The organism is Methylobacterium sp. (genome assembly GCF_019745455.1).
Lineage (GTDB): Bacteria > Pseudomonadota > Alphaproteobacteria > Rhizobiales > Beijerinckiaceae > Methylobacterium.
The window spans coordinates 1-55397 of the sequence record NZ_JAIETD010000004.1; the positions used below are offsets into that span (position 1 = coordinate 1).

A 55397-nucleotide genomic window follows, 5' to 3' on the forward strand; every position below is an offset into this window, starting at 1 on the left:
TCTTGAGATAGCGGGCCTCGCCCTCGACGATCCTCGTCGATGCCGCGGTCACCTGCGCCTTCATCAGGCATTCGATCGGGTTACGGGCCGGCGAGACGATGACGTCGAGGGCGTTGTCTCGCGAGCAATCCCGGGCCAGCAGCGTACCGGCACAGACGAGGGCGACGGACAGTAATTCAGGCATGACGGACCCCTTTATCGTGATGGCGAATAAGGTCCGCGGGTTTGGCTCTGGCGTCGGAGCGGCCGCGTGATCGTTGCCTTGAACGTTCGTCTTCAGCGTTGTGCTGTCTCAAGCATGGCGTATGCCAGGGGCGTTTCTTTGAAAGACATCAACGGCATGCGTTCGGTGCACGCAGACGATCCTTGTGCCTGCGGATTCAGCTCCGCGGTGAGAGCCAGACCGGCTCCGGTTGGTCGGAGGGCAGGACCATCGCGGCGGCGTCTAGGTCGACGACGTAACGATCGGTAAGAAGCCGCCAGATGTCGCCCGTGGATCGTGCCTGGGCAGCGAGCTCCCCGAGTGCCGTATTGATGACGGCCGCGTTGGTCAGCGTCGGCCGGGTGAGGAGTGGATCTGCATTCAGCATAGGTTGATGATCCTTGGAGACTTAACTCAGGATGTTCCGATACGGTTAATCGGCCGTTACCCGCGACGCGCTGGCGGTTTTAGCGAATGCGCCGGGTTCGCAGACCGGTCCGGCTGAGTTAGAAGCGCGGCGCGTGTCCGCCCCGCAGCTCCCGAGTCGCCGCGATGAAAGAACCCCTGCCGAACGTCCATGTCCGGGCGGAAGTCCTGGTTCAGGCTTTGCCCCACATGCAGCGCTACGATCAGGAGATCGTGGTCATCAAGTATGGCGGCCACGCGATGGGCGACCGTGCGGCGGCCGAGGATTTCGCCGAGGACATCGTGCTCCTCGAGCAATCCGGCCTGAAGCCCATCGTCGTCCACGGCGGCGGACCGCAGATCGGTCGGATGCTCGGGCGCCTCGGCATCGAATCCGAGTTCAAGGGCGGATTGCGCGTCACCGACGAGGCCACCGTCGAGGTGGTCGAGATGGTGCTCGCCGGCTCGATCAACAAGCAGATCGTCGGCTGGATCTCGGCTGAAGGCGGCCGTGCCATCGGCCTCTGCGGAAAGGACGGAAACATGGTCCGCGCCAAGCGCGCCATGCGCACCATCCTCGATCCCGAGAGCAAGACCGAGCAATCCGTCGATCTCGGTCTTGTCGGCGAGCCCGAGCATGTCGAGCGCGGCGTGCTCGATGCCGTGCTCAAGGCCGAGCTGATTCCGGTCCTCGCTCCAGTCGCCTTCGGGGCCGACGGGCAAACCTACAACGTCAATGCCGACACCTTCGCGGGCGCCATCGCGGGCTCGCTCAGGGCCAAGCGCCTCCTCCTCCTCACCGACGTGCCCGGCGTCCTCGACAAGGAGGGCAAGCTGATCCCCGAGCTTTCGGTGGAGGATTGCCGGCGCCTCGTCGCCGACGGCACCATCACGGGCGGCATGATCCCCAAGATCGAAACCTGCATCTACGCCATCGAACAGGGCGTCGAGGCCGTCGTCATCCTCGACGGCAAGGTCGGCCACGCCGTGCTCCTCGAACTCTTCACCGATTACGGTGCGGGCACGCTGATCCGCCGCACCTGAGAACATTGGTGCCCGGCTTCCTCCTCCCATGAGCCGGGTACCGAGATCGATTGCGCTTCACTGATTTGGACGGAGAGGCGGGTCAGGCTAAGCTCGCGTCGACAGTCCTTCCGCGAACCCCACGAACCATCTTGTTCCTTCCAGGCGAGAGCCATTTCACTGCCGCCGAGTCCCGCGGTTTCGCGCATGTCGATACCTGGGTGTTCGATCTCGACAACACGCTCTACCCGAGCGACGCGATGGTGTGGCCGCAGGTCGACGAGCGCATTACCCTCTACGTCATGCGCCTCTACGGGCTCGACGGGCTCTCGGCGCGCGCATTGCAGAAGCATTTCTATCATCGCTATGGCACCACGCTGAAGGCGCTGATGCTCGAGGAGAACATCGACCCGCACGACTTCCTCGACTTCGCGCACGACATCGACCACTCGACGATCAGCCTCGATCCGGCCCTCGGCGACGCCATCGAGCGCCTTCCCGGCCGCAAGCTCATCCTCACCAACGGGTCGCGGCGGCATGCCGAGAATGTCGCGAGGAAGATCGGCATCCTCGACCATTTCGAGGACGTGTTCGACATCGCGGACGCGCAGTTCGTGCCCAAGCCCGAGCGCTCGACCTACGAGCGCTTCTTGGAGCGCCACGGCGTCGATCCGCGCCGTGCCGTCCTGTTCGAGGATATCGCCCGCAACCTCGCCGTGCCGCACGAGATTGGGATGGGGACCGTCCTCGTCGTGCCGCGAACCCTCGATCCGTTCCGCGAGGCCTTCGAGCAGGAGGCGGTGCACGAGGCGCATATCGACCATATCACCAACGACCTCGCCGGCTTCCTGAGCGAGCGGGTGCTGCCGGAGATGCGATGAACGGCCTTGCCGAGGCGCGGGCGCCATCCCTCGACGAAATCGAGGTCCTGGCGCGCGATGCCTTCGCCGAACTCCCCGACGCCTTTCGCCGCCTCTGCGACGGGCTGGTGATCCATGTCGAGGATTTTCCGGACGAAGAGACGCTGGCGGAGATGGGCTGCGAGAGCGAGTTCGACCTCCTCGGTCTCTTCCGCGGGATCGGCCTCGCTCAGGGGGGCGAGGCCATGACCGGGCAGATGCCGAACCGGATCTGGCTCTATCGGCGGCCGCTGCTCGACTACTGGTCAGAGCATGACGAGACGCTCGGGCATCTCGTCACCCATGTGCTCGTCCACGAGATCGGGCACCATGTCGGCCTGTCGGACGAGGACATGGCCGCGATCGAGGCGGCCGCCGCGGATTAGAGCCGCGCCCGTCTCAGGCGTCGTTGGCGGCCTTCAGAAGGCTCGCCTTCGGCCGACGGGTCCGGAACTGGCCGCGCTCGATGGCCACGAAGGCCAGTACCGTCACTGATAAGGCCGTGATCCACCACAACACGGTCAGACCGACGCCGACGCAGGCAATGGCGAAGGCGGCTGCGAAGGCGGCCAGCGCGCCGGGACCGAGGGCGGAGCTCTCACGCCCGCTGCGCCTGATCGCCGCCTGCAGGGCGAAGGCGGCCGCGAGCGCCCCGACGACGCCGAGTTCGTACCAGAGTTCGAACAGGACCGTGGTGGGCGCATTCGCTGGCAGGAGCCCGACGACACGGCCACGCCGGGTCGTTTCGAATCCATGACCCGTGACGAGACGCACGGGCTCTGTCGTCACCACCTTCTGCCAGGCCTTGATCGTGAGGACGGCCGGGGCGACGGGTCCCGCGAGGGCGATGCCGATCGGACGCGCCACGAAGGGCAGGAGCGGCGAGGCCACGAGGAGACCGGCGGCCAGGATCGCAACGATGCGCATGCCGAGGTGCAGGCGGACGCTTCCCAGCGCGAAGGCGATGGCGCCGACCGCCAGTGCCAGCAACTGGGTCACATTCGGCGAAAGCACGAGGGCTCCTCCGACGAGGACGAGGGTGACGAGGGCCTCGACGTCGCGCCCACGCGAGCGCAGCCAGGCGACCGCAGGCCAGACCAGCAGGGCAAGGAGGATGAGGTCGCGGTTGAGCGCGCTCTCGTCGTCGGGGGCGCTTCGCAACAGAGCATCGCCGAACAGGCCGGCTACGATCGCCATGACCGCCGCCGCGGTCACGCCTACAGGAAGCAGATAGAGGTTGGCCGACCGCATCCGGTCCGGCAGCGCAAGGTAGCCGGCGAGGGTCAGCAGGATCGTGGCTGCGAGGTTGAGGAGACGCTCGGTGGCCGGCCCGAGAAACGGCGTCCAGACCAGGGAAAGGGCCGCCCAACCGAGGACGAGCAAGCCGGCAAGGAAGGCGGGTGAGCGTACCATCGCCAGGGCGACGGGACGGATCGGCCGGTTCCTGCCGTCGATGGCACTCGCGAGGATCAGCAGGATCACGCAGATCGGGACGAGGATGACGGTGGCGCGCCGTGCCACCTGGGCCGCCATCGGCACCACCACGAACAGGCCGAAGAAGCCGACACGGCGCAGCAGAGCCGCGGCGTCGAGGGCCGGGTCGATCGTCTGATGGGTCGGTGCGCGCGCCATGATGCGACAACAAGCCGTGAGCCGGCGCCAGGAATTGACCCTGCGCTACCTGCGAAGTCCTAGTCCATGCAACGCGGGCACGCTGTAGATGGATCGCAACACCTGTGCCCTTCCCGCAACGCCAGCGGAGCCGTCCTCAAGCCGCCGACGGCTGTCGTCGCCTCGGAGCCAGTCGCCGTACAAGATCGCTCAGCAGGCGCCATCCGGCCCAGGTCGCCAGGAAACCGAGGAACCCCGCGATGAGGCCGTCTGCCGTCGTCGGCACCGCGGGCTGGTAATCACGATAGGTCGCCTGGGCCAGCGCCATGTCGGGGTTGCGCAGCACGACCGTTAGCCGGCCTAGCGGACCGCCGGCTTCCTGCAGTGCCCGCTGCTGCTCGGAGAGGCTGCGAAGCCGCTCGATATCCTCCCGCGCCGCCGCACCTCGCCGGGCCACCAGAGCATCCTGGTTCTGGCGCAGGCGGTCGACGGCGCCGTCGCGGGTATTGCCGGTTTCTGCCGCGTCCTTCTCGAAGGTCGCGACCACGCGCTTGAGCTCGTCCACGGTGCCGCCGAGGCGCTGGCTGTACTGCTGGGCGAATTCCGGGCCCTGCGCCCCCACAGCGCCTCCGAAGAGTCCGAGGGCGAGGCCGAGGGTGCGAAGGACACGGAACACGATGCGGATCTCCTCGGTTCGGCTTCGCGGCGTCGACTGGACAAGGGTGGCTTTCGGAGATCAGTTCCGGCCCCCTCTTCTTAACCCGCAAGGGCCTCCACCACATCGGGCTGCGTGACCCCGGCGATGGGTTTGGTGATCTTGAGGGCTTGCGTGCGCTGCTTTGCCCGCATGATGAGGATCACCGTCTCGAAACCCGGACAAGCCGGATCTGGGCATTGGATCTCGTTCGCCTTGACGACGTCGTCGGCATCGAGCTTCGCCGCTTCCCGTACCCAATTCTCCACCTGCCGGCGCTGGGCATCGGCTGCTTGAGGTCTTGCCGAGCGGCCGAAGCCGAACAGAGCCATCGGTTCAACCCGGCAGGGTGAGGAGGCCGGCTTCGCCATCGACGCAACCGAAGGCGAGACGGCCGCCGCGCGCATCCCAGGCCAGAGCCGAGATCCCGCTGCCCTTCACCGCTGGCCGCACCAGGAGCTCGGAAGCGTCTACGAAACGAACGAGCAGGATGCAGCCGTCCTCGTAGCCGATGGCGAGGACGAGGGCCTTGGGATGGAAGGCGACGCGGGAGACGCGGGCCGGTCGCACGCCGCATTCCCGCGGCGCCTTGCCTGTCGGTCCTTCCTTGGAATCGAACGGCCAGGCGATGGCCGCCTCGGCGCCGCCGGTCCCGAGCCAGTTCCCGTCCGCCGACCAGCTCGTCGAGCGGACCTTGCCGGGGTAACCCGACATCCGCATGTGGCCCTTGTCCGGCGAGAGGCGCCAGCCGTGCAGGGCATTCTCCTGCATCGTCGTCACGACGAAGCGGCCGTCGGGGGACCAGGTGACGTCGATATGCGAGCCCTTCCAGGCGACCACCTCCGGCTCCGCCGCGAGGTTCGGGTACCACAGGGTGGCGCCGTTATAGTGCGAGATCGCGAGGCGATAGCCCTTGGGCGCGAAGGCGAGACCTCGGGCGGTCGTCGGGGCCGTGAAGGTCTTCTCGCGGCCCTTCGCGTCGCGGGCCGTCACGGCCCGGCCTGCCGCATAGGCGACGGCGCCGTCCGGATGCAGGGCGAGCGCATCGATCCAGGCACCGTTCTGGGAAGCGCCGATCTCCGTGACGCTGCCGTCGGCCGTCGTCGCGACCACACGTCCGTCGTCACCGCCGGTGACGAGCCTGCGCCCGTCGCCGGCGCCGACGAGGATGCCGCTATCGGGATGGGCTTCGATCCGCCGCGATCGGTCATCCTCGATAAGGAGGACGCCACCGTCGCCGAGCGCAAGCGCGAGCATGTCCTTCATCCAGGCGGCCACGGTGACGTGCGCGCCCGCCGCGATCGGAGTCACATGGTCGGCCAGGGAGGGTTCGCTGAGGCTCATGCGTCTGATTCAATCCTTAAAGTCGTCCCGAACCGCATTCAGGCGGTCCCGGGCTTATGCACCAGGGTCAGCATCGTCGCCATCACGGCGAGGACCGCATGCCTCCGACGAGGAAGGCGATGACGGGCAGCGCCTGCAGGATTGCGGCGTGAACCTCACCATGGCCGAGATGGACCACGAACTGGGTCGTGTTGCCGCTCGTGAACGAGGTGTAGAGGCCGCCGAGCCGGCTGAAGCCGATGGCGTCGGCATAGCCCGCGATGGCGGTGAGGACGAGCCCGACGATCAAGCTCCACGACCGGCTCACGCCATGCTCCTGGAGGCCGGGCCGGCAGGGTTAAGGCTTTGCTCACCAAACCCGCGCAAGTTTAGGCAACCAGGGTGAACGTCGGAGCGCACGGAGCCGTTTCTCCAGCGATCCGGCCTCGGGGCTTTCGTCCTCAGCCGGGTGCGTTGGAGTTGCGTCATGATCCCTTTCGCCTGTGCTGCCTTGCCTTGGCCGGCCGTCCGGTTGGCAGGTGCCCATGAAACCGTCCTCGTGGTCGAGGACGAGGCCATGGTCTGCGACCTCGCCGCGGAGGCGTTCCTGGATGAGGGCTATCGCGTTCTCACGGCCGCCGATGCCGACGAGGCGCAGGCCATCCTGGAGCGCGAGAGCATCGATCTGCTCTTCACCGATATCGACTTGGCCCACAACACCAACGGCATCGCCCTGGCCCGCTGCGCCCGCCGCCACCGCCCAGGCCTGCCGGTGATCTATACCTCTGGCGGACGCGCGAACCTTTCGCCGGCCGATGCGGTGCCTGCGTCGGTCTTCGTGCCGAAACCCTACCGGCCGAGCCAACTCGTCGCCGTGGCCAATAATCTTCTGCGCCACGCTTGATCTTCTGCACCACGTTTCCTGATCCCCCTCACGGATAAGCCCCATCATGCGACCCGTCTTCGCCCGCGCCGTCCTCCTCGGTTGCGTCCTCGTCATCGCTTATGCCGACCGTGCTGCCGCCTGCGACGTAAGGAGCGCAAAGCTCGAGGAGGCCATCGCCGACAAGAGCGAGCTGCGCGAGGCTGCCAACAAGCAGACGGTGCGCGACCTGCGCACCCTGCGCGACGCCGCGATCGTCCTCGATACCTACAAGTTCGATGCCGAGTGCGTGCGCCTGATGGCGATCGTGACCAAGCTCTCCGCAGATCCCGAGAAGACGATCGAGCGGGGGGACACGGACGAGGACAAGGCCGAGGAGGTGATGCAGGCTCGCAAGCCCAAGGTCGTGCCGGGAATCGATCCCGAGAAGCCCCGCTAGGGCATCGGACTGGTTCCGAAAGCCGACAACCACCCTTTCGACCGCTGCCTAAGGGAGCGGCTGTGAGTGAAGCGCAGCCGGATCCGGTTTCGCGCGTTGCAACTCGGACCTCTCGCAATAGGCGGATCACAAGCATGGCGGCGGACACGAAACCGGGTCGATCTGGCCTCGCGCACGGATCGGCCGAGCTCCCGTCGGTCGTGGTCGACAGCAACAATATCGAGTTGAAGGACGAGGAAGGCTTCGTCGGCGACAAGGTCTCGAAGAAGGCCTTCCGCGCGCTTGTCGAGGACTGGCGCGTGAAGATGCGTGCGATCGGCCCCGATCCGCTCGGCGACCGCGAGAGCGAGACGATCAGCAAGAAGCGGCTCGACGAGAACCTCGTCGAGGGCCCCTCCCTCGCCTCGGGCGTGGTCTTCAGCGCGGTCGAGGAGTTCTCCCAGGAGCTGGCATCCCTCGTGCGCAAGTTCCTGCGCCAGAAGGGCTGGCGCGACACCTCCCACATCGTGGTCGGCGGCGGGTTGCGCGACAGCCTCGTCGGCAAGCTCGCGATCGGCCGGGCCGAGGCGATCCTGCGCGGCTCGGGTCTCGACATCGTCCTCGAACCGATTCGCAATCATCCCGACGAGGCCGGCTTGATCGGAGCCGTGCATCTTGCCCCGTCCTGGATCTTCACCGGCTACGACAGCCTGCTCGCGGTGGATATCGGCGGCAGCAACATCCGGGCGGGCGTGCTCGAGACCAACCTCAAGAAGGCCCCCGACCTGTCCCGGGTCGAGGTCTGGCGCTCGGAGATCTGGCGCCACTGCGACGACGAGCCCAAGCCCAGCCGCGAGGAGGCGGTTCAGCGCCTCATCGATATCCTGCTCGATCTCATCCGGCGCGCCGAGCGGGCCGACCTCTCCCTTGCGCCCTTCATCGGGATCGGCTGCCCGGGTCGGATCGAGCCCGACGGCACCATCGATCGCGGCGGGCAGAACCTTCCGGGCAAATGGGAGGGCGAGCGCTTCAACCTTCCCGACCGCATCGTCGAGGCGATCCCGCGCATCGGCGATCACGACACCATGGTGGTGATGCACAATGACGCCGTGGTGCAGGGCCTGAGCGAAGTGCCGCATTTTCACGATGTCGAACGCTGGGGCGTCCTCACCATCGGCACCGGGCTCGGCAACGCCCGCTTCACCAGCCGCAAATCGGTGGCGGAGTGACGCGCGTGCGTCAGGGCCTCGGTCCGCGCGGCTTGCGCTCCGCCGCCTGAGCGATCGACTGGGCGATGCGCTGCCGAAGATCCTCCGGCAGCTCGATATCGACGAGGCGCCAGGTCCAGCCGCGCAGGCGCAACCTGACGCGGAACCGTCGCTCCGGCCCTTGGTTCGGCGGGACCGGGATGACGACGGTACGAAACCCACGCATTTCGGACGCCAGGTAGAAGGCCAGCAATCGTCCGATCCCCTCGATGCGAAGACCCTGCCGCGGTTGCGTCGGCGGCGCCTCGGCGCCGTTCCGGCCGAGATCGAGCGATTGCGGCCAGCCATCGTCCAGGAGGTCGACGACAGTGCCCGGGGTGACGAGGGTTTCAACCAGGGGGATCGCCAGGGCGGCGGCGGTGTCGACGATGCGCTCGCGCGGCTCCGCGGTGCCGGTGGTCTCGGTGCTCGCCCGCGCCGCCGCCGTGGCCTGGCGGATGAGGGAGAGGCGCAAGGTCCTGAAGTTGACGTGACGCTCGACATAGGCGGTGTCACCCGCCTGGACGGCTTGCGACAGCCCATAGAGCGCCCAGAACGGCGTCAGCGTGAAGACGAACCAGCCGAGCGCCAGAACGATCGGGAGCGACCACCAGCGCATGGCGCCCTCAGCCCGCGTGACTCACGGGGAGCCCCGCCATCCGGTGAGGTGCGAGAAGGCCGCCACCACGCCCTCGTAGACCGGCCGTTTGAACGGCACGATGAGGTCCGGCAGAGACTTCATCGCCTCCCAGCGCCAGGAGTCGAATTCGGATTTATGGGCACCCCCGCCGGGGTGCAGCACGTCGATCTCGTCCTCGGAACCGGAAAAGCCGAAGGCGAACCACTTCTGGGTCTGGCCGCGGTATCGACCCTTCCAGGCCTGTTTCAGGATCTCCGGCGGCAGGTCGTAGGACAGCCAGTCCGGTGCTTCGGCGAGCAGTGTCACGCTCGCGGCGGGCACGCTCGTCTCCTCGAAGAGCTCGCGCAAGGCGGCGGCATAGGGGTCTTCGCCCTCGTCGATCCCACCCTGAGGCATCTGCCAGGCCCGGCCGTCGGCAACGTGCTCCGGCCCCGCATCGGCCCGACGCCGGCCGACGAAGACGCGGCCCCTCGCATTCAGCAATGCGACGCCGACGCAGCGGCGGTAAGGCAGTGCGGCTTGAGCAGCGAGGACTGGCTGAGCGATGGTCATTGAACCGGACCATAGGGCAGCCGATGGGGCTCCCGCAACGCGGGAAGCGTTTCTCTCACGGGGTTGCGCTGGTGAGGCGAGTGCCCGGCGCCGAGTTCCTCAGGGCGGCGCTGACGGGAACGAGGCGAACGCCGCGCGCTTCGAGATCGCGCGACCATCGCGAGATCCGCTCGACGGTGAGCGGCAGGGCGGACGCCGACGCGATGACGAGTCCCTTGGTTCTCGCCTGTGCCTCGAGCCTTGCAAGTTCCCGGTCGATGGCCTCGGCTCTGGGCACCACATCGACGACGATCTCGGCCCGCGCCCACGGGGTCTTCATCTTCGCGGCGATGCCCTGGCTCAGCGTACGGGGCGAGGAGCCGTCGTCGAGGAAGCCGAGGCCGCGATTGGCGATCTCCCGCATCACGGGCTCGAAGGCAGCGGCGTCGGCCGTGAGCTTGGCCCCCATGAAGTTGACGATGCCGACGAAGCCGCTGAACCGGCTCATCGCCCAGGCGAGCTTGTCGAGGTTCTCGGCCGGCCGTAGCGTCGTCAGGAGAGTCTGTGGCCCGGGATCGCTGTCAGGATAGTCGAACGGCTCCATCGGCACGTGCAGCAGGATCTCGTGGCCTGCTTCGCGCGCTCGTGCTGCGCCGCGATCGAGGTCTGCGCCGTAGGGGCTGTAGGCGAGGCTCACGGCCGCCGGCAGCTTGGCGACGGCTGCAGCGGTGGCGGCCTGACCGATCCCGAGACCAGAGACCACGAGGGCGATGCGGGGACCGCCGGTTACCCCGGCGGGGCGGGCATAGACATCGAGGGCGCGGACTCGGCCTTCGCCGAGCTTCGGCAGCGAGCCGTGGCGGCCGCGCTCGGTCAGGCGTGGATCGGGCGCGGCGGCGAGGGTCACGCCCGCCTCGTTCGGGACCCGGATGATGACCGCGTCGGTCGGCGCCGCGGTGCCGAGCGGACGCACGACTGTCACACCCGAAGAGCCCTCCACCTCGGTGGCGGAACTCGATCCCGAGGCCGGCTTTTCGGATGGTGCCGTAACGCTCTTCGAAGAAGTGTCCGGCTCAGCTTCGCGAACATTGATCAGCGCTGTCGCATGCGGCTCGCCCCCAAGAGGATCTCCGACGAGCGCGACAACAGAGCCGCCGACGACGAGTGCAGCGGCCAGGCCACCGAGGATCGTGCTGCGGGTGAGGCGGAACCGCAGCAGGTCGCGAAGCCGCTCGGCTCGCGGCACCGCTCTCCCCAAGGGACGTGTCAGGATGTCGTCGGAGGCCACGCCTGCCTGCTTCCTCGGCACCGGAACCGAGCGCCGGCCATACCTTCCTGAAACGGAAAGCGGCCTCCAGCGTCGGTCTCGCCGACATTGAAGGCCGCTATGGTTAACGTTTGGCTAATTCACCGCCGAGCTTCACCACCCGGCAGCGGCTTGAGTCAGCATCAGTTCGGGACGGTCGCCTTCGGCGTGTTGGCCGCACCCTTCTGGATGCCGCGCAACAGGTCCATGGCGGCGATGAGCTGCTTGTCCTTGGCGGGGTCCGGCGGGATGTAGGCGGAGGAACCGCCGCGCTCTTCCGCATCCTTCTGCTTCAGGTGTCCCTTCAGGCCGGCTTCGCCCTTGGTCTCGTCCTTACCCTTGAGCTCGTCCGGGATCTCCTGCGTCACCTCGACGTCCGGCTCGATGCCCTTGGCCTGGATCGACCGGCCCGACGGCGTGTAGTAGCGCGCCGTCGTCAGGCGGAGCGCGCCGCTGCCGCCGAGCGGGATGATCGACTGCACGGAGCCCTTGCCGAAGGAACGGGTCCCCAGAACGGTGGCACGCTTGTGATCCTGGAGCGCGCCGGCCACGATCTCGGAGGCCGAGGCCGAACCACCGTTCACGAGCACGACCACGGGCTTGCCCTTGGTGTAGTCGCCGCCCTTGGCGGAGAACCGCTGGGTCTCGTCGGCATTGCGGCCGCGGGTCGAGACGATCTCGCCGCGATCGAGGAAAGCGTCGGAGACGAGCACGGCCTGGTCGAGAAGGCCACCGGGATTGTTGCGCAGGTCGAGCACGTAGCCTTTCAGCTTGTCCGCTCCGATCTCGGTCGTCACCTTGTCGATGGCCGAGCGCAGGCCGTCGAAGGTCTGCTCGTTGAACTGCGTCATGCGGATATAGCCGACGTCGCCGCCCTCGGCGCGCGAACGCACCGGCTTGATCTTGATCACGTCGCGATTGAGCGTGACGAGCAACGGCTCCTTCGCCTCCTTGCGGGTGATCTTGAGCTTCACCGGCGAGTTCACCGGTCCCCGCATCTTGTCGACCGCCTGATTCAGGGTAAGGCCCTGGACCTGATCGTCATCGATCTGCGTGATGATATCGTTGGTCATGATGCCGGCCTTGGAGGCAGGGGTGTCGTCGATCGGGGTGACGACCTTGATCAGGCCGTCCTCCATCGTCACCTCGATGCCGAGGCCGCCGAATTCGCCGCGGGTCTGCACCTGCATGTCGCGGAAGCTCTTGGAATCCATGTAGCTCGAATGCGGATCGAGCGAGGTCAGCATACCGTTGACCGCCGCCTCGATCAGCTTGGCCTCTTCAGGCTTCTCGACGTAGTCGGTGCGGACCTTCTCGAAAACGTCGCCGAACAGGCTGAGCTGGCGATAGGTCTCCGCGGAGGCGGCCACCGCGCTGGTTCCGGAGAGCAGATGGGTCTGGGTCGCGACGATCGATGTACCGGCGCCCAGAAACGCGCCGACCAGAACCAGGGATATCTTGCGCATTAGCCGCGAACCTTCTCGCTGGGGCTTTTGGCCCACCAAGGCTCCGGATCGATGGAGCCCCCGTCCTTCTTGAACTCGACGTAGAGCACCGGATCGTTGCGCCCACCGCCTGGCGGCACCGGATCGGGGCCGCCCTCCCCCATCACCGCCACCGGCTCTCCGGCAAGGACGAACTGTCCTACTTCGACGCTGATCTGATCCATGCCTGCCAACACCAGATAGTAGCCATCGCCGGCATTGATGATCAAGAGTCGCCCGTATGACCGGAATTGCCCGGCAAAGGACACCCAGCCATCGGCCGGCGACGAGACCACCGCCTTCGGCCGAGTGGCAAATGTGATGCCGCGGGCGGGGCTTCCAGTGCCGTCCGGCTGATTGAAACTGCGCACTAAATTGCCGCTCACCGGCCGTGGCAGGTCGCCGCGGGCGTCGGCGAACCGGATCTTCGGAGCGAGCCTCGCCGGGTCGCGCGTCCCCGCTGCGGCAAATCGTTCCTGCGTCGCGCGCGCCTCCCGCGTTTCGGCGTTCCGGGCCTCTTCGGCAGCCCGCCGAGCCGAGGCGACGTCGCTCTCCATCCGCTCCAGGAGCTCCTTCAAACTACGCGCCTGAAGCGCGAGTTCGGCGGTGCGCGCCCGTTCGGTCGCAATGCCGCTCTCGACTTCCGCGAGGCGCGTCCGGCGCGCCGTCATCAGGACGTTGAGGCGCTGCCGCTCCTTCGCCCAGCCGGCGAGATCGGTCTGCAGCGCTTGGCGGTCTCTGGCGATGACGCCCCTGAGCCGCACCATCTCGCCGAGGTCGGCCGCCAGGGTTTCGGCCTCCCCGCGCAGTTCCGGTACGACCGCGCCGAGCATCATCGAGGTACGGATCACGACGAGGACGTCCTCGGGCTGGACGAGTACCGCCGGCGGCGGGCGTCGGCCCATACGCTGCAGGGCCGCGAGGATCTCGGCGATGACGCCGCGCCTCGCTTCAAGGGAACGGCGGATCGCAGCCTCGCTCTCGGTCAGGGAGCGCAGGCGCTCCTCGAGCCGTGTCATCCGGTCTTCGGTCGCCTGGGATTGGCGGGCCGCATCGAGGAGGGCAGCATTGAGCTTCGCCCGGTCCCCTCCGATCGAGGCGATCTCGGCTTCGAGCTGTGCTTTGGCACTTGCGGATGCGGCAAGAGCCTCTTCGACACGCTTCAGGTTCTCGGCCCGCCGGGCCTTCTCGTCGAGGGATGCCTGGATCGCGTCGGAAGTCGCATTCGACGGCGGTGCCTGGCCGAAGACAGAATGGGCGCTTGCCAGCAGCCAGAGCGCGAGCGCGCCAATGGCTAGGCGCGCGGAGATGAAGCGCGGGTCCCCAATCCTGGAAGGAGAGGGACAGGGTGAGGCGAGCCTTCCATCCGGAGAAGTCACACGCCTCGCGCCGACCTTCTCCATCCACGTGAGGGAGCACCATGCAGGCTTCACGGTCATTGGGGGGACGGACGTCTGGCTCTGGCCTCTCATGCTTCGTCGGGGTCGCCGCGGTGATAGGGATGGCCGGACAGGATGGTGAGCGAGCGGTAAACCTGCTCCAGCGCGAGGACGCGCACAAGGCCGTGCGGCAGGGTCGCCGCCCCGAACGACAGCGCAAGGTCGGCTCTTGACCGCACGCTCGGGTCGAGCCCATCGGGCCCGCCGACGACGACGACGAGGGCGGGTTTCGCTTCATCCCGCCAGCCCGCGAGCCGCTCGGCGAGGGCAGGACTCGTCACGTCGCTTCGCCCTCGCTCGTCGTAGACGACGATGGCGGCTGCATTACCGCAATGAGAAAGGATCGCGGCCGCCTCCTCCGCGCAGCGGTCCGGTGCGCGGCGGGCGCGGCTCTCGGGGATCTCGACGACATCGCAGCCAGCAAAGCCGAGCCCGCGGGCCATCTGCGCCGAACGTTCCCGGTAGCGGGCCGCAAGATCGCGCTCCGGCCCGGCTTTCAGGCGACCGATCGCCGCTACGACGAGGCGCATGAGGCGATGCTTCTCGTCGTGCCGAGCCCGTCAGCCAGCCAAGAGTCCGGCCGGGCGGTCGACGCCCCACATCTTCTCGAGATTGTAGAAGCCCCGCACTTCGGGCCGGAAGATATGGACGATCACGTCGCCCGCATCGATCAGGACCCAATCGCAGGCCGGCAAGCCTTCGACGCGGGCATTGCCGAACCCCTTGGACTTCATGTCCTGGAGGATCCGGTCGGCGATGGCGCCGACATGGCGCTGGGACCGGCCCGAGGTGATGATCATCGTATCGGCCAAGGACGTCTTGCCGTTGAGGTCGATCTCGATCGTCTCCTCGGCCTTCATGTCCTCGATGCAATCGAGCGCAAGCGCCCGGAGATCGCCAATGGTCTTATCGGCTGCTGCGTCGGAACCCGCGGTTCCGTGGTTGATCGGCGAAGTCAGTGTCCTGGTTCCTCGACATGATGACGGGCTTGTCATCGTTCTTATCCTACTTGCCCGAGATTGATATCATCTCGGGTCGTTTTCAATAGTCCCGCGCGGTTCTCACCCATGCGCCGGATCGCGGTCGACGAGAGCTGCGAGCGCGGCCCATGCAGGAAGGTCCAGGCCGGGGCCGCCCTGTCGGCGAGTGTTGCCGCGTCCCGTTCGGGAAGGCGCCAGCGCGCCAAGGCTCGCGCAGCCCGGCCGACAGGCGCCGAGAGGGTGTAGCCAGGGCGGTCGATGACTGCGATCGGCATCAACTCGGCGATTTCGCGATATCCCTGCCAGCGGTGGAAGCCCGCGAGGCTGTCCGCACCCATGAGCCAGACGAAATGGACCGCCGGATGCCGCGAAACCAGGTAGCGCAGGCTTTGGCGGGTGTAGCGGGCGCCGATTTCGCTCTCGAAAGCGGTCACGGCGATCTGCGGATGGGCGGCGACCAACGCTGCCGCCGCGACCCGAACCGTGGCGGGTGCCAGCCGGTCCCGGTCCTTCAGGGGATTGCCCGGCGTGACCATCCACCAGATCCGGTCGAGGCCAAGGCGTCTCAGCGCCACCAGGCTGACATGGCGGTGGCCGGCATGGGCCGGGTCGAAGGACCCGCCATAGAGGCCGATCCGCATGCCCGGATAGGCCGGCGGCAGCCGCACCGGCAGGCCGGCATCAAGCCGACGCGGAAAGGGCAAGGCCTGCGAGGGCTTCGATCCGTGACGTCACGGGCGGGTCTGCCCGCTGCCGTGGACGCGATACTTGAAGGTGGTGAGCTGCTCGATGCCGACGGGCCCGCGGGCATGCATCCGGCCCGTGGCGATGCCGATCTCGGCGCCGAAGCCGAACTCGCCGCCATCGGCGAATTGCGTCGAGGCGTTATGGACCACAATCGCGGAATCGACCTCGGCGAGGAAGCGCGTCGCCTCGGCGTCGTCCTCGGTGACGATCGCATCGGTATGGTGCGAGCCGAAGCTCTCGATATGGGCGATGGCCGCGTCGAGGCCCTCGACCACACGAACCGCGATGATGGCGTCGAGATACTCGGTCCGCCAATCGGCCTCGGTCGCCGGCACGACGCGGTGATCCGCGGCCCGAACCGTCTCGTCGCCGCGGACTGCGCAGCCCGCCTCGATCAGCATCTCGACCAGCGGCTTGAGGTGGGTCTCGGCGCAGGCGCGATCGACCAGCAGGGTTTCGGCAGCGCCGCAGATGCCGGTTCGGCGCATCTTGCTGTTGAGCACGATGCTGCGCGCCATGGCGAGGTCCGCCGAGGCCGCGACGTAGACGTGGTTGATCCCGTCGAGATGGGCGAAGACCGGGACGCGCGCCTCGGCGTGGACCCGCTCGACGAGGCCGCGACCGCCGCGCGGCACGATCACGTCGATGCAGCCGTCCAGGCCCGACAGCATCGCACCGACGGCGGCGCGGTCCCGCGTCGGCACGATCTGGACGGCGTCGGCGGGCAGGCCCGAGGCCACGAGCCCGGCGCGCATGGTGTCGGCGATGGCGACAGCGGTACGATGGCTGTCCGATCCTGCTCGCAGGATCGCGGCGTTGCCGGCCTTGAGGCAGAGCCCGCCGGCATCGGCGGTCACGTTGGGCCGGCTCTCGAAGATGACTCCAATGACGCCGAGCGGGACCGCGATGCGCTCGATCAGCAGGCCGTTCGGCCGCTCGAAGGCGGCGACCTGACGGCCGACCGGATCGGGCAATGCCCCGATCTTCTCGACCGCTTCGGCGATGCCGGCGAGGCGCCCGGCATCGAGCGTGAGACGATCGATGAGCGCGCTCGTCTGTCCGGCAGCTTTCGCGGCGGCGACGTCGACCGCGTTCTCGGACAGGATCTCGGCGCCCGCAGCGCGCAGATGCTCCGCGATGGTCCGCAGGGCGATGTCCTTGGTCTGGGCCGAGGCGAGCGCGATGAGGCGGGCGGCCGCACGGGCGCGCCGGCCGATGCCGCGCATCTCGTCCGCGAGGCTGCCATCCAGGGCGAAATCGGGTCTCAGGTTCACGAAGGGCACCGCCATCTCCCCGCGGCATCGGAAATGGGCGGCCGCGCACGAAGCCGTCTCTCATGCCATCCGGGCTGCGGCAAAACAAGCTTCAGTACCTATTCGCCGACGATCGCCATGTCGTCGCGATGCACCATCTCCGCGCGGCCGGGATGTGTGAGGAACTCGGCGATCTCGCGGCTGGGACGGCCGATGATACGTGCCGCCTGATCGCTGTCATAAGCGACGAGGCCGCGGCCGAGGGTGCGGCCGGCCCGATCGCGGATGATGACGGCATCGCCGCGCCCGAAGCTGCCCTCGATCGCCTTCACGCCGACCGGCAGCAGGCTCGCCCCGACCTGCAGCGCCTTCGCCGCGCCTTCGTCGATGACGAGGACGCCGCGCGGCTCCAGCGATCCGGCAATCCAGGTCTTGCGCGCCGCCACGGGGTTCGAGCCGGACAGGAACCAGGTGCAGCGCCCTCCTTCGAGGATGGTGCGAAGGGGATTCTTCTCACGCCCGTCCGCGATGATCATGTGGGTGCCGCCGCCGACAGCGATCTGCGCCGCCTCGACCTTCGTGCGCATGCCGCCGCGGGACAATTCCGAGGCCGGGCCGCCGGCCATCGCTTCGATCTCGGGGGTGATCCGCTCGACGAGCGGAAGGTGCTGGGCGCTCGGGTCGCTCGCCGGGGGGGCCGTATAGAGGCCGTCGATATCCGAGAACAGCACCAGCACGTCTGCGCCGATCATCGTGGCGACGCGGGCGGCGAGGCGGTCGTTGTCGCCGTAGCGGATCTCGCTCGTCGCCACGGTGTCGTTCTCGTTGACGACGGGCACGGCGCGGACCTCGAGGAGCTTCAGCACGGTGGCACGGGCGTTGAGATAGCGCCGACGCTCCTCGGTATCCTGCGGCGTCACCAGGATCTGGCCCGCGACGATGCCGTGATGGCCGAGGGCCTCCGACCAGTAGCGCGCCAGCGCGATCTGCCCGACCGCCGCCGCCGCCTGGCTCTCCTCCAGCCGCAAGGTGCCCGGCGGATAGCCGAGCACGGTTCGCCCGAGGGCGATGGAGCCCGACGAAACCACGAGCACGTCGACGCCGCGTGCATGAAGGTCGGCGACATCCTCGGCGAGTGCAGCGAGCCAGGCATGCCGCAGCCGCCCGCGCTCACGATCGACGAGGAGCGCCGATCCGACCTTGATGACGACGCGGCGGAAATCTGGGAGCGAGGGAGTCATGATCTGCCTAGGGAAAGGCCAAGGCTTCCCGATAGCAGGCCTTCGCGTATGCTCAAGGCTGCCATGCCTCCGCCGGCTGCCTGGCAACCTCGGCGGCCTTGGCCTCCTGCATCTCGCGGGTGATCGCCCGCAGGGCATCCTGCACGCCGAGGCCGGTGGCCGAGGATAGGATCAGCGGCTTGACCTTCGCCGCCCGCTTCAAACGAGCCACCTGCTCCTTCAACGTATCGGAATCGACCACGTCGGACTTCGACAGGGCCACGATCTCCGGCTTGTCGGTGAGGCCCTGACCGTAGGCTTCGAGTTCCTTGCGGACGAGCTTGTAGGTCTTGCCGGCATGCTCGCTGCTGGCGTCCACGAGGTGGAGCAGCGCCCGGCAGCGCTCGACATGGGCGAGGAACTTGTCGCCTAGCCCGACGCCCTCATGCGCGCCCTCGATCAGGCCGGGGATATCGGCGAGCACGAACTCGCGCTCATCGGAGCGAACGACGCCGAGGCCGGGGTGGAGCGTCGTGAAGGGATAGTCGGCGATCTTCGGCTTTGCCGCCGTCACGGTTGCGAGGAAGGTCGACTTGCCGGCATTGGGCAGGCCCACCAGCCCGGCATCGGCGATGAGCTTGAGGCGAAGCCAGATCCACTGCTCGGTGCCCTCCAGGCCCGGATTGGCGTGTTTGGGCGCCCGGTTCGTCGAGGTGGTGAAATAGGCATTGCCGAAGCCGCCATTGCCGCCCTTGGCGAGGCGCACGCGCTGGCCGACATGGGTCATGTCGGCGATCAGTGTCTCGCCGTCCTCGGCCAGGATCTCGGTTCCGGCGGGAACCTTCAGCACCACGTCGGCCCCATTGGCGCCGTGGCGGTTCGAGCCCATGCCGTGCTCGCCCTTCTTTGCCTTGAAGTGCTGCTGGTAGCGGTAGTCGATCAGTGTGTTGAGGCCGTCGACGCACTCGACCCAGACGTCGCCGCCGCGCCCGCCATCGCCGCCATTGGGGCCGCCGAACTCGATGAACTTCTCGCGCCGGAACGCGACGCAGCCGGCGCCGCCGTCGCCGGAACGGACATAGACCTTGGCTTCGTCGAGGAATTTCACTTGTCGTCTCGCATTGCAGGTTCGGATCGGCGCGCCTGCGCGGACCGAATAGGACAAACGACAACGGGGAAGACGGTTTCCCATCTCCCCCGGGGTCTCGTTCGTTGATGAGCCGTCCGGTTAGGACGGCCCGCACGGAAGCGCGACGTTACTCGGCCGCTTCCTGGAACGGGATCACCGCTACGAAGGCGCGGCCGCGCTTGGTCTGAAACTCGACCCGGCCGTCGGCCTTGGCGAACAGGGTGTGGTCCGTGCCCATGCCGACGTTGACGCCGGGATGGAACTTGGTGCCGCGCTGGCGAACGATGATGTTGCCGGCGATGACGGCTTCCGAGCCGAACTTCTTCACGCCGAGGCGCTGGCCGGCCGAGTCGCGGCCGTTGCGGGACGAGCCGCCTGCTTTCTTGTGGGCCATCTGGGCTTACTCCGAGTGTCTGTGATGCGGGCTGAGATCAGGCTTCGGCGGAGGCGGTCGCCGGCAGGGGATCGGCCTTCAGGGCCTTGGCCTTGCGCTCGGGCGCCTTCGACGACTTGCCGCCCGCGCTGATCTCGGTGATGCGCACCACCGTGTGGTGCTGACGATGGCCCCGCTTGCGCCGGGAGTTCTGACGGCGGCGCTTCTTGAAGGCGATCACCTTCTTGTCGCGGCCGTGGGCGACGATCTCGCCGGTGACGCTGATGCCGGTGAGCATGGGGGCGCCGATTTCGGTCGCGCCCTCGCCGTCGGCGAACAGCAGAACCTCGCCGAAGGTGACGGATGAGCCCTCTTCGCCCTCGAGCGTGGCGATCGTGATGGTGTCGTTGGCGGCAACGCGATACTGCTTGCCGCCCGTCTTGATGACTGCGAACATCGTTCTCTCTCGTGTTCTCTGCCGGTCTCCGGCTCATGCCTGGACCGTCTTCTTGTTCAGGTCATCCGCGACACCGATCGAGCGATGCGCGAACGCGAAACGCGCGGACTTCGTCGAGGAAGCCGCGCGTTGCCGACGCTGGTTAGCCCCGATACGCATGATTTGTCAATGATGGAACGGCCAGCGCTCTCTGCGACGGGCTCCCTCGGCTGAGCTCTGGTCGCGCGCGGTGCCGATAAGGTCTGGCGCCCTTTGCAGATCGATCGGGCCGCGTCCAGAAATGAAAGGGGAGTAGGATGATCAGGACCATTTCCTCCCCCTGAGCCGGAGTCGCACGTTGCTCTATGTCCTCCGGCGGCTCCTCCAAGCCGTGCCGACGCTGTTCCTCGTCATCGCCGCCAGCTTCTTCCTGATGCGCCTGGCGCCGGGAGGACCCTTCGATCTTGAACGGCCGCTGCCGAAGGCGTCGATGGACAACCTCGCCCGCATCTACGGGCTCGACCAGCCGCTTGCCCTCCAGTTCGCCCGCTATCTCGGTTCGCTCCTTCGCGGCGATTTCGGTCCCTCCTTCTCGTTCCGCGACCTGACGGTCGTCGAGCTCTTCGCTCGCGGCCTGCCGGTCTCGATGACGCTCGGCGCCCTCGCACTCATGGTGGCTCTCGTCTGTGGAATCGGCCTCGGTGCTCTCGCCGCTTTCCGCCGCGGCGGCTTCTGGGATCGCACCTCAGGGCTCCTCGCGGGGGCGAGCCTCGCCGTTCCGAGCTTCGTCGTGGCGCCGCTCCTGCAGATCGTGTTCGGTCTGACCCTCCGCTGGCTGCCGGTCGGCGGCTGGGAGGGCGGTGCTCCGGGCCATCTCGTCCTGCCGGTGATCACCCTGGCGGTCCCACAGATCGGCAGCATCGCCCGCCTCACCCGCACGGCTCTGGTGGAGACCCTGAACGCCCAGCATGTTCGGACTCAGCGCGCCATGGGGCTGCCGCCGGCGAGGATCGCTCGCCACGCCCTGCGCGCTGCCCTGATCCCGGTCGTCGCGATCCTGGGGCCCACCGCTGCAGGCCTGCTGACGGGGTCCGTCGTCGTGGAGACCATCTTCGGCTTGCCAGGCATCGGTCGCTATTTCGTCGATGGTGCGCTCAACCGCGATTACACGCTGGTGATGGGCACCGTTGTGCTGGTGGCGGTCCTCGTCATGATCCTGAACCTCGTCGGCGACGTGGTCGCAGCATTGCTCGATCCGAGGGCAAGGCAACGGGCGAGGCTAGGCCGATGATGGGGCACGGGTCTCTCGGCCGGCTCGCGGCGACGCGCCTTGTCCGTAACCCCATCGGGCTCGCGGCGGCGATGATGCTGATGGCGGTGACGGTGGCCTGTCTTGTCGGCCCGTTCGTCACAGGCCACGCTCCGGGGCGGATCTATCCCGACCTCGTCAGGGTCGCGCCGAGCCTCGCGGCGCATCCGCGCGCCGACGACCTTCGGCCTGTCCTGGAGCGCCTTGCCTTCCGGATGCGCCTGCGCCTCGATGACGTCGCCCAGGAAGACGGAAAGGTCCGGCTCACCCTCTCCTCGGAGCTCAGGACCGACCCGCGCGTCCTCACCTATCTGCCGCGCTCGGATCTCTTCGGCGAGCCCACGATCCTGGCGCGGGAGGATGAGGGACGACGCCTCGTCGTCTCGGCTCCCGTGCGAGAACTTCGCTTCCTCCTCGGCACGGACGCCCTCGGGCGCGACATCCTCACCCGCAGCCTCGTCGCGGGTCGCGTCTCCCTGCTGATCGGCCTCGTCGCGACCGTCGTGGCGCTTATGGTCGGGGTGAGTTACGGCGCCGTCGCGGGCTATGTCGGCGGAGCTTTGGACGCCGTGATGATGCGCCTCGTCGACATCCTCTATGCCCTGCCATTCGTCTTCTTCGTCATCGTCCTTCTCGTCTTCTTCCGCTCCAGCCTCGGCCTGATCCTGGTAGCGATCGGGGCGGTCGAATGGCTCGACATGGCAAGGCTTGTGCGGGCGCAGACGATAGCCCTGCGCGGTCGCGACTTCGTCCGTGCCGCCGAGGCGCTGGGGCGGCCCGCCGGCGCCATCCTCCGCCACCACATCGTGCCCAACACCCTCGGGCCGGTGGTGGTCGCGGCGACGGGCCTGGTACCACGGGTGATCCTGCTCGAAAGCTTCCTGTCCTTCCTCGGGCTCGGGGTGCAGGAGCCGGCGACGAGCTGGGGCGGCCTCATCGCTGAAGGAGCCCGCGCCCTGGAGAGCGCGCCCTGGATACTCGCCGGGCCGGCTGCCTTCCTCGTCGCTACCCTGGTCTCCCTCAACCTCCTCGGCGACGCCCTGGCGGACGCCCTCGACCCGCGCCTGCGCGAGGCCTGACGCCTTCAGCGCGTCTCGATAAGGGGTTGGTAGACGATCCTGACCGGCTGTCGCTCGTTCGTCCGAAGCTCCGCGGCGAGGGCCGCCATCGGCCTGGGGGCAGGCGGCAAGGGCGGAGGACGGTCGTCGCTTGCGTGGATCGCGGCCACGAGCAACACGGCGAGGGCAGCGGCGAGGAGGATGTCGTGGCGAAGGCGGCGCATCGTCAAGGCGAACCCGTGGGAACGCCGCAGCATTGGCAGCCGAAGGTGAAGGGCCCGGGGAACGAAAGCGATTCGCGCCGGCTTCTGCACTCGTCTCTTGAGTCAGCGTTAACGAGGGGTCGATGGCGAGCAGATCCGGATCAGCGACAGCGGCCGAGCGAGTCCCGATGGGGACCGTCATCGATACCGACGTCTCCGCCCGGCTCGACCGCCTGCCCTGGGGCCGCTTCCACGTCCTCGTCATCGTCGCGCTCGGCATCACCTGGGTGCTCGACGGCCTCGAGGTGACCCTGGCCGGCTCCCTCGTGGGTGCCTTGCGGAAGGAGCCGATGAGCTTCACCGAGTTCGATGTCGGCCTCGCCGCGAGCTCCTACCTTGTCGGCGCTGTCGTCGGCGCCCTCGGCTTCGGCTGGCTCACCGACCGGATCGGACGCAAGAAGCTGTTCTTCATCACCCTCGCGGTCTATCTGTCGGCCACGGCGGCAACGGGATTGTCCTGGGATATCTGGAGCTTCTGCATCTTCCGCTTTCTCACCGGGGCGGGGATCGGCGGCGAGTACACGGCGATCAACTCGACGATCCAGGAACTGGTCCCCGCGCGCGTGCGCGGCTGGACCGACCTCGTCATCAACGGCTCGTTCTGGATCGGGGCGGCCGGCGGCTCGTTCCTGTCGATCGTGCTCCTGCGCGCCGACGTCATCGACCCGGCCTGGGGATGGCGCGTCGCCTTCTTCATCGGCGGCGGCATCGGCCTCGCCATCCTGCTCCTGCGTACCTGGATTCCGGAGAGCCCGCGCTGGCTTGCCACCCATGGCTACCTCGCCGAAGCCGACCGTGTCGTCGCCGGCATCGAGAAGCGCTTCACCGACGAGGGTCATACCCTGCCTCCGATCGACGAGGCCAAGCGCCTGAAGCTCAGGACCCGCAGCCACACCCCGCTCGGCGAGGTGTTCAGCACGATGCTCGTCGGCCATCGCAAGCAGACGATGGTCGGGCTAGCCCTGATGATAGCGCAGGCCTTCTTCTACAACGCCCTGTTCTTCACCTACGCCCTGGTTCTGCAGCGCTTCTACGGCGTGCCGGACGATCATGTCGGCTGGTACCTGCTGCCCTTCGCACTCGGATCGTTCCTCGGGCCGCTGCTGCTCGGGCGCCTGTTCGACACCATCGGGCGCAGGCCCATGATCGCCTTCACCTACGGCATCTCGGCCGTGCTGCTGGCGATCACCGGATACCTGTTCAAGATCGAAGTGTTCGGCCCCGTCGGCCAGACCGCGGCCTGGATGGTGGTGTTCTTCTTCGCCTCGGCCGCGGCGAGCGCCGCCTACCTCACCGTGGCCGAGACCTTCCCGCTGGAAATCCGGGCGCTCGCCATCGCGGTGTTCTACGCGCTGGGTACTGGTATCGGCGGCGTCTCCGGCCCGCTCCTGTTCGGAGCTCTCGTCGAGACCGGCTCGCGGGACAACGTCCTCATCGGCTACGCGATCGGCGCCGTGCTGATGCTGGTCGCCGCGATCGTAGGAGGCATCTGGGGCACGGCTGCCGAGGGGAAATCGCTGGAGGACGTGTCGAAGCCGCTGGCGGCGGCGTGAGGACCGCCAAAAAACCGATCAGAACCGCTCCACCCACGGCCGCAGCTCGATCTCCGACGTCCAGGCGCTGCGATACTGACGCAGGAGGTCGCGATAGGCCCGCGCGATGGCGTTCGGGTCGAGGGTGCTGTCGGGCGCGTCTGCCGGTTCGGGTCGTTCCTCGCCGCGGATCACGCCGTCGATGACGACGTGGGCGACGTGGATGCCCTTCGGCTGGAGTTCGCGCGAAAGGCTCTGGGCGAGGCCGCGCAGGGCGAACTTGCCCATCGCGAAGGGCGAGGAGCCGGCATAGCCTTTCACGCTCGCGGAGGCGCCGGTGAACAGGATCGCTCCATGGCGGGCGGGGAGCATCCGCCGGGCGGCGGCCTGGGCGACCAGGAAGCCGCCATGGGCCGTGATCATCAGCGACTGGGCCACGACCTGCGGATCGAGGTTGTCGATCGTCCCGCGCAGGCGGGCGCTGGCATTGTAGATGACGACGTCGGGCGGTCCGCCGAGCGCCGGCTCGATCCGCGCGAACAGAGCCTCGACCTGCGAGGCGTCGCTCGCGTCGCATGCATAAACCGCCGCCCCGGTCTCGCGTGCCAGGTCGTCGAGGGTATCGGTGCGACGGGCGGCAAGCCCGATGCGCAGGCCGTCGGCTGCGAGGAGACGGGCGAGGGAGGCGCTCAGCCCGGACCCGGCTCCGACGATCAGGGCGCGCTCGTAATGCGGGACCATGCTGTTTTCCCTCACCCCTCGCGCCGCTCCGAGAAGAACGCGCGCAGCAGATCGGCCGCCTCGCTCTCCCGTAGCCCGCCATAGACCTCGGGGACATGGTGACAGGTCGGCTGGTTGAACACCCGGGGTCCGTGCTCGACCCCGCCGCCCTTCGAGTCATAGGCCGAGAAATAGACCCGGCGGATCCGCGCCAGGGAGATCGCAGCGGCGCACATCGGACACGGCTCCAGCGTGACGTAGAGGTCGCAGCCGAGGAGGCGCTCGTTCGACAGCGCGTAGCAGGCGGCGCGGATCGCCAGGATCTCGGCGTGAGCGGTCGGGTCGCTAAGGGCGCGGGGCCGGTTATGCGCGATCGCCAGGATCGCGCCGTTCCGCACGACGACGGCGCCAACGGGAACCTCGCCTTCCCTCGCCGCCTCTCTGGCCGCCGCGAAGGCGAGCCCGAAAGGGTCGACAGGACCGTGATTTTGGATCGCTTCGCTCACCGGGACGTTTCTAGTCACAGGGCTCGGCAGGAACAAACCGATTTCCGCTCAATCGCCTCCCGGTCCTTCAACCTTGGCGCCTCAATGTTAACGGGCGGAACATTCGGTCTCTCAGCCCGTTGGTCCGACAACGCGGCTGTTACGCCAAGCGAGAATTCGAGGAGCGCACCATGAGCAGCAGCACCGACAAGATCAAAGGTCTCGCCAACGAAGCGGTCGGCAACGCCAAGCAGGGCATCGGGCAGGCGACAGGCAACGACAAGCTCAACGCCGAAGGCAAGGCCCAGGAGCTCGAGGGCGAGGGCCAGCAGACCGTCGGCAACGTCAAGGATGGCGTCAAGAACGCTGCCGACACGGTCAAGCGCAGCGTCTGATCGTCGACACGTCAATCATACTTCTTACCCGACACAGGGGCGGCGGCCCGGCTAGGCTGCCGCAATACAAAAGGAGAACACCATGATCGGCTGGGCTGTTACGTTTCTCGTCGTCGCCGTGATCGCAGCCCTCCTGGGCTTCGGCGGCATCGCCGGCACCGCGGTGGAAGCTGCCAAGATCGTCTTCTTCGTGGCCATCGCGCTGTTCCTGATCTCGGCGGTGTTCGGCGTGGTGCGCGGACGCTCGCCAAGGATCTAGCGTCCTGGCGAATTCTTGGAACTGAAAGGAAAAGGTGGCTTCGGCCGCCTTTTTCTCGTCGAGGAGCCAGCGAACGGGAACGCTGGTCCTCAATAGATCATCTCGCAACGGGCAACCCGCTCTGTTATGGGGCAGGAATGAACGACATTTCAGACGATACGGCGGGCGGGTCCGACGACGCGCGCGGCACCGACACGACGCCCGTGGCAGACGCCTCCCCCACCGCGACGAAAGCGGCCGAAGCCTGGGCACCGAATACCGATGCGGGCGTGCCTGGCCCCTCCGACGAGGAGAAGCCGAAGGTGCGCAAGGCCGCAGCTCCGGCTCGCGGCGGTGATGCGCCATTGAAGCGCCGCCCTGCTGTGCCGCGGCCGGCCAAGATCGCCGAGACATCCGACGAGCCGACCCCCGAGGGCGACCGCATCGCCAAGGTGATCGCCCGCGCCGGTATTGCGTCGCGCCGCGATGTCGAGGCGATGATCGAGCAGGGCCGCGTCAGCCTCAACGGCAAGGTTCTGGCCTCGCCGGCAATCAATGTCACTGATGCCGACGTCATCATGGTCGATGGCGAGCCGCTTCCGATCCGCGAGCGCACCCGCCTCTGGATCTTCCACAAGCCACGCGGCCTCGTCACCACTGCCCGCGACCCTGAGGGCCGCCAGACGGTGTTCGAGTCGCTGCCCGAGGATCTGCCCCGGGTCGTGGCGATCGGCCGGCTCGACATCAATACCGAGGGCCTCCTGCTCCTCACCAACGATGGCGGCCTCGCCAAGGTGATCGCGCATCCCGATACCGGCTGGCTGCGGCGCTACCGCGTCCGTGCCCATGGCGATACCAGCCAGGCGGAGCTCGACAAATTGCGCAAGGGCGTCACCATCGACGGAATGGATTACGGCCCCGTCGATGCGGTGCTCGACCGCGCGTCGGGCGACAACCTCTGGCTGACGCTCGGCCTGCGCGAGGGCAAGAACCGGGAGGTCAAGCGAATCCTCGAACATCTCGGCCTCGCGGTGAACCGGCTGATCCGGCTTTCGTTCGGCCCATTCCAGCTCGGCGACCTCGAAGTCGGCCTCGTCGAGGAGATCAAGACCAAGGTCTTGAAGGAACAGCTCGGCCCGGCTCTTTCCGAACAGGCCGGCGTCGATTTCGCGAGCCCGGTCCGCGAGCCGATCGCCCCGTTCGGCTCCCCGAAGCAACAGGCCAAACAGCCGGCCCGATCGGCTTCCGCCGCACGAGGCGCCGAGCGCGAGCGCGGCGACGAGGCGCCGCGCGGTGCCCGCGGCGGCTCGGATCGCGGACCGCCGCGAGGTGGCGACCGCCAAATGCGACCGGCGACGCCGGCACGGGTGCCGACCGGCGGTTCCTCCGCGGGGCCGCGCCGTTCGGTCTGGCGGGCCGAGGATGAGGCCCCGGCCGATGACGGCCCGCGTAAGGTCCGGATTCCACGCCGCGGCGCTGACCCCAAGGCCGAGCGCGAGGTCGCGGCAGCCCGGGACCGCGAGCGCGTCGGCGCCATCAAGACCGGCGTGCGCCGGGTGCTGGTCGAGCGCCTGAAGGCGACGCCGCAGGAGCCCGCGCCCGAGCCGCATCGGCGCGATCGCGGCGCCCGCCGCAGCGAAGGACAGGCGGACACGCGCCCTGCTCGCCGCGTCGAGGCTGCCGAGCCCGCCCGCGCCCCCCGTTCCCCCTCGCCGAGGCCGCCGGCCCGGCGCGACGACCGTGACGAACGCCCCGCTCGTCGCGCGGAGGGCGAGGCTCGCCCGCCCCGCGGCAATACCGAGAGCCGCCCTCCCCGTCGCGAGGGCGCGGCTCCCCGTCCCTTCCGCCGCGAGGCGAGTTCCGAGCGAGCGAGTTCCGATGGCGCGCGTCCGGATCGCGGCGACCGCGGTGCCGCGCCTTTCGGCGATCGTTCGCGCGGGCGCGGCAATGGCGGCGAAGGCGGCAATCCACGCGAGCGCGGAGAGAAGCCGGGCGGCTTCCGTGGCGAACGCCCGGGCGGCGAGCGCGGCGGCTTCAAGGCGGGCGGCAAGCCGGGAGGCTTCAAGGCTTCAGGAGCCGGCGGTGAGCGGTCGGGGCCGGAGCGCGGCGGCTTCAAGGGCGGCGCCAAGCCTGGGGGCTTCAAGGCCGGCGGCAGACCTGGCGGGTCGAGGCCGGGCGGCGCGAAGCCCGGAGGGTTCGGCGCCAAGCCGGGCGGCCGGCCCGGCGGTGGTGGGCGACCTGGCGGCGGGGCTGGCGGCGGCCGTCCGCCGCGCGGCGGTGCCCGGTGAGGATCGTCGGCGGCGCCCATCGGGGGCGCCGGCTCGCGACGCCGAAGTCGGACGCCATCCGCCCGACTTCGGATCGCCTGCGCGAAGCCGTCTTCAATGTGCTCGTCCACGCCTATGACGATCCCCTACCCGGCGCGCGGGTGCTCGATCTCTTCGCCGGCACTGGCGCCCTGAGCTTCGAGGCACTCTCGCGCGGGGCCGCTTATGCGCTTCTCGTCGACGAGGGCGCCGAGGCGCGTGGACTCATCCGCGACAACATCGAGGCCTTCGGGGCCGAGGGCGTGACGCGCCTGTTCCGGCGCGATGCGACCAAGCTCGGACCGGTCGGGACCAGCGGCACCTTCTCGGTCGTCTTCTGCGATCCGCCCTACAACCGCGATCTCGCCCCGCTGGCGCTCCGCTCGGCGGCGGAGGGCGGCTGGCTCGCACCGGGTGCCCTCGCGATCATCGAGGAGGCGGCCATTGTTAATGTAGCTCTGCCGGAAGGCTTCACCGAGCTGGAGCGACGGGTCTACGGCGACACGGCCATCGCCTTCGCGCGTTTCCGGGCCTGATCCAAGTAGACACCTGATCCAAGTCGACGCGCCGCATCGGAGCTTGGCGGGTCCCGCCGGCGTTGCCGGAGATGGAACTCCTCGAAATCCCGGATCGCGTCGAGGTGACCGCCCGTGAACCCTCGCTCCTGCGGAGCGGGCGGGAAAGGCTATGGCGTCCGCGCAGGGTCCTCGTGACGCCGGCGGCGCTCGACCATGCCCATGGACGCGCCATGGCTGCCAGGGCCGCAGCCCTCGGCCTACCCGTCGAGTACCTCAAGGCGAACCGGCTCACCGGCCTTGGCGGCGACGATCCCCGACGCGCCTACATCCAGGCCAAGAACACCCTGGCGATCGTGGTCGCGCCGCCCACCAAGCTGAAGCTCCAGCCGATCCCGCCGAGCGCCGATTGGCGCTTCGACCTCGCCGAGGGATGCCCGGCCCATTGCCAATACTGCTACCTCGCCGGCTCGCTCTCGGGGCCGCCGGTGACGCGCGCCTACGCCAATCTAGGCGACATCCTCGGCAATCTGGCGGCCTATCTCGGCCGGGGCGCCGTCACCTCGCGGCAGGAGGCACGGGCCGCCGAAGGTACCACCTTCGAAGCCTCCTGCTACACCGATCCCCTCGGCATCGAGCACCTGACGGGGTCGCTGAGCGCAGCGATCCGGCATTTCGGCGCCTGGGACGCCCCCGTGCAGCTGCGCGCCACGACGAAGTTCGCCGCCGTCTCGGGGCTCCTCGACCTGCCGCATAACCGGAAGACCCGCCTGCGTTTCTCGGTCAATCCCGAGTCGGCCGCTCGCTTCGAGGGCGGGACGGCGTCCTTGCGGCAGCGGCTCGAGGCGATGGGAGCGATGGCGCGCGCGGGTTATCCCGTCGGCCTCACCATCGCGCCGATCATGCCGCTGCCCGATTGGCGAGAAGCCTATGGGGCGCTGATCCGCGGGGCCGCGCAGGCCCTCGCAGGCGTTCCCGACCTCGACTTGACGGCGGAGCTCATCACCCACCGGTTCACGCCGACCTCGAAGGAGGTGCTCGAAGGCTGGTATCCTGGCTCGGACCTGCCGATGAGCGAGGCCGAGCGGACCCGGAAGCTGACGAAATTCGGCTCGGTGAAATATGTCTTCCCGCGCGAGCAGATGCAGGAGATGCGCGAGGCGATCACCGGCATGCTCGCTCGCGATCTTCCTGCCGCGCGCATCCTCTACTGGACCTAAGGCGGTCCTTCACGCCGCAACGCTCGTCCCGCCCCGCGCCAGGATCGTTTCCACCTCCCGCGCGATGCCGGCCGAGGCGAGGTTCTTCGACTTCGCCTCGATCTCGAAATCGGCCCAGTTCATGTGGCGCGCCACGAGTGCGTTCACGGCACGGTTCCACATCATGTCGGAATGGGCGGCAAGATCGCGCCAGCCATGACCGGACGAGGTCAGCACCGCGAAATCCGGCGCTGTTTCCCTGTCGTGGGCCTCAAGGACGGTTTCGCGCGAGACGCTGATATGGGCGACCGGGCGCACGCCGCGCCAGGATTCCCGCACCCGCGCCACCCGCGGATCGTCCGGCTCGATGTACTCGCCGCCGCTCTGGACCCAGTGGTGGTGAAGGTCGAGGACCACTGGAACGTGGTCGGCGAGTTCCAGCACCGTATCGAGACCGAAGACGTTCTCGTCGTTCTCGACGGTGATGAGGTTGCGCGCCGTCTCCGACAATCTGGCGAGGTTGGCGGCGAAGCCCACGGTGCCGGGCTCGCGGGCCCCGACATGGATGTTGATGTGGGCGCCGTGCGGGTGCCAGCCATCGCCGTAGCCGAGCATGGCCATCAGTTCGGCGTGGTACTCGAACTCCTCGATGCCGTTCTGCTCGGCCCGCGGGTTCTGCGAGGCGACGACGCAGAACGGCCCCGGATGCAGGCTGAGGCGCACGCCGCCCTCACGGGCAATCGCGCCGATCCGGGCCAGGCCGTCCTCGACGAGGCGGCGCAGCACCGGTTCGGCATAGATCGGCGCCGCAATCGGATGGGTGTAGCCGGGCAGGACGTTGCTCGCCATCCGCAGAAGCCGCTCGATCGGCGGCCGGGCGGCGACCCACAAGATCTGTCGTTCGAGAGCCGCGAGATTGTGTCGGACAATGCCCTCGATCTTGGCGTGGCGTGCGATGGGATCCAGCCCGGCGAGGTGAGCCATGGTCGCGTGGGTCAGGTTCATCGCCAGCGTCGCCTCGCGAGCGGCCTTGAGGGTCTTGAAGGGCTCCTCCGGCTCTTCGAGGATGAACTTGCAGCAGAAGCCAAGGCGGGGCGTGTCAGGATTCATGAGGCGATAACGCGTGGCACCGGCTTCAGGTGCGCCGCTGCTCACCGGCGCCCGAACAATCGCTCGATATCGCTGAGCTTCAATTCGACGAAGGTCGGCCGACCGTGGTTGCAGGAGCCCGAGAGGGGCGTCGCCTCCATCTCGCGCAAGATGGCGTTCATCTCCTCGGGCTTCAGCCGCCGTCCGGCGCGGACCGAGCCGTGGCAGCTCATCCGCGACAGGATCGCGTCGAGGCGCCGGCCGAGCGGGCCGCCCTCGCTGCCGTCGGAACTGCCCTCCTCGAGACCCGACTCGCCGAGTCCGTCGAGGATGTCGATGACGAGGTCGCGGATCGCGGCGCCGGAGAGGATCGAGGGGATTTCGCGCACCAGGATCGCGCCGGGACCGAAGGCCTCGATCGACAGGCCGAGCCGGTCGAGATCCGGCGCGGCATCGATCAGGCGCTCGGCATCGGAGGGCGCCATCTCGACGACCTCCGGAATCAGCAGCCCCTGCCGGGCGATGCCGCCGGCAGCGCGCTCACGCTTCAGCCGCTCGTAGACGAGGCGCTCGTGGGCCGCGTGCTGATCGACGATGACGAGGCCGTCGGCGGTCTGGGCGAGAATGTAGGTCTCGTGGATCTGGGCACGGGCGGCGCCGAGCGGCGCGTCGATGGCCTCCCTCGCCTCCTCGCCGTCACGGTCCTGGCGGAGGTCAGCGGCCGGCGGCGCTTCGTCGTGCTGGAACAGCGATTGCGCGCTCTCGCCAAAGCCGCCCGGCCGGGGGTGGGAGGCGTAGCCCGGCGGGGCCGCGAAGGACGGCATCCCCTGGGGCATCGGGCTGCCGCGGCGGCTCAGGGCGCCGGCTCCGGAATGCGCGCTCATCGCCGGGCGCGCCATCGGCCGCAGGGCCTCCAGCGTCCGCATCGCCCCCGTCGTGGCCGAGCGGGCGCCGGCCTGGCGCAGCGTCTCGTGGATGGCGCTGACGATGAGGGCGCGCACGTGGCCGGGCTCGCGGAACCGTACTTCTGTCTTCGCGGGATGGACGTTGACGTCGACGAGGCCGGGATCGCAGGCGATGGCAAGCGCCAGGACCGGGTGGCGGTCGGAGCTCATCGTATCGGCATAGGCGCCCCGGACGGCGCCGAGCAGCAGCCGGTCGCGAACCGGGCGGCCGTTGACGGTGAAATGGATGTGGGTCGCCGCGCCCCGGTGGAAGGTCGGCAGCCCGATATGGCCGTCCAGCGAGAAACCCTCGCGCCCCATCGACAGCGGCACGGAATTGGCGCCGAAATCGGCTCCCAGAACCGCCGTCAGCCGGCGAAGGGTTGCGGCCGGGCCCGGCTCCGGTTCCGCTGGGAAGATCAGCGGACTGCCGTTCTCCGAGCGCAGCGTGAATCGTATGCCGGGCTGCGCCACGGCGAGGCGGCGCAGGATGTCGGCGATGGCGCCCGCCTCGGCTCGGTCGGATTTGAGGAACTTGAGCCGGGCTGGGGTCGCCGAGAACAGGTCGGTGACCTCGATCCGGGTGCCGCGCGCCGCCGAGGCCGGCCTGACCGTTCCTTTGACTCCGGCCTCGACGACGAGGCTCGATCCGGTCTCCGCATCGCCCGTTCGCGAGGTGATGGCGAGGCGGGCCACCGCGCCGATCGAGGGGAGTGCCTCGCCGCGAAAACCGAGGAAGTCGATCCGGGTCAGGTCGCCGCCGTGGAGCTTCGAGGTGGCGTGTCGCTCGACGGCAAGAGCGAGGTCTTCGGGGTCCATGCCGGCACCGTCGTCCACGACCCGGATCAGCCGGCGCCCGCCTGCCTCGATCGCCACCTCGATGCAGCGGGCTCCCGCGTCGATAGCGTTCTCGACGAGTTCTTTCACGGCCGAGGCGGGCCGCTCGACGACTTCGCCCGCGGCGATGCGGTCGACGAGGATCGGGTCGAGGCGGCGCACGGGGCGGAGGGAGGCAAGCATCACCGGTTCAGCATAGGCGAGGTGGGCGCCGGCCGAAACCGAGCGAATCCTCGGACAGCCCTATCCGAACGGGAAAGCGAGGCCGGCGCGAGCCTGAAGTATCGCCAAAATGGACAGCCCTGCCCAGAAAAGGGCAGTTCCCACGACGAGGCTGCGCTGAAACGAAAACCGCAAAGCCTCGATGGCGAGGGCCGCGAGCGGCAGGACCTGCTCGGCATGCATCCCCAGGAAATGCCCGATCCTGAGGTCGCCACCTCCGAGATTCCATCCGAAGACCGGGAGACGCGGGCCGACGGGCCCGATCACCGTTCCGTGGTTCAGGCTTATCAGGATGCCGCCTGCGCCGCCGAACACAATGGTGATGCACAATCCCAGCACCAGAGCGAGGCGCAAAGCCGGCGGAAGGCCGGTCACCGGGTTGCCCGCGATCTCGATCGCCAGCGGGATCTTGCTCGCCAGCAGCGTCAGCGCGCCGACGCCCATCAACGCGTAGAGCAGGCCGTGGATCGGATCGCCGACATTGAAATGCGAGGCCTGACCCTGCCCCGCCTGCAGCGTGATGTAACCGAGCTCGAAACTCCCGGCGGCGACCAGCATCAGGGTCGCGACCCTCAAGGGGCGTGCCATCCTGCGCTCGGGCCGGACGTAGCCGATGAACCAGGCCGAGGTCAGGGCGAACAATCCGAACGACAGGAAGAACTTGGTCGGCTTGAGCCAGACGGGTGCGCCGCCGAACTGCCGAGCATCGACCAGGGGCAGGCAGAGGGTGACCGCACCCGCGAGCAGGCAGGCAATCCCGAAGGACGTTAGCGTCGGAGACCGTCGCCTCAGTTCGGCAACGAAACCGGTGCCCGGGGTGAGGACGAGCTCGGTGCTCACGTGAGTGCCTCGCGGTTGAGTCTCCCGGTGCTCAGCCCGACGATGAGCGCGAGGAGCAACCCCGCAGGCCCGACGAGAAAGGTCAGGGCGAGGCAGGGCAGGATGAGGAAGGGCGGCACGCCCGCCGCCAAGAATTTGCGAGCGATCCAGGTGCCGACGAAGAGATCGAAGGCGAGGTAATGGATCCATCCCGCGGTCAGGGCGTGGTCGTTCGCGAAGAGGGTGCGGACCTCCTCGATCGAGCCGAACCCTCCTCCTCCCGAGCCGAGACCGGCCGCCAGCGCGCCACAATAGGCCAGAGCGAACAATCCCGGCAGGACGAGCCCAGTGAGCGGAAAGGTCCATGGCCGCATGCGTGGCACGAAGAGCGACAGGGCGAGGACGAGCCAGGCCGCGAGCGCGATCGCATTGCATGCGGAGAACAAGGCGGGGGCTGAGACCATGGCTTGCTCGGCTCCATCTTTACACCGTATAGATCGTTATGAATAGTGATCTTGACAGTGTCAAGACGGCTCAGACCTATCACCACGGCGATCTTCGCTCGGCGCTGGTGGAGGCTGCCACGGCGACGTTGCGGGAGCGCGGCATCGACGGATTCTCGTTGCGCGAGACGGCCCGGCGGGCTGGGGTCTCCGCGGCCGCACCCCAGCACCATTTCGGGGATGCGCGCGGGCTGCTGACGGCGGTGGCCACCGAGGGGTTCCGGCTGCTCGGCGACGCCTTGGCCGAGGCCGATGAACGGTCCACGAGCCGCGACGGCCGCATCCGCAGCCAAGGTGCAGTCTATTTGAACTTCGCGCTCAAGCACCCCGGCGAGTTCGATACGATGTGGCGCTGCGCCCGCATCGACCCGACGGACGCATCCTACAGGGCCGCGTCCGAGCGCGCCTTCGGCCTCCTCGCCGCCGCGGTGGCGGATCGACCGTACTCTCCGCACGTGGCGAGCAGCGGGCCGGACCCGAGGGCGGTGGCCTGCTGGTCTCTCGTCCACGGTCTCGCCCGCCTCGCCCTCGACGGCGTGTTCGGTCCACCGGATGCCGCCGCGGCCGCGATCGACCGGATGCTAGATCCGGTCATGGATTGCCTCGTCGTGTGAGCGGCCGGGCCTGCCCGTTGACGGGCCATTAACCGTCCTCGTTGTAGCTCGATTAACCATGATCCAGCGGTGTCCGGCAGCGGGCATCCGGGGTCCCGAGCCGCCGGGCGTCACGCCCTGCAATCGCACAACCGCGACGGGTGCCGGTCCGTGGGACCAGCAACCTTGCATGAGACGAGCGGAGCCACGTCTACCGGTGATGCGCGCGCGGCCGATCCGGGATTGCCAGGCAGCGGCTGCGATCGTCCTTGCGGTCGCGCTCGTGCCTGCCGACGTCCTCGCCCAGGCGGCGACCGCCGATGCGCCGACGAATGCGAACAGCGCGGCCAGCGCGTCGAGCGACAACGCCCTGCCGACGCTGCGTGCCGGAACCGCCCCGACTCCGCCGACCCCCGGGGGAGCTTCCGCCGGTGCAGCCTCCGCCGGCGAATCCCTCGATGGCGGGTCGAGCGGCGGCGCCGGACGATCCGCCTTCGCGCGCCCCGCAAGGCCCGGTGCGGGCCGCACCGGCGGTGCCACCAGCGGCATCAACAACCGGGCCCCGAGCAACCTGCTGCGCCAGCGGGCCGCCCCGCCCCGGCGTCCGGGATCGGCGACCGTCGGCATCACCCGGCAGGTCACGCAGATTCCTCCGCCCGATTTGCGCCTATCGCCGGTGATCCAGAATCCCGTCGTCGGCGTGCCGCTGCCGACACCGCTCGCGGGGCCCACCGGGCTTCCCCTCGCCGGCCTGTCGACGCCGGGCGCGGTGCTGAATGCCGCCCTGCGCCGGCCGCTCGTGGTGGACGACGCCTACGCGCCGATCGGTCTCAGGCTCGGGACCTTCACGGTGCTGCCGTCCCTGCAACAAAGCATCGGCTACGACACCAACCCGGAGCAGATCGTCAACCGTTCCGCCAAGGGCTCCGTCGCCCTTCGCACCGAGGGCGACCTGAACTTTCGCAGCAATTGGTCCGCCCACGAGCTCGCGGGCGAGATGCGGGGTGCGTATCTCAACTATCCCGACAACCAGGACGCCAACCGCCCCAACGGGTCCGGCAACGTCCGCCTGCGTCTCGATGCCAACCGCGACACCCGCATCGATGTCGAGGGCCGTTTCCTGATCGACACCCAGCGCGCCGGAAGCCCCGATCTGACCGCCGCCGTCGCCGGGCGGCCGATCATCGCCAGCTACGGCACCACGGTGGGCGTCACTGAGACCTTCAACCGGCTCCAGGTCTCATTGCGCGGCCTGATCGACCGCTCCGAGTTCGAGGATGCGCGGCTCACCAACGGGACGGTGCTCAGCCAGGCCGACCGCAACCTCAACCAATACGGCCTGCGCCTGCGCGCGGCCTACGAGATCTCGCCGGTGATCTCGCCCTTCGTGGATGTTCTCGCCAACACACGCGTCTACGATCGGAGGATCGATTCCAACGGCATCCGCCGCGACTCGGATGGCGTCACCCTCACGGCCGGCGCGGCCTTCGCCTTGACCCGGCTCCTGTCGGGCGAGATCGGCGCAGGCTTCGAGCACCGCACCTACAGCGATCCGACCCTGCGCGACCTGACCGCGCCGGTCGTGAACGCCTCCCTCATCTGGACAGCGAGCCCGCTCACCACGGTCCGCCTCACCGCTGCCACCGGCATCATCGAGACGAGCCTGCCGGGTTCGAGCGGCGTGCGAACGCAGGTCGGGACGCTGGAGGTCCAGCACGACCTCTTCCGCAACCTCTCGCTCACGGTGGCAGGAAGCTATCTGACCAGCGACTACGACCGCCTCGCCATCAGCGAAAGCGGCTTCTCAACCACCGCCCGCCTCGACTATCGCTTCAACCGCTGGCTGACGATGCGCGGCAGCTACATCTATCAGCAGATCGACAGCTCAACGAGCGGCGCGAGCTTCAGCAGCAACACTTGGCTGCTCGGTTTGCGGGTGAATCCCTGAGCGCGTTACCGGGCGAGGGTCAGCGACGCGCCTGATTTCGACAGGGCGCCGTCGAGACCGCCGCCACCCTGGCGAAGACGCGCCGTCACGGTGCCGCCGGGCTGATAGAGGTAGACCTCGCCGTCGCGGAAATCCCAGGCACTGACCTTGGCGAGATCCTTGTTCGGGCAAGCGCTGGCCGAGGCCTTGTAGAGATCGAGCGCCGGAGCGCTCGAGAGCGAGACCTTGCAGGTCCCGCCCGTCGCATCCTTGGCGTTCCAGCTTCCGACCACCGAGGACCGGCCGCTCGCCACGACTGGCGGCGGTGCCGGAGGAACGTAGATCGGCTCCGCTACGACCGGCGGCGGCGCCGCCGCGATCACCGGAATATCGCCTGGGGCGGCGCTGGCGCCTGGCGGCGGTGCTAGTGGTTCCGAGGTCACCGGTCCCGACGGAATTGCCGGCACGGCCGGCTCGAGGGCTGCTTGGGGTCCGACGCGGCCTCGCGTCTGTCCCTCGAAACGCTGCGAGGCGCAGGCAGAAAGGCTGGCGGCGAGCGCGAGGAGGGCGGCGGTCGTCAGAAGCGGACGCGACATCGAGGAGGTTCCGGGTGGGCGCGGCGGAGTTCGCGCTGCCTCACCGGCAATTGCGCTTGCCGCAAGGCAGGGGCGGCGGCGGCGGCTTCCAAACGCACCCGACATAAGCTTTTCGAACCGGGTGTTGCGCCTTGGCCGCACTCCGGGGGATGTGGCCTGGACGACACGGAGAGTGGAACTCACGACAAGGACCGAACGCCCCTCTTGTTACATCATCACAATGCGGTAGTGAAACATTGTAACATGGCGGTGGTCGGATATGCGCAGCTCTCGTTCGGGTCGAAAATGGGGATGGGCGGTGCTGTCCGCGGCCGGTCTTGCGGACAACGCCCTCGCTCAGACAGCGGAAGCGACGCTGCCCGAACTGACGGTGAGTTCGCCGAGCCCGATCGTCAGACCTGCAAACACAGGAACCGGCATCGGTGCGGGAATACTCCCGGTGGTGACGAACACCTTCTCGCCGGTGACGGTCGTCACGCGAGATCAGATCGCCCGTGAACAGCCCCGGACACTCGGCGATGCATTGTTCGATCGGCCGGGAATCTCGTCCTCGACCTATGCGCCGGGAGCAGCCTCCCGCCCGATCATCCGCGGCCTCGACAACGCCCGCGTGCGCATCCAGGAGAACGGGGTCGGCATCGGCGACGTCTCGGAGCTCGGCGAGGATCACGCCGTACCCGTCAACCCGCTCGTCTCCGACCGGATCGAGGTGATCCGGGGGCCCGCCACCCTGCGCTACGGCTCTCAGGCGATCGGCGGCGTGGTCTCGGCGGAGAACAACCGGGTCCCGACCTTCATTCCCCGAGGCGGCGTCTCGGGGCAGGTGACGACGGGCTATTCCAGCGTCGATGAGGGCCGTCTCGGCGCCGTGAGCGTCGATGCCGGTGGCGAGGGCATCGCCGTCCACGCCGACGGCTTCAGGACGGCGACAGACAGCTACGCTACGCCGCTCGGCATCCAGCGCAACTCCGCGACGGAATCGCAGGGCGGCTCTGTCGGCATCTCGGCGATCGGGGACCGAGGCTTCCTCGGCGTGTCCTTCAGCCATTACGACGCGCTCTACCAGATCCCCGGCGGCGAGGCCGCCGAGAGCCGGACGCGGCTCGATCCACGCCAGGACCGGGTGCTCGCCCGCGGCGAGTACCGTCCGCTTGGAGGGCCCTTCGAGGCGATCCGGTTCTGGGCCGGCGGCTCGGTCTACCGCCACGACGAGCGGGGCATCGGCGAGGACGGCATCGACGGCATCCAGGCGACCTTCAAGAACCGGGAGGTGGAAGGCCGGATCGAGCTGCAGCATGTGCCCGTCTTCACGGCGCTCGGCACGCTGACCGGAGCGCTCGGCTTCCAGAGCGGGCGGCGGGTGCTCTCGACCCAAGGCGAAGCCTTCCTGCCGCCGACCGAGTCGCGCTCCGACGCGGTCTACCTGTTCGAGGAACTGGCCGTCAGCAATGGTCTGCGCTTCCAGGCGGCGGGCCGCATCGAAGGCACGCGCTCGAGCAGCACGGCAACGCAATTCCCGGCCGACTACCTCCCCGTTCCCGGCGAGGACCCGCTGCAATACGGCCTGCGCCGCCGCTTCGCCCCGAAGAGCATCAGCCTCGGCGCGCTGCAGGACCTGCCCTACGGGTTCGTAGCGAGCCTCAACGGCTCCTATGTCGAGCGCGCGCCCACCGCCTACGAACTGTTTTCACAGGGACCGCACGACGCGACAGGCACCTTCGAGATCGGCGATCCGACCCTGCGGCTGGAGCGTGCAAGGACCGTCGAGGCGAGCCTGCGCCGGGCGATCGGGCCGCTGCGCCTCGACGCGACGGGCTACTACACGCGCTACACGGGCTTCATCTACAAGCGTGAGACGGGCATCGGCTGCAACGACGACTTCGCCTCCTGCGGTGGCGGCGACGAACTCCGGCAGATCGTCTACTCGCAGGCCAACGCGACGTTCTACGGCGCCGAGATCGCCGCCCAGCTCGACGTGCTGCCCGTCGGCGACGGCTTCGCGGGGTTTGAGGCGCAGTACGATTTCGTGCGCGCCCGCTTCGACGACGGCAGCGCCGTCCCGCGCATCCCACCCCATCGCGTCGGCGGCGGCGTCTTCCTGCGCGCCGACGGCTGGTTCGCGCGGGTGAATTTGCTCCACGCCTTCGCGCAGACGGACATCGCCCCCTTCCAGACCTTCACACCGGGCTGGGACGACCTGCGCGCAGAGGTGAGCTACACCAAGCCACTCGATCCCGGCATCTATGGCGCGAGCGAAATCACGGTCGGCTTGCAGGGCCGCAACCTTCTCGACGACCAGATCCGCAACGCGGCCTCGTTCAAGAAGGACGAGATCCTGTTACCGGGGCGAAACCTGCGGCTGTTCGTGACGGCGCGGTTTTGAGGCCATCAGCGAATAACCCGCATCGGCCGGACGAAGCGTGCTATGGAGGCGTCAAGCCCGCACGCCCATCGTGCACTGGGCCATCCCAAGAGGCCTCAGTGGCAAACGCGTTCAAGAGCGGTGCGTCGCAATCGCGAAGCACCAATGATTTCAACGAGCGGGCCAAGCAGCTCTCCGAGCGGCTCGGCGCGATCGAGAAGCCGGCACAGATGAAGCGCGGGAATGCGCCTCGCCGCTCGTTCAAGTCCGGTCCCCGTCCGGAAGAAGCTTCAGTCCCCATTGAGGCTCCCGAGGCCGAGACGGAAAACGAGAACGAATCCGAGGACAAGACCGAGACCGAAGCCTGAACATGAGTGAGGCGCGCCGTCTCCGGCGCGCCTCGTGACGTCGATGCGAGGATGGGGTCGCGGCGCTCAGCGCCGCGCTTTGGCCTTGCGGGCGGCGTAGCGCGCGTCGCGTGCGGCCTTGCGGGCGATGAGCTCCGCAGCCTTCTGCTCGGCGGCGAGTCGAGCTTCTTCCTCTTCTCGCGCGATTTGGGCGGCGAGTTCCGCCTCCTCGCGTGCGCGCTTCTCTTCGGCAGCGGCCTTCTCGGCGGCGACCCGGGCGGCCTCGCGCTCGCGAGCGCGCTCCTCACGGGCTCGCGCGATGGCGGCGCGTGCCTCGGCCTTTGCGATCATCTCCGGGTCGTCCGCCGGTGGCCGGGACTTGAATTTTTCCAGCAGCATCTGCTTGGCGCTGGCGGAGTTCTTTCTACGGTCGTCGAAATTCCGATAGTCGAAGGCGCCCATATGACCTTTCTCGTCTGGGAGGTTCGCGGCTCAAAACCGCGTTTGCGAACGCGCGGCGCAGGGGCTGCGCTGTGGGAATCTTGATCGGGGAAGTGCGGGCGTACATGCCCTAATGCAGGAGCGAAATCAACGGACGGGGCAGCAATCGGGTTGCATGACCGGGGCGATCCCGAAACAGGATCGCTGCCATTTTGGCCGAGGGCTTTTCAAGTCGATCGCTTGCGGATGCGACACTCGTTCTGTGATGGAAATTTTGTCGACGAATAGCTTCGATTGCGGCGTCGGCGGACCCTCAACGAGAGAGATGGAAAGCCTCCGGTCGCGTGACAAGGCGTTCCGTCATCCCGAATTCTGCGATTGCAGCCGCAGGTCATTTCCCGTTTCCGTAGCCTCGGTCCCGAGACGGTGATTTGCCCCGGTGCAACCGAGAGGCTACCCTCCTTCAACGATCAAGAAGGAACGTTGTGGGATACGAGGGGCGACGTCGTGAGGCGCCGGGTGGGGGGCGGATGACCGAAGTTACGAAGACCGCGCAGGGTCGGCGGGATGCCGCCCTTGCGCTGGCTGCGGGACGCCGTCGCTGCCCTTGATCAGGCTTGTGAGGTTTTCTCGTCTCGGAACGGCGCGCGTGCTGCTGTGCCTCGCGCTGGCATGGTCAGCCGCGTCTCCTGCCGCCGCCTTCGACCTCTTCGGTCTGTTCGGCTCCGAAGAGGCGCCGCCGGCGCCGAGCCGGGACGCCCTGCCCTATTCGGTCAAGTTCCAGGGTGTCGAGGAGGATGACGTCCTCCAGGCCCTCAAGGACACGTCGTCGCTTCACCGCCTGAGACAGGAGGCGCCCCCCGACGGCGAGGGCGTGGTCCGAAGGGCCGAGGCAGACCTGCGGCGCCTCCCCGCCGTCCTTTCCGGCTATGGCTACTACCAGGGCCGGGTCACCATCATCGTCGACGGCGTGACGCTCGGCGGCGAATCCTCGACAGCCGCGGCGTCCCGCACCGCCGAGGCAGCCCGCGGGCGAAGCCTCGTGCCGGTCAAGGTCGTCGTGGAGGCTGGCCCGCTCTACAGGCTGCGCTCGATCACGGTTCGCGATCCCCGCGGCGCCCCGATCGCCACGGAGGTGCTGCCCCGCCGCTTCACCGAAGTCGAGGAAGGGGTGCCCGCCCGCTCCGCCACGGTGCTGGCGAAGGAAGCCGGGATCGTCGACCGCTTCCGCGCCCTCGGGCATCCCTTCGTCAAGCCTGTCGGGCGCGATCCGGTCGTCGACGATGCCGCCCATGTGATGGACGTGACCATCACCGTCGATCCAGGCCCGATCGCAGGCCTCGGCGAAGTCGCCGTCAGGGGAACCAGCGGCATCGACCCGGCGGTGGTACGCTCCTTCATCTATGCCGAGCCCGGCGATCCCTACTCGCCCCAGGCGCTGGCCGACATCCGCAAGTCGGTCTCCCGCGTCGAGGGACTCGGCTCGGTGCGCGTTCGCGAGGGCGAGGCACTCGACGCCAACGGCAACCTTCCAATCTTCGTCGACGTGACCGAGCGCGACCGCAATCTCATCGGCGTCGCGGCCCGCTACTCCACTGTCGATGGCCCCGGAATCAGGGGCTACTACGCGAACCGCAACCTCTTCGGCGGCGGCGAGACCCTGCGCATCGACGCGGACGTCTCCTATCTCGGCAACGACCTCTATGCGCGGCAGCGCAAGCTCGCCGGCATCGATTCGAACGGCCTTGGGAGCCGCCTCTCGGCGACCTTCGTGAAGCCGGCGCTCTGGGGTACGCGCAACGACCTCATCGCCAATCTCTTCGTCGGCCGCGAGGCGCAGCAGAGCTACGTCACCGATGCGGTCGGCGGTACGATCGGCGTTCGGCACCGCTTCTCGGACACCTTCTTCGCGCAGGTCGGCATCGACGGTCAGGCGGGGCGCTCGCAGGATGCCCTCGGCAAGCTCGACTACCGCCTCGTCGGCATCCCGGTCTCGCTGGGCTACGATTCCACCGACAATCCGCTCGATCCGACCAAGGGCGTCAGGCTCACTGCCTCGGCGACGCCCTATGCGGGTTTCCTCGGCTCCGACCCCTCGATCTTCGTCGCGAAAGCCCAGGGCTCGACCTACTACGCCTTCGACGAGGCCGGTCGCTACATCGTTGCCGGGCGCGTCGGTTTCGGTTCGATCTCGGGAGCGAACCTTGCGGAGGTGCCGCCGAACATCCGCTTCTTCGCGGGTGGCGGCGGCTCGGTGCGCGGCTTCGCCTACCGGACGCTCGGCCCACGCGGCCCGTTCAATCTGCCCGTCGGCGGCCTGAGCCTGCTCGAAGCGTCCATCGAGGGCCGCATCAAGGTCACCGACACCATCGGCATCGTGCCGTTCTTCGATGCCGGCACAGCCTTCTCGGGCAGCCTGCCGGATTTCAAAGAGCGCATCCGCTACGCGGCGGGCCTGGGCCTTCGCTACTATACCGGCATCGGCCCGATCCGCGTCGACGTCGCCTTCCCGCTCGACCGCATCAAGGGCAACAACGAGCGCCCGGTCACCCTCTACATCAGCTTGGGGCAGGCGTTCTGATGGGGATTTTTGGGTGGCTATTCGATCGGTCGAAGCTGGCTGACGACGTCGACCCTCCCCCCTCTGCGGGGGAGGGTGCCTTGCGGAGCAAGGCGGGAGAGGGGAACGCGACCTCTCCGGATAGTTCAGTGCTCCCCTCTCCCGACCCACTGCGTGGGCCACCCTCCCCCGCAGAGGGAGGAGGGATTTGGCGCGCGGCCCTCCTCCTCTTTCTTGTTTTCATTCCCCTTACCTTCACCCATGCCTCCGAAGCCGAGAAATCCGTCCTCGGCGGTCTCCTCTCGAAGGCGCTCTCGACACCGGGCTCGCAGGTCTCGATCGGTGCGGTGGACGGTGCCCTGTCGTCGGACGCCACCATCCGCGACGTGGCGATCAGCGACCGCGACGGGGTCTGGCTGAAGCTCGACAAGGCGCGGCTGGTCTGGCGGCGCCTGGCGCTCCTGTCGGGGCGGCTCGACGTCGAGACCCTGGAGATCGGCCGACTGGAGGTTTTGCGAAGGCCCCTCCCTGCCCCTGTTTCGGCGACGCCGGAGCCCGATGGCTCGCTCCTTCCGGATCTGCCCGTGAAGGTCGAGATCAAGGGCTTCAAGCTCGCCGAGCTCGTCCTCGGCGAGTCCCTTGCGGGCCAGCCCGCGCGCCTTTCCGCCACCGGCAGGGCCAAGCTCGGGCCTCCTGCAGAAGGGCTCGACCTCGACATCGTGGTGAACCGCCTCGACGCGGCCTGGCAGTTCGCCGCCCGCCTGCTGTTCGTGCCGAAGGGCGAGCGCCTCGACCTCAAGACGACGCTCACCGAACCTGCCGGCGGCCTCCTCTCGAAGACATCCGGCCTGCCCGGCGCTCCACCGATCGCCCTCGATCTCGACGGGCGCGGCACCCTCGATGCCTGGAACGCGCGCCTCGATCTCGATGCCGACCCGTCGCTCAACGCCAAGGGCTCGGCACGGATCGTGAGGGTCGGATCGGAGCGCCGCCTCGGTCTCGACCTCGCCACCCGCATCGACGGGCTGCTGCCCGGACCCGCGGCGGCCATCTTCGCCGGCGAGACCCGACTCGATGGAGCGATCCGCTTCGCGGATGGCGGTGCCCTCGCCATCGACCGGCTCGACCTCGCCTCGCGCACGGCCCGCCTCGCGGTTGATGGAACCCTGAGCGCGAACCGCGTCGCCGATATCTCCGTCTCCGCCCGGGCCCTGCCCACCGAGGGCGGGATCACCAAGGCGGCCGATGCCGAACTCGACAACCTGAACTTCGAGGGAAGCGTGAAGGGCCCCCTCGCCGGCCCGACCGTGAAGGGCGTCCTGAAGGCAGCCGGGCTGCGGGCGCAGGGCAGCGCGCTTCGCCGCGTCGAGGCCAATCTCGACCTTGCGCCGCTCCCGGCCGACCCGAAAGGCAGCCGCTTCACCCTGGCGGCCGATGCAAAGGTCGAGGGTCTCTCCCTCGCCGACCCGGCCCTGCGCCGCGCCATCGGCTCGGAGGCCGCCCTGCGGCTGCGCGCCACCGTGGAGGCTGATGCCTCGCTCAATGTCGAGACACTCGCCATCGACGCGCCGACGCTCCGCGCTTCCTATGCCGGCCGGATCGGCCAGAACGTCCTGACCGGCGCCGTGGAGGCGAACCTCGCCGACCTCTCGGCCTTCTCCGGCCTGGCGCAGCGCCCCCTCGCCGGCAGCCTCACCGCCAAGGCGTTGCTGAGCGGCGACCCGGCACGTCGCGCGGTGAGCGCCGATCTCCACATATCCACCCGGGCGCTGGCCCTCGGCATCGCGCCGCTCGACCGCGTGCTCGGATCGTCCCCGACCCTGCGGGGCCGCGCCTTCCAGGTCTATGACGGCTACGGGTTCGAGAACCTGCGCCTTGCCGGCGCCCATCTCGCCGCATCGCTCGACGGCCGCGCCACGGCCCGCCTTGCCGACATTCGCGGCAAGGCCGATCTTGCAAGCCTCGGCGAACTCGATTCCCGCCTGTCCGGGCGCGCCGGCATCGACGGCCGGCTCTCCGGCTCCCTCGACCGCCCGGACGTGACTGCGACGTTCTCGGCGCCGAGCGCCACCGCCCTCGGCCGCCCCGTCCGGTCGTTGCGCGTCGAGGCCGCCGCGAAGGACGTCACCGGCAATCTCGACGGGTCCGTGCGCATCCTCGGCGAGATCGCCGGGAAGACCCTCGGGGGCGACGCGCAGGTCCGGCGGCAGGGCCCCGACTGGAGGCTCGACCGTTTCGCCTTCAACCTCGGTTCGGTTCGGGCCGACGGAAGGGGCGCCGTCGAGGCATCGACTGGATTGGCGGAGGGCGCGCTCACTTTCGCCGGATCGAACCTCGACGACGTCTCGCCGCTGGCGCTGACGTCCCTTGGTGGTAGCCTCGACGCAAGTATCATCCTGTCGCGTGAGGGCGGCCGCCAGGGCGCGACGGTGAAGGCTCAGGGCTCCTCTCTGCGGGTCGGCGAGATCGGGCTGTCTCAGCTCGATGCCGACCTGTCAGGCCAGGATCTGCGCGCGCACCCGATCCTTGCCGGGCGCGTGAATGCCGACCGCGTCGTCGTGGCGGGTCAATCGATCGACACGTTGCGCCTGACCGCGACCGGCACCCCGGCGGCGAGCGACGTCGTGCTCACCGCCAAGGCCCGCGGCTTCGACCTCGACGGTGCCGCCCGCCTCGTTCCGGCCGAGAAGACCCGGATCGAACTCCAGCGCTTCGCCGTCCTGCGCGGGGCGGATCGCGTGACCCTCGCCGGGCCCTCGACAATCACGCTCGATCGCGGCTCCGTGCTGATCGACAACCTCGTCGTCTCGGCTGGCGCGGGCCGAATCAACCTCGCCGGCCGGGCCGGCTCGAGCCTCGACCTGACCGTCGGCATCCGCGCGCTGCCTCTGTCACTCGCCCGCATGGCGGTTCCGAGCCTTGCTCTGAACGGCACCCTCGAGGGTGATGCGACCCTCAAAGGTTCGGCCTCACGTCCCGAGGGGCGATACGAGTTCGCCCTGGTTCGTCTCGTCACTCCGGAGACCAGGAAAGCCGGCCTGCCGCCGATCGACGCGACGGCGCGCGGTACCTTCGCCGACGGACGGGCCAATGTGGAGGGCCGTATTTCTGCCGGACGCGGCGCCGAGCTCACCCTCAAGGGCTCCCTTCCGGTCGAGAGCGGGGGCGTCCTAGCGCTCAAGGCCAAGGGCAACTTCGAAGTGGCGCTGGCCAACAGCCTGCTCAGCGCGGGCGGGCAGCGCATCGGAGGCCGCCTCGCCGTCGACGCAGGCATCGGCGGCACCCTGGCTGCGCCGCGCGCCGAGGGCGCCGCCATCCTCACCGGCGGCAGCTTCACCGATCCGCTCCAGGGCATTCGCTTCACCGGGATCGAAGGCAGGGTCACCGGACGCGGCGATACCTTGGTGGTGGAACGCCTGACCGCCCAGGCCCGCAATGGCGGCGTGCTCAGAGCCCAGGGCCGCGTCGCTCTCGAACCCGAGGCCGGCTTTCCCGGCTCGCTGACCCTCACGGCCGATCGGGCGGAGCTCGTCTCGTCGCCCATCGTGACGGCGACGGCCAGCCTCAATCTCGCCCTCAGCGGGCCACTGGCGCGCACGCCCAAGGTGAGCGGGCGCATCGACCTCGCTTCCGTCGACGTCTCGGTGCCTGACCGGCTGCCCGCCACGGTGCAGCCTCTTCCCGGCATTCGCCACGTCAACGCGACGCCCGAGATCCGCCGCCGGCTCACCGCCACGACGCGCCGCTCCGACGCGTCCCGCCGCAAGGGGAAGGCGGCCCCGCCTTTCGATGCGAGCCTCGACGTCACGGTGAGCGCCGTGAACCGCATCTTCGTGCTCGGCCGTGGCATCGATGCGGAACTCGGCGGCGAGCTGCGCCTGACCGGCTCGTCACGCGATCCGGTGGCGATCGGCGGTTTTGAAATGCGACGCGGTCGTCTCAGCATCGTCGGGCAGCGCCTCGATTTCACCCGTGGGCGCCTCGCCTTCGGCGGCGAGCTCGCCGCGCCGGACCTCGATTTCCTGGCCGAGACCAATGCGGCCGACGTTACGGCGCGGGTGGCGGTGACCGGGCCGGCCAATCGCCCGGCCTTCGACATCACCTCGACGCCGACCCTGCCGCAGGACGAGGTGCTCTCGCGCCTCCTGTTCAAGAAGGCGTCGGGCGGCCTTTCGCCGTTCCAGGCGTTGCAGCTCGCGCAGGCGGTGGCTCAGTTCTCCGGCAATGCCGGCGGCCCGGACGCGTTCGAGCAGGCCCGTAAAGGCCTGGGCCTCGACAGCCTCGACGTCTCGACCGGGGCCAGCGGCGGCCCCGCCCTTGGGGCTTCGCGCTACATCGACGAGCGCCTGAGCGTCGGGGTGAAGGCCGGCGCAAAGCCTGCCGACACGGCGGTAACCATCGATTACGACGTCACCCGCCGGATCAAGCTCCAGGGAGAGGCCGGAAGCGACGGCCGCACCGCGGTCGGCGTCGGTGCGGAATGGGAATATTGATCAGGGCCGACCATCGCCGGCCGTAGAATTTGACCGAGCGCCGCGAAAACGCCTAACCCCGACTATATCGACGCCACCGTGAGCGAAGGCTCGATGCCGCCGCGAGACGAAAGCCGAGGATCCATGACGCTGCCCCGCATTCTCATCGCTGCCCTCGCCGTCGCGGCTCCCTTTGCGTCCCTGTCCGTGGCCTTCGCCCAGACGACTCCTCAGGCTGCACCGACCGTCTTCAACGACGCGCAGCGCCAGGCGATCGAGGCGATCATCAAGGACTACCTCGTCAAGAACCCCGACGTGCTTCAGGAGGCGATCGCGGAGGGCGAGCGCCGCGCCCAGGAGACCCAGAAGCTCGCCCAGGGCGCCGCGCTGAAGGAGTCGCGCGAGGCGCTGCTCAACTCGCCCCACGGCGTGGTCGCCGGCAACCCCTCGGGCGACGTCACCCTCGTCGAGTTCTTCGATTACAATTGCGGCTATTGCCGCAAGGCGCTCACCGACGTCCAGGCGCTGATCAAGGCCGATCCAAAGCTGCGAGTCGTCCTCAAGGATTTCCCCGTCCTCGGCGCCGAGTCGCTGGAGGCCAGCAAGTACTCGCTCGCCGCCAAGCAGCAGCTCAAGGGCGAGAAGGTCTTCGAATTCCACGTGAAGCTCCTGGAGAGCAAGGGCCGCGTCAACGCCGAGAAGGCGATCGCGGTGGCCAAGGAGATGGGCCTCGACCTCGGCCGGCTCGCCAAGGATGCGCAGGGCGCCGAGGTCAAGGCGGCGCTCGCGGAGAATGTCGGGCTCGGCGACAAGCTCGGCCTGTCGGGCACCCCGGCCTTCATCATCGGCGACGAGATCATCCCCGGTGCCGTCGGGGTCGACCCGATCCGCAAGACCATCGCCGATGTGCGCCAGTGCGGCCACGCCAGCTGCTGAGGGAGGGGAGCCGCCTTGTTGCTAGGCGGTCTGATCCTCTAAACGTCTGTTCAATTGGTGAAAGACAACGACCCGTCCCAGTAGCTTCCTCATCCTGAGGTGCCCCTTGCCCGGCAAGGGGCCTCGAAGGAGCCCTCCAGAAGTCTCCGCGATCACTGGAGGCCTCCTTCGAGGCCGCTACGTGGCGCCTCAGGATAAAGTAAAGGGTTGGAGCGGCGAGGAAAACACGCTTTAAGAATCCCGAACGCGGCGCCAAGAACCCGGACATGATCCCGATCCACGTCCTCAACGGACCGAACCTCAACCTGCTCGGCACGCGCGAGCCGGGGATCTATGGCCGTGCTACTCTAGGCGATATCGAGCGCGACCTGCGCTCGCAGGCCCAAGGGCTCGGCGTCACCCTCGATTTCCACCAGACCAATCACGAGGGCGAACTCGTCGGTCTGATCCAGGACGCCGGCGCGGCCGGCGCTGGCGTGCTGATCAACGCCGCCGCCTACACCCACACCTCGGTCGCCCTGCGCGACGCGATCTCCGGCAGCGGCGTCGTCGCGGTCGAGGTCCATCTCTCAAACGTCCATGCGCGCGAAGCCTTCCGGCACGTCTCCCTCATCGCCCCGGTCTGCGCCGGCGTGATCTGCGGGTTCGGGCCGGACAGTTACGCCCTCGGCCTCGCCGCCCTGGCGCAGCTTCTGCGCGCCGCCCCTGCCTCTCACGACTGAGCCCAAGACCCGTCCGATGTCCAAGAACGACCCTTTCGATCCCGAGCTCGTGCGCGTGCTCGCCAAACTCGTCACCGAGACCGACCTCACCGAGATCGAGATCGAGAAGGGCGACCTGCGTATTCGCGTCGTGCGCCGGATCGAGCCGATGCAGGTCCAGGTGGCCGCCCCGGTGGCCGCATTGGCGCCTCCGCCGGCGATCCAGGCTCCGGTGGCGGGCCCTGGCGTGGAGCGCAGCAAGGCGAGTGCCGCGCATCCGGGCGCTCTGCCTTCCCCGATGGTGGGCACCGCCTACCGTCGCCCGTCCCCCGATGCCAAGAGCTTCGTCGATGTCGGCTCCGTCGTGGCGGCCGGCGAGAAGCTTCTGCTCATCGAGGCAATGAAGACCTTCAACGAGATCGTCGCGCCGCGCGCCGGCACCGTGACGGCGATCTTCGTCGAGGACGGCCAGCCGGTGGAGTTCGGCGAGCCCCTTCTCGTGATCGAGTGACGGGCACCCCCATGTTCGAGAAGATCCTGATCGCCAACCGGGGCGAGATCGCCCTGCGGATCCTGCGCGCGGCGAAGGAACTCGGCATCGCCACCGTCGCCGTGCATTCGACCGCCGACGCCGACGCGATGCATGTGCGTCTCGCCGATGAGAGCGTCTGCATCGGGCCGCCTTCGGCCCGCGAGAGCTATCTCAACATCCCGTCGATCATCGCCGCCTGCGAGATCACCGGGGCCGATGCGGTCCATCCGGGCTACGGCTTCCTCTCCGAGAACGCCCGGTTCGCCGAGGTTCTTGCCCATCACAGCATCGGCTTCATCGGCCCCAAGGCCGAGCATATCCGTATCATGGGCGACAAGATCGAGGCCAAGCGCACTGCCAAGCGTCTCGGCATTCCCTGCGTGCCGGGCTCCGAGGGCGGCATCACCGAGACCGAGGAGGCGCTGAAGGTCGCCGCCGAGATCGGCTATCCTGTCCTCGTCAAGGCAGCCTCTGGCGGCGGCGGTCGCGGCATGAAGGTGGCGCGATCTGAAGGCGAGCTCGAGGAAGCCCTGAACCTCGCCCGCACCGAGGCCAAGGCGGCTTTCGGCGATGACGCGGTCTATCTCGAGAAATACTTGACCAAGCCCCGCCATATCGAGGTCCAGGTGCTCGGGGACGGGCGCGGCAATGCCGTGCATCTCGCCGAGCGCGATTGTTCGCTGCAGCGGCGCCACCAGAAGGTCTGGGAAGAAGGCGGCTCGCCGGTGATCGACGAGGCGACCCGAGCAGAGATCGGCGGCGTCTGCGCCAAGGCGATGCAGGACCTCGGTTATCTCGGGGCCGGGACGGTGGAATTCCTCTACGAGGACGGGCGGTTCTACTTCATCGAGATGAACACCCGCATCCAGGTCGAGCATCCGGTCACCGAGATGATCACCGGCATCGACCTCGTCAACGAGCAGATCCGCGTGGCGGCGGGGCTGCCGCTCTCCGTCACTCAGGACGACATCAAGGTCTCGGGCCACGCCATCGAGTGCCGGATCAACGCCGAGCACCCCTCGACCTTCCGGCCCTCGCCTGGGCTGATCACCTATTTCCACCCGCCTGGCGGCCTTGGAGTCCGGGTCGATTCCGCAGTGTTCCAGGGCTACCGCATCCCCCCGAACTACGATTCGCTGATCGGCAAGCTCATCGTTCACGGCCGCACCCGCGACGAGTGTCTGGCCCGCCTGCGCCGGGCGCTCGACGAGTTCGTGGTCGACGGCGTCGACACCACGCTGCCGCTGTTCCGCACACTTGTGCGCAACCCCGAGGTTCGAGCGGGAGCCTACGACATCCACTGGCTCGAAGGCTTCCTGGAAGGCGGTGGCCTCGCTGCAGGAGAGCCGGCCTAGGATCCGCCGTAGCCTGTGGAGTTTAACGTGGGCTAGGGAACGGCAGGGGATCGGAGCCGTTGTTGCGGCAACGTCGGCGCGAAGGGAGGCCTCTTCGCATTCCGCCTTACCGAAGGGTTTCCTCATGCGTTTCACCACCTCGATCGTCGCCGCACTGGTCCTGGCGGCGGCGCCAGCTCTCGCTCAGTCGCCGTCGGGCAATGTCGGCCAGCCGGAGCGTGCCGTGCCGCAGGCCGGCAACACCACCAGTGGCCCGATCGACAATCCCTCGACCCGGGGCATGTCCCCTAATCCCGGCCCCACGATGGGACCCGCCGGTACCGGCAGCGTCGAGTCGGCCAAGGGCGGCAACGCCGACCAGAACAACAAGCCGGTCGGCAACACTGGCAACACTTCCGGCGGCCCTGCCCGTTAAGGACGTCCAGTCCGTTCTGATTGCTGAAAAGCCGGCGCCGAGAAGCGTCGGCTTTTCGATGTCCGGGTCGACCATCGAAGCGCGCTGTGAGCCAAGAAGGTGCCCCCCAGCTTGATCGCGGCCTTTCTTGAGAGGCTGCGAATGTCCATATTCGCGCGATGGCTGTCCCGAACAAACCGCGCTCGTCCACCGCCAAGGCGTCGAAACCCGAGCTGAAACCGCTGGATGAGCATCTGGCGGCTCTCTTGAGCCCCGCCCTCAATCGCAATCGTCTGCCCGCGGTCGAGCCCGTCGAGCCGCCCAAGAGGGCAGGACGAGCGAAATCGGCCGGAACGAAGCGGGACGGGTTCGGAGAGGCGCCGCAGGCCGGGTACACCGTCGGCGAGACGGCCGAGGTCGATCCGCGCCTGGCGCATGCGCTGGGCATGCGCGGCCCCGAGGACGGCCCATCAATCGAGGAGCCTGAGGAAACGTCGCTTGCCGCTGACGGCGTATCAGCCACGGTCGATGCGCTCTCGCGGCTCCTCACCGAGGGCAATCCGCTCTTCAAGGACGGCAAGACCTGGGCGCCGCACCGGCCAGAGCGTCCGCAGAAATCCGAAGGCGGCGTTCCCTTCCGCCTGCAATCCGAGTTCGAGCCCGCCGGCGACCAGCCCGCCGCCATCGCCGAACTGGTGGATGGCGTGAAGAAGGTCGAGCGCGACCAGGTGCTGCTCGGCGTCACCGGCTCGGGCAAGACCTTCACGATGGCCAAGATCGTCGAGGAGACGCAGCGCCCTGCCTTGATCCTCGCCCCGAACAAAACTCTGGCGGCGCAGCTCTACGGCGAGTTCAAGAGCTTCTTCCCCGACAACGCTGTGGAGTATTTCGTCTCCTACTACGATTACTACCAGCCCGAGGCCTACGTCCCGCGCTCCGATACCTTCATCGAGAAGGAATCGTCGATCAACGAGCAGATCGACCGGATGCGCCATGCCGCCACCCGCGCGCTCCTCGAACGCGACGACGTCATCATCGTCGCCTCGGTCTCCTGCATCTACGGCATCGGCTCGGTCGAGACCTACACGGCAATGTCGTTCACGGTGTCCCTCGGCGAGCGGATCGAGCAGCGCCAGCTCGTCGCCGACCTCGTGGCGCTGCAATACAAGCGTATCCAGTCCGACTTCGCACGCGGCACCTTCCGGGTCCGCGGCGACGTGATCGAACTCTGGCCCGCCCACTTGGAGGATCGCGGCTGGCGCATCGGCCTGTTCGGCGACGAGATCGAGAAGATCACCGAGTTCGACCCGCTAACAGGCAAGACCATCAACGAGCTTAAGTTCGTGAAGGTCTACGCCAATTCGCATTACGTGACGCCTCGCCCGACGCTGCAGCAGGCGGTCAAGGGCATCAAGACCGAGCTGAAGCTCAGGGTCGACGAGCTGACCAGGATGGGCCGCCTGATCGAGGCGCAGCGCATCGAGCAGCGCTGCACCTTCGATATCGAGATGATCGAGGCCACCGGCGCCTGCAACGGCATCGAGAATTATTCGCGGTATCTCACGGGGAGAAAACCCGGCGAGCCGCCGCCGACGCTGTTCGAGTACCTGCCCGACAACGCCCTGGTCTTCACCGACGAGAGCCATGTCACGGTCCCGCAGATCGGCGCCATGTACAAGGGCGATTTCCGGCGCAAGGCGACGCTCGCCGAGTACGGCTTCCGCCTGCCCTCTTGCCTCGACAACCGGCCCCTGCGCTTCGAGGAATGGGACGCGATGCGGCCTCAGACCGTCCACGTCTCCGCGACGCCGGGCAAGTGGGAGATGAACCAGACCGGCGGCGTCTTCGCCGAGCAGGTCATCCGCCCGACCGGCCTCGTCGACCCCATCATCGAGATCCGGCCCGCCCGGACCCAGGTCGACGACCTGCTGGGCGAGGTGAGGGAAGTCGCCCAGGCCGGCTACCGCACCCTCGTGACGACTTTGACGAAGCGCATGGCCGAGGACCTGACCGAGTACCTGCACGAGAACAGCGTGCGGGTGCGCTACATGCACTCCGACATCGACACCCTGGAGCGGATCGAGATCATCCGCGACCTTCGCCTCGGCGCCTTCGACGTGCTCATCGGCATCAACCTACTGCGCGAGGGTCTCGACATCCCGGAATGTGCGCTGGTCGCGATCCTCGATGCCGACAAGGAGGGCTTCCTGCGCTCCGAGACCTCGCTGATCCAGACCATCGGGCGGGCGGCGCGCAACGCCGACGCCCGCTGCATCCTTTACGCCGACCAGATCACCGGCTCGATGGAGCGGGCGATGGCGGAGACCGAGCGCAGGCGCCAGAAGCAGCTTGCCTACAATGCCGAGCACGGCATCACCCCGCAGAGCGTGAAGCGCGGCATCGCCGACATCCTCGACAGCGTCTACGAGCGCGACCATGTCCAGGTCGATACCGGACTCGCCAAGAACGCCATCACCGTCGGCCACAACCTCAAGGCCGTGATGGCTGATCTCGAGAAGCGGATGCGGACGGCCGCCGCCGATCTCGACTTCGAGGAGGCGGCGCGCCTGCGCGACGAGCTCAAGCGCCTCCAGGCCACGGAGCTCTTCGTCTCCGACGACCCGATGGCGCGTCAGGACGATGTCGAGCGCGGGGCGGGAAAGTACGGTGCCAAGCGCAGCCGGATCGCGAAGCCGAGCCTCGACGATATGGGCCCCGGCACCGATCGCGAATTGCCCGTCGGCGGTGCGGCGCCGAGCTGGCAGGAGCGGCCGAAGCCCCGTTCGACGCAGGGGCTCGGAGGGCAGAAGCCGAAATATCGCGGCCGCGGCAGTGGAGGCTCGCGCTCGCGGGATTGACGGCATGCTGGCCTTCGCATCGGGCGTCGCGCAACGTTCGACGCGACAAATTGCCGGAACCCGGGCGGCGATCCCGACTTTCCTTCGCATGCTGCGCTTCTCAGCGTCGCGCGGGTGAAGATGGAGAGGTCGATGTCCGCACATGCCGTCCTTCGTTCACGGTCGCGATGGGCCGTGACCCTAGTTCTTGCCGGAGCCATGGCCTCCCCGCTGCCGCTCCTCGCGACGGGCGCACAGGCTCAGTCCGTGGACAGCCGCCGAGATCAGCCGACGCCTGCGACGCTTCCCGATCCGATGACGACTCGCCAGCGCGAGGGTGATCGGCCGACGCCGCAGGTGGCGCCGCCAGAGGCCATCACCTCCTCGACGGCGATTGTTCCCTCGGACCGCAAGGGCAAGACCGCTTACACCAATCCCCTCGACCATCTCCCCGCGCGGGACCGCATGGCCGCCGGTGGAAGCCGGCGCGACTGACGTTGTCGGATCCGCATGGTCGGGTGGGGAGACGCGCGAGCGCGCGGCCGGCATCATGCCGGCCGTAGATGTTTTTGAAGGACTGACTATGGGTTTGCTCGATCAGGTCATCGGCGGGGTCCTGGGCCAGGTTCTGGGCGGCCAGCGCGGTCATGAGCAAGACGGCAGGGGG

Annotated in this window: 56 protein-coding genes and 1 pseudogene (1 of these 57 running past the window's edge); 28 read left to right on the forward strand and 29 right to left on the reverse strand. The window is 68.3% G+C overall.

Translation table 11 applies throughout. The features are described 5' to 3' along the window. Both K2Y56_RS00715 and K2Y56_RS00720 read right to left on the reverse strand, forming a co-directional pair. Window positions 1–184, reverse strand: a 184-nt coding sequence (locus tag K2Y56_RS00715) for a hypothetical protein (protein ID WP_292503790.1), incomplete at its 3' end; no start/stop codon positions are given. A gap of 196 nt (window positions 185–380) precedes the next feature. Next, entirely contained in the window at window positions 381–590 is a 210-nt protein-coding gene (locus K2Y56_RS00720) for a hypothetical protein (RefSeq protein WP_292503792.1), read from the reverse strand. Between the two features lie 164 nt (window positions 591–754). Here K2Y56_RS00720 and argB point away from each other — a divergent pair, with 164 nt between their 5' ends. From argB to K2Y56_RS00735, 3 genes are all read left to right on the forward strand, one after another. Then, window positions 755–1651: an acetylglutamate kinase gene (gene argB / locus K2Y56_RS00725; protein WP_292503794.1), complete on the forward strand. Its 897-nt coding sequence runs from the start codon at window positions 755–757 to the stop codon at window positions 1649–1651. Between the two features lie 131 nt (window positions 1652–1782). Continuing rightward, window positions 1783–2511, forward strand: coding sequence for a pyrimidine 5'-nucleotidase (locus tag K2Y56_RS00730; RefSeq protein WP_292503796.1), 729 nt, complete (start codon window positions 1783–1785; stop codon window positions 2509–2511). Beyond that, the gene (locus K2Y56_RS00735) at window positions 2508–2915 is read left to right on the forward strand and encodes a metallopeptidase family protein (protein ID WP_292503797.1); all 408 of its coding nucleotides are present in this window, start codon (window positions 2508–2510) and stop codon (window positions 2913–2915) included. Before K2Y56_RS00730 ends, K2Y56_RS00735 begins: the two co-directional genes overlap by 4 nt. A gap of 13 nt (window positions 2916–2928) precedes the next feature. Here K2Y56_RS00735 and K2Y56_RS00740 read toward each other — a convergent pair whose 3' ends face one another. The 5 genes from K2Y56_RS00740 to K2Y56_RS00760 form a co-directional block, all read right to left on the reverse strand. Further along, complete coding sequence (locus K2Y56_RS00740; RefSeq protein ID WP_292503799.1) at window positions 2929–4161, reverse strand: peptide ABC transporter permease; 1233 nt, start codon at window positions 4159–4161, stop codon at window positions 2929–2931. A gap of 136 nt (window positions 4162–4297) precedes the next feature. Next, a complete protein-coding gene (locus K2Y56_RS00745; RefSeq protein ID WP_292503800.1) occupies window positions 4298–4816 on the reverse strand; it encodes a DUF2937 family protein in 519 nt (172 codons plus the stop codon). A gap of 80 nt (window positions 4817–4896) precedes the next feature. Then, complete coding sequence (locus tag K2Y56_RS00750; protein ID WP_292503801.1) at window positions 4897–5166, reverse strand: hypothetical protein; 270 nt, start codon at window positions 5164–5166, stop codon at window positions 4897–4899. A 4-nt stretch (window positions 5167–5170) separates the two neighbouring features. Further along, window positions 5171–6178 (reverse strand): WD40 repeat domain-containing protein, encoded by a 1008-nt coding sequence (locus K2Y56_RS00755; RefSeq protein ID WP_292503803.1) that lies wholly within the window; start codon window positions 6176–6178, stop codon window positions 5171–5173. An 82-nt stretch (window positions 6179–6260) separates the two neighbouring features. Beyond that, a complete protein-coding gene (locus K2Y56_RS00760; protein ID WP_292503805.1) occupies window positions 6261–6485 on the reverse strand; it encodes a DUF1275 family protein in 225 nt (74 codons plus the stop codon). A gap of 159 nt (window positions 6486–6644) precedes the next feature. Between K2Y56_RS00760 and K2Y56_RS00765 the strand changes: the two genes are divergently transcribed. The 3 genes from K2Y56_RS00765 (at window position 6645) to K2Y56_RS00775 (ending at window position 8687) form a co-directional block, all read left to right on the forward strand. Beyond that, a complete protein-coding gene (locus tag K2Y56_RS00765) occupies window positions 6645–7061 on the forward strand; it encodes a response regulator (protein WP_292503807.1) in 417 nt (138 codons plus the stop codon). 46 nt (window positions 7062–7107) lie between these two features. Then, complete coding sequence (locus K2Y56_RS00770) at window positions 7108–7479, forward strand: photosystem reaction center subunit H (protein ID WP_292503808.1); 372 nt, start codon at window positions 7108–7110, stop codon at window positions 7477–7479. Window positions 7480–7613: 134 nt separating this feature from the next. After that, window positions 7614–8687 carry an ROK family protein gene (locus K2Y56_RS00775; protein WP_292503810.1) on the forward strand — a complete coding sequence of 358 codons (1074 nt, stop codon included), beginning with the start codon at window positions 7614–7616 and terminating at the stop codon, window positions 8685–8687. Between the two features lie 10 nt (window positions 8688–8697). Here K2Y56_RS00775 and K2Y56_RS00780 read toward each other — a convergent pair whose 3' ends face one another. From K2Y56_RS00780 to rplU, 13 genes and pseudogenes are all read right to left on the reverse strand, one after another. Next, window positions 8698–9324 (reverse strand): DUF2939 domain-containing protein, encoded by a 627-nt coding sequence (locus tag K2Y56_RS00780; protein WP_292503813.1) that lies wholly within the window; start codon window positions 9322–9324, stop codon window positions 8698–8700. Between the two features lie 21 nt (window positions 9325–9345). After that, window positions 9346–9897, reverse strand: coding sequence for an RNA pyrophosphohydrolase (locus K2Y56_RS00785; RefSeq protein WP_292503816.1), 552 nt, complete (start codon window positions 9895–9897; stop codon window positions 9346–9348). Window positions 9898–9952: 55 nt separating this feature from the next. Further along, window positions 9953–11164, reverse strand: a complete 1212-nt coding sequence (locus K2Y56_RS00790; protein WP_292503818.1) for a divergent polysaccharide deacetylase family protein — start codon at window positions 11162–11164, stop codon at window positions 9953–9955. A gap of 161 nt (window positions 11165–11325) precedes the next feature. Beyond that, window positions 11326–12648, reverse strand: a complete 1323-nt coding sequence (locus tag K2Y56_RS00795) for a S41 family peptidase (protein ID WP_292503821.1) — start codon at window positions 12646–12648, stop codon at window positions 11326–11328. Beyond that, on the reverse strand, window positions 12648–13934 hold the full coding sequence (locus K2Y56_RS00800; RefSeq protein WP_292503916.1) for a peptidoglycan DD-metalloendopeptidase family protein: 1287 nt from the start codon (window positions 13932–13934) through the stop codon (window positions 12648–12650). The genes K2Y56_RS00795 and K2Y56_RS00800 overlap by 1 nt, the downstream gene beginning before the upstream one ends. 200 nt (window positions 13935–14134) lie before the next feature. Further along, window positions 14135–14635 carry a 23S rRNA (pseudouridine(1915)-N(3))-methyltransferase RlmH gene (rlmH, locus tag K2Y56_RS00805; protein ID WP_292503823.1) on the reverse strand — a complete coding sequence of 167 codons (501 nt, stop codon included), beginning with the start codon at window positions 14633–14635 and terminating at the stop codon, window positions 14135–14137. A 30-nt stretch (window positions 14636–14665) separates the two neighbouring features. Beyond that, on the reverse strand, window positions 14666–15100 hold the full coding sequence (gene rsfS, locus K2Y56_RS00810) for a ribosome silencing factor (RefSeq protein WP_292503825.1): 435 nt from the start codon (window positions 15098–15100) through the stop codon (window positions 14666–14668). Between the two features lie 5 nt (window positions 15101–15105). Next, window positions 15106–15759: a nicotinate-nucleotide adenylyltransferase gene (locus K2Y56_RS00815; RefSeq protein WP_292503917.1), complete on the reverse strand. Its 654-nt coding sequence runs from the start codon at window positions 15757–15759 to the stop codon at window positions 15106–15108. Between the two features lie 57 nt (window positions 15760–15816). Continuing rightward, window positions 15817–17058 (reverse strand): glutamate-5-semialdehyde dehydrogenase, encoded by a 1242-nt coding sequence (locus K2Y56_RS00820; protein WP_292503919.1) that lies wholly within the window; start codon window positions 17056–17058, stop codon window positions 15817–15819. Window positions 17059–17204: 146 nt separating this feature from the next. Beyond that, window positions 17205–18326 (reverse strand): glutamate 5-kinase, encoded by a 1122-nt coding sequence (gene proB / locus K2Y56_RS00825; protein WP_292503828.1) that lies wholly within the window; start codon window positions 18324–18326, stop codon window positions 17205–17207. A gap of 52 nt (window positions 18327–18378) precedes the next feature. Continuing rightward, a complete protein-coding gene (gene obgE, locus K2Y56_RS00830) occupies window positions 18379–19413 on the reverse strand; it encodes a GTPase ObgE (RefSeq protein WP_292503831.1) in 1035 nt (344 codons plus the stop codon). A gap of 148 nt (window positions 19414–19561) precedes the next feature. Further along, complete coding sequence (rpmA, locus tag K2Y56_RS00835) at window positions 19562–19828, reverse strand: 50S ribosomal protein L27 (protein WP_292503833.1); 267 nt, start codon at window positions 19826–19828, stop codon at window positions 19562–19564. 124 nt (window positions 19829–19952) lie between these two features. After that, window positions 19953–20264: pseudogene (gene rplU / locus K2Y56_RS00840) on the reverse strand (50S ribosomal protein L21); the annotation flags it as partial. 337 nt (window positions 20265–20601) lie between these two features. Here rplU and K2Y56_RS00845 point away from each other — a divergent pair. Continuing rightward, window positions 20602–21534 carry an ABC transporter permease subunit gene (locus tag K2Y56_RS00845; RefSeq protein ID WP_292503836.1) on the forward strand — a complete coding sequence of 311 codons (933 nt, stop codon included), beginning with the start codon at window positions 20602–20604 and terminating at the stop codon, window positions 21532–21534. A 71-nt stretch (window positions 21535–21605) separates the two neighbouring features. Further along, entirely contained in the window at window positions 21606–22631 is a 1026-nt protein-coding gene (locus K2Y56_RS00850) for an ABC transporter permease (RefSeq protein ID WP_292503921.1), read from the forward strand. 5 nt (window positions 22632–22636) lie between these two features. Here K2Y56_RS00850 and K2Y56_RS00855 read toward each other — a convergent pair whose 3' ends face one another. Then, window positions 22637–22834, reverse strand: a complete 198-nt coding sequence (locus tag K2Y56_RS00855) for a hypothetical protein (RefSeq protein ID WP_292503839.1) — start codon at window positions 22832–22834, stop codon at window positions 22637–22639. 122 nt (window positions 22835–22956) lie between these two features. Here K2Y56_RS00855 and K2Y56_RS00860 point away from each other — a divergent pair, with 122 nt between their 5' ends. Next, window positions 22957–24426: an MFS transporter gene (locus tag K2Y56_RS00860; protein WP_292503841.1), complete on the forward strand. Its 1470-nt coding sequence runs from the start codon at window positions 22957–22959 to the stop codon at window positions 24424–24426. An 18-nt stretch (window positions 24427–24444) separates the two neighbouring features. Here K2Y56_RS00860 and K2Y56_RS00865 read toward each other — a convergent pair whose 3' ends face one another. Continuing rightward, the gene (locus tag K2Y56_RS00865) at window positions 24445–25146 is read right to left on the reverse strand and encodes an SDR family NAD(P)-dependent oxidoreductase (protein ID WP_292503843.1); all 702 of its coding nucleotides are present in this window, start codon (window positions 25144–25146) and stop codon (window positions 24445–24447) included. A gap of 11 nt (window positions 25147–25157) precedes the next feature. Continuing rightward, window positions 25158–25631, reverse strand: a complete 474-nt coding sequence (locus K2Y56_RS00870) for a nucleoside deaminase (protein WP_292503845.1) — start codon at window positions 25629–25631, stop codon at window positions 25158–25160. A gap of 170 nt (window positions 25632–25801) precedes the next feature. Here K2Y56_RS00870 and K2Y56_RS00875 point away from each other — a divergent pair, with 170 nt between their 5' ends. The 5 genes from K2Y56_RS00875 (at window position 25802) to K2Y56_RS00895 (ending at window position 30284) form a co-directional block, all read left to right on the forward strand. Beyond that, on the forward strand, window positions 25802–26005 hold the full coding sequence (locus tag K2Y56_RS00875; protein ID WP_292503848.1) for a CsbD family protein: 204 nt from the start codon (window positions 25802–25804) through the stop codon (window positions 26003–26005). Window positions 26006–26087: 82 nt separating this feature from the next. Further along, window positions 26088–26264 carry a DUF1328 domain-containing protein gene (locus K2Y56_RS00880; RefSeq protein WP_292503849.1) on the forward strand — a complete coding sequence of 59 codons (177 nt, stop codon included), beginning with the start codon at window positions 26088–26090 and terminating at the stop codon, window positions 26262–26264. Between the two features lie 137 nt (window positions 26265–26401). Further along, window positions 26402–28531 carry a pseudouridine synthase gene (locus tag K2Y56_RS00885; protein ID WP_292503850.1) on the forward strand — a complete coding sequence of 710 codons (2130 nt, stop codon included), beginning with the start codon at window positions 26402–26404 and terminating at the stop codon, window positions 28529–28531. Then, the gene (gene rsmD / locus K2Y56_RS00890; RefSeq protein ID WP_292503853.1) at window positions 28528–29085 is read left to right on the forward strand and encodes a 16S rRNA (guanine(966)-N(2))-methyltransferase RsmD; all 558 of its coding nucleotides are present in this window, start codon (window positions 28528–28530) and stop codon (window positions 29083–29085) included. The genes K2Y56_RS00885 and rsmD overlap by 4 nt, the downstream gene beginning before the upstream one ends. Window positions 29086–29156: 71 nt before the next feature. After that, window positions 29157–30284 (forward strand): spore photoproduct lyase family protein, encoded by a 1128-nt coding sequence (locus K2Y56_RS00895; RefSeq protein WP_292503856.1) that lies wholly within the window; start codon window positions 29157–29159, stop codon window positions 30282–30284. Window positions 30285–30293: 9 nt separating this feature from the next. Here the strand turns inward: K2Y56_RS00895 and K2Y56_RS00900 are convergent, their stop codons facing one another. The 4 genes from K2Y56_RS00900 to K2Y56_RS00915 are packed head-to-tail and all read right to left on the reverse strand — an operon-like array spanning window position 30294 to window position 34638. After that, the gene (locus tag K2Y56_RS00900) at window positions 30294–31373 is read right to left on the reverse strand and encodes a UV damage endonuclease UvsE (protein ID WP_292503858.1); all 1080 of its coding nucleotides are present in this window, start codon (window positions 31371–31373) and stop codon (window positions 30294–30296) included. A 41-nt stretch (window positions 31374–31414) separates the two neighbouring features. Continuing rightward, window positions 31415–33316 (reverse strand): DNA mismatch repair endonuclease MutL, encoded by a 1902-nt coding sequence (mutL, locus tag K2Y56_RS00905; RefSeq protein WP_292503861.1) that lies wholly within the window; start codon window positions 33314–33316, stop codon window positions 31415–31417. Window positions 33317–33376: 60 nt separating this feature from the next. Further along, window positions 33377–34195 (reverse strand): hypothetical protein, encoded by an 819-nt coding sequence (locus tag K2Y56_RS00910; RefSeq protein ID WP_292503864.1) that lies wholly within the window; start codon window positions 34193–34195, stop codon window positions 33377–33379. Beyond that, window positions 34192–34638: an abscisic acid-deficient protein Aba4 family protein gene (locus K2Y56_RS00915; RefSeq protein ID WP_292503866.1), complete on the reverse strand. Its 447-nt coding sequence runs from the start codon at window positions 34636–34638 to the stop codon at window positions 34192–34194. Before K2Y56_RS00915 ends, K2Y56_RS00910 begins: the two co-directional genes overlap by 4 nt. Window positions 34639–34676: 38 nt before the next feature. Between K2Y56_RS00915 and K2Y56_RS00920 the strand changes: the two genes are divergently transcribed. Both K2Y56_RS00920 and K2Y56_RS00925 read left to right on the forward strand, forming a co-directional pair. Then, complete coding sequence (locus tag K2Y56_RS00920; protein WP_292503869.1) at window positions 34677–35291, forward strand: TetR/AcrR family transcriptional regulator; 615 nt, start codon at window positions 34677–34679, stop codon at window positions 35289–35291. 199 nt (window positions 35292–35490) lie between these two features. Next, window positions 35491–37218, forward strand: a complete 1728-nt coding sequence (locus K2Y56_RS00925; protein ID WP_292503872.1) for an outer membrane beta-barrel protein — start codon at window positions 35491–35493, stop codon at window positions 37216–37218. Between the two features lie 5 nt (window positions 37219–37223). Here the strand turns inward: K2Y56_RS00925 and K2Y56_RS00930 are convergent, their stop codons facing one another. Then, window positions 37224–37793, reverse strand: a complete 570-nt coding sequence (locus K2Y56_RS00930) for an AprI/Inh family metalloprotease inhibitor (protein WP_292503874.1) — start codon at window positions 37791–37793, stop codon at window positions 37224–37226. Window positions 37794–38052: 259 nt separating this feature from the next. Between K2Y56_RS00930 and K2Y56_RS00935 the strand changes: the two genes are divergently transcribed. Next, window positions 38053–40176: a TonB-dependent receptor gene (locus K2Y56_RS00935; protein ID WP_292503877.1), complete on the forward strand. Its 2124-nt coding sequence runs from the start codon at window positions 38053–38055 to the stop codon at window positions 40174–40176. Between the two features lie 98 nt (window positions 40177–40274). Next, on the forward strand, window positions 40275–40523 hold the full coding sequence (locus K2Y56_RS00940) for a hypothetical protein (protein ID WP_292503880.1): 249 nt from the start codon (window positions 40275–40277) through the stop codon (window positions 40521–40523). A 66-nt stretch (window positions 40524–40589) separates the two neighbouring features. Here K2Y56_RS00940 and K2Y56_RS00945 read toward each other — a convergent pair whose 3' ends face one another. Then, window positions 40590–40964 (reverse strand): DUF6481 family protein, encoded by a 375-nt coding sequence (locus tag K2Y56_RS00945; protein ID WP_292503882.1) that lies wholly within the window; start codon window positions 40962–40964, stop codon window positions 40590–40592. 628 nt (window positions 40965–41592) lie between these two features. On the opposite strand from K2Y56_RS00945, the gene K2Y56_RS00950 reads away from it, so the two are divergent. The 10 genes from K2Y56_RS00950 to K2Y56_RS00995 all read left to right on the forward strand — a co-directional run. After that, window positions 41593–43524, forward strand: coding sequence for an autotransporter assembly complex family protein (locus K2Y56_RS00950; RefSeq protein WP_292503886.1), 1932 nt, complete (start codon window positions 41593–41595; stop codon window positions 43522–43524). 221 nt (window positions 43525–43745) lie between these two features. Beyond that, complete coding sequence (locus tag K2Y56_RS00955) at window positions 43746–47996, forward strand: translocation/assembly module TamB domain-containing protein (protein WP_292503923.1); 4251 nt, start codon at window positions 43746–43748, stop codon at window positions 47994–47996. A 123-nt stretch (window positions 47997–48119) separates the two neighbouring features. Then, on the forward strand, window positions 48120–48911 hold the full coding sequence (locus K2Y56_RS00960; RefSeq protein WP_292503887.1) for a DsbA family protein: 792 nt from the start codon (window positions 48120–48122) through the stop codon (window positions 48909–48911). 266 nt (window positions 48912–49177) lie between these two features. Further along, the gene (aroQ, locus tag K2Y56_RS00965; RefSeq protein ID WP_292503890.1) at window positions 49178–49633 is read left to right on the forward strand and encodes a type II 3-dehydroquinate dehydratase; all 456 of its coding nucleotides are present in this window, start codon (window positions 49178–49180) and stop codon (window positions 49631–49633) included. 16 nt (window positions 49634–49649) lie between these two features. Next, window positions 49650–50123: an acetyl-CoA carboxylase biotin carboxyl carrier protein gene (gene accB / locus K2Y56_RS00970; RefSeq protein ID WP_292503893.1), complete on the forward strand. Its 474-nt coding sequence runs from the start codon at window positions 49650–49652 to the stop codon at window positions 50121–50123. 11 nt (window positions 50124–50134) lie between these two features. After that, the gene (gene accC, locus K2Y56_RS00975; RefSeq protein WP_292503895.1) at window positions 50135–51499 is read left to right on the forward strand and encodes an acetyl-CoA carboxylase biotin carboxylase subunit; all 1365 of its coding nucleotides are present in this window, start codon (window positions 50135–50137) and stop codon (window positions 51497–51499) included. A 124-nt stretch (window positions 51500–51623) separates the two neighbouring features. Beyond that, window positions 51624–51914: a hypothetical protein gene (locus K2Y56_RS00980; protein WP_292503897.1), complete on the forward strand. Its 291-nt coding sequence runs from the start codon at window positions 51624–51626 to the stop codon at window positions 51912–51914. A gap of 158 nt (window positions 51915–52072) precedes the next feature. Further along, entirely contained in the window at window positions 52073–54751 is a 2679-nt protein-coding gene (uvrB, locus tag K2Y56_RS00985) for an excinuclease ABC subunit UvrB (RefSeq protein ID WP_292503899.1), read from the forward strand. Window positions 54752–54883: 132 nt separating this feature from the next. Continuing rightward, on the forward strand, window positions 54884–55225 hold the full coding sequence (locus K2Y56_RS00990) for a hypothetical protein (RefSeq protein WP_292503901.1): 342 nt from the start codon (window positions 54884–54886) through the stop codon (window positions 55223–55225). 88 nt (window positions 55226–55313) lie between these two features. Next, window positions 55314–55397, forward strand: partial view of a YidB family protein gene (locus K2Y56_RS00995; RefSeq protein WP_292503905.1) — the 5' end (the start) only. Its footprint extends 615 nt past the window's final position; only the first 84 of its 699 coding nucleotides appear in the window; its start codon is at window positions 55314–55316; its stop codon lies off the right edge, out of view.

Bases quoted from the DNA above. Each gene is read 5' to 3' on its own strand.
- K2Y56_RS00720 (WP_292503792.1), bottom strand. From the start codon at position 590: ATGCTGAATGCAGATCCACTCCTCACCCGGCCGACGCTGACCAACGCG.
- argB (WP_292503794.1), top strand. From the start codon at position 755: ATGAAAGAACCCCTGCCGAACGTCCATGTCCGGGCGGAAGTCCTGGTT.
- K2Y56_RS00735 (WP_292503797.1), top strand. From the start codon at position 2,508: ATGAACGGCCTTGCCGAGGCGCGGGCGCCATCCCTCGACGAAATCGAG.
- K2Y56_RS00740 (WP_292503799.1), bottom strand. From the start codon at position 4,161: ATGGCGCGCGCACCGACCCATCAGACGATCGACCCGGCCCTCGACGCC.
- K2Y56_RS00750 (WP_292503801.1), bottom strand. From the start codon at position 5,166: ATGGCTCTGTTCGGCTTCGGCCGCTCGGCAAGACCTCAAGCAGCCGAT.
- K2Y56_RS00755 (WP_292503803.1), bottom strand. From the start codon at position 6,178: ATGAGCCTCAGCGAACCCTCCCTGGCCGACCATGTGACTCCGATCGCG.
- K2Y56_RS00765 (WP_292503807.1), top strand. From the start codon at position 6,645: ATGATCCCTTTCGCCTGTGCTGCCTTGCCTTGGCCGGCCGTCCGGTTG.
- K2Y56_RS00770 (WP_292503808.1), top strand. From the start codon at position 7,108: ATGCGACCCGTCTTCGCCCGCGCCGTCCTCCTCGGTTGCGTCCTCGTC.
- K2Y56_RS00775 (WP_292503810.1), top strand. From the start codon at position 7,614: ATGGCGGCGGACACGAAACCGGGTCGATCTGGCCTCGCGCACGGATCG.
- K2Y56_RS00780 (WP_292503813.1), bottom strand. From the start codon at position 9,324: ATGCGCTGGTGGTCGCTCCCGATCGTTCTGGCGCTCGGCTGGTTCGTC.
- K2Y56_RS00785 (WP_292503816.1), bottom strand. From the start codon at position 9,897: ATGACCATCGCTCAGCCAGTCCTCGCTGCTCAAGCCGCACTGCCTTAC.
- K2Y56_RS00795 (WP_292503821.1), bottom strand. From the start codon at position 12,648: ATGCGCAAGATATCCCTGGTTCTGGTCGGCGCGTTTCTGGGCGCCGGT.
- rlmH (WP_292503823.1), bottom strand. From the start codon at position 14,635: ATGCGCCTCGTCGTAGCGGCGATCGGTCGCCTGAAAGCCGGGCCGGAG.
- rsfS (WP_292503825.1), bottom strand. From the start codon at position 15,100: ATGACAAGCCCGTCATCATGTCGAGGAACCAGGACACTGACTTCGCCG.
- K2Y56_RS00820 (WP_292503919.1), bottom strand. From the start codon at position 17,058: ATGCGCGGCATCGGCCGGCGCGCCCGTGCGGCCGCCCGCCTCATCGCG.
- proB (WP_292503828.1), bottom strand. From the start codon at position 18,326: ATGACTCCCTCGCTCCCAGATTTCCGCCGCGTCGTCATCAAGGTCGGA.
- rpmA (WP_292503833.1), bottom strand. From the start codon at position 19,828: ATGGCCCACAAGAAAGCAGGCGGCTCGTCCCGCAACGGCCGCGACTCG.
- K2Y56_RS00850 (WP_292503921.1), top strand. From the start codon at position 21,606: ATGATGCTGATGGCGGTGACGGTGGCCTGTCTTGTCGGCCCGTTCGTC.
- K2Y56_RS00855 (WP_292503839.1), bottom strand. From the start codon at position 22,834: ATGCGCCGCCTTCGCCACGACATCCTCCTCGCCGCTGCCCTCGCCGTG.
- K2Y56_RS00860 (WP_292503841.1), top strand. From the start codon at position 22,957: ATGGCGAGCAGATCCGGATCAGCGACAGCGGCCGAGCGAGTCCCGATG.
- K2Y56_RS00865 (WP_292503843.1), bottom strand. From the start codon at position 25,146: ATGGTCCCGCATTACGAGCGCGCCCTGATCGTCGGAGCCGGGTCCGGG.
- K2Y56_RS00875 (WP_292503848.1), top strand. From the start codon at position 25,802: ATGAGCAGCAGCACCGACAAGATCAAAGGTCTCGCCAACGAAGCGGTC.
- K2Y56_RS00880 (WP_292503849.1), top strand. From the start codon at position 26,088: ATGATCGGCTGGGCTGTTACGTTTCTCGTCGTCGCCGTGATCGCAGCC.
- K2Y56_RS00885 (WP_292503850.1), top strand. From the start codon at position 26,402: ATGAACGACATTTCAGACGATACGGCGGGCGGGTCCGACGACGCGCGC.
- K2Y56_RS00895 (WP_292503856.1), top strand. From the start codon at position 29,157: ATGGAACTCCTCGAAATCCCGGATCGCGTCGAGGTGACCGCCCGTGAA.
- K2Y56_RS00900 (WP_292503858.1), bottom strand. From the start codon at position 31,373: ATGAATCCTGACACGCCCCGCCTTGGCTTCTGCTGCAAGTTCATCCTC.
- mutL (WP_292503861.1), bottom strand. From the start codon at position 33,316: ATGCTTGCCTCCCTCCGCCCCGTGCGCCGCCTCGACCCGATCCTCGTC.
- K2Y56_RS00915 (WP_292503866.1), bottom strand. From the start codon at position 34,638: ATGGTCTCAGCCCCCGCCTTGTTCTCCGCATGCAATGCGATCGCGCTC.
- K2Y56_RS00920 (WP_292503869.1), top strand. From the start codon at position 34,677: ATGAATAGTGATCTTGACAGTGTCAAGACGGCTCAGACCTATCACCAC.
- K2Y56_RS00925 (WP_292503872.1), top strand. From the start codon at position 35,491: ATGCGCGCGCGGCCGATCCGGGATTGCCAGGCAGCGGCTGCGATCGTC.
- K2Y56_RS00930 (WP_292503874.1), bottom strand. From the start codon at position 37,793: ATGTCGCGTCCGCTTCTGACGACCGCCGCCCTCCTCGCGCTCGCCGCC.
- K2Y56_RS00935 (WP_292503877.1), top strand. From the start codon at position 38,053: ATGCGCAGCTCTCGTTCGGGTCGAAAATGGGGATGGGCGGTGCTGTCC.
- K2Y56_RS00945 (WP_292503882.1), bottom strand. From the start codon at position 40,964: ATGGGCGCCTTCGACTATCGGAATTTCGACGACCGTAGAAAGAACTCC.
- K2Y56_RS00960 (WP_292503887.1), top strand. From the start codon at position 48,120: ATGACGCTGCCCCGCATTCTCATCGCTGCCCTCGCCGTCGCGGCTCCC.
- aroQ (WP_292503890.1), top strand. From the start codon at position 49,178: ATGATCCCGATCCACGTCCTCAACGGACCGAACCTCAACCTGCTCGGC.
- accB (WP_292503893.1), top strand. From the start codon at position 49,650: ATGTCCAAGAACGACCCTTTCGATCCCGAGCTCGTGCGCGTGCTCGCC.
- accC (WP_292503895.1), top strand. From the start codon at position 50,135: ATGTTCGAGAAGATCCTGATCGCCAACCGGGGCGAGATCGCCCTGCGG.
- K2Y56_RS00980 (WP_292503897.1), top strand. From the start codon at position 51,624: ATGCGTTTCACCACCTCGATCGTCGCCGCACTGGTCCTGGCGGCGGCG.
- uvrB (WP_292503899.1), top strand. From the start codon at position 52,073: ATGGCTGTCCCGAACAAACCGCGCTCGTCCACCGCCAAGGCGTCGAAA.
- K2Y56_RS00990 (WP_292503901.1), top strand. From the start codon at position 54,884: ATGTCCGCACATGCCGTCCTTCGTTCACGGTCGCGATGGGCCGTGACC.